51 protein-coding genes and 1 tRNA gene (2 of these 52 only partly in view) are annotated in these 57,671 nt (G+C 32.0%); 26 read left to right on the top strand and 26 right to left on the bottom strand.

The genetic code is table 11. The annotated features are described in order from the left end of the window. Together secD and ACN1AG_RS05955 are read left to right on the top strand one after the other, a co-directional pair. A protein-coding gene (secD, locus tag ACN1AG_RS05960; RefSeq protein ID WP_417904694.1) for a protein translocase subunit SecD crosses the window boundary here: on the top strand, positions 1–160 show its end. The gene continues 1,394 nt to the left of window position 1, outside the view; the window shows 160 of its 1,554 coding nt (coding positions 1,395–1,554); its start codon lies off the left edge, out of view; the stop codon is at positions 158–160. 21 nt (positions 161–181) lie between these two features. After that, positions 182–1,708 carry a hypothetical protein gene (locus ACN1AG_RS05955; RefSeq protein ID WP_417904693.1) on the top strand — a complete coding sequence of 509 codons (1,527 nt, stop codon included), beginning with the start codon at positions 182–184 and terminating at the stop codon, positions 1,706–1,708. Here the strand turns inward: ACN1AG_RS05955 and ACN1AG_RS05950 are convergent. Beyond that, on the bottom strand, positions 1,697–2,203 hold the full coding sequence (locus ACN1AG_RS05950) for a DNA-3-methyladenine glycosylase (RefSeq protein WP_417904692.1): 507 nt from the start codon (positions 2,201–2,203) through the stop codon (positions 1,697–1,699). The genes ACN1AG_RS05955 and ACN1AG_RS05950 overlap by 12 nt on opposite strands. A gap of 153 nt (positions 2,204–2,356) precedes the next feature. On the opposite strand from ACN1AG_RS05950, the gene ACN1AG_RS05945 reads away from it, so the two are divergent. The 5 genes from ACN1AG_RS05945 (at position 2,357) to ACN1AG_RS05925 (ending at position 3,713) form a co-directional block, all read left to right on the top strand. Then, positions 2,357–2,560: a hypothetical protein gene (locus ACN1AG_RS05945; RefSeq protein ID WP_341758148.1), complete on the top strand. Its 204-nt coding sequence runs from the start codon at positions 2,357–2,359 to the stop codon at positions 2,558–2,560. Positions 2,561–2,640: 80 nt separating this feature from the next. Next, positions 2,641–2,715: transfer RNA gene (locus ACN1AG_RS05940), tRNA-Ala, on the top strand. 239 nt (positions 2,716–2,954) lie between these two features. After that, a complete protein-coding gene (locus ACN1AG_RS05935) occupies positions 2,955–3,104 on the top strand; it encodes a hypothetical protein (RefSeq protein WP_417904691.1) in 150 nt (49 codons plus the stop codon). A 71-nt stretch (positions 3,105–3,175) separates the two neighbouring features. Next, positions 3,176–3,427 (top strand): type II toxin-antitoxin system Phd/YefM family antitoxin, encoded by a 252-nt coding sequence (locus tag ACN1AG_RS05930; protein ID WP_417904690.1) that lies wholly within the window; start codon positions 3,176–3,178, stop codon positions 3,425–3,427. Further along, positions 3,417–3,713: a type II toxin-antitoxin system RelE family toxin gene (locus ACN1AG_RS05925; protein ID WP_417904689.1), complete on the top strand. Its 297-nt coding sequence runs from the start codon at positions 3,417–3,419 to the stop codon at positions 3,711–3,713. The genes ACN1AG_RS05930 and ACN1AG_RS05925 overlap by 11 nt, the downstream gene beginning before the upstream one ends. Positions 3,714–3,754: 41 nt before the next feature. Here ACN1AG_RS05925 and ACN1AG_RS05920 read toward each other — a convergent pair whose 3' ends face one another. Continuing rightward, positions 3,755–4,237, bottom strand: coding sequence for a hypothetical protein (locus ACN1AG_RS05920; RefSeq protein WP_417904688.1), 483 nt, complete (start codon positions 4,235–4,237; stop codon positions 3,755–3,757). Between the two features lie 357 nt (positions 4,238–4,594). Here ACN1AG_RS05920 and ACN1AG_RS05915 point away from each other — a divergent pair, with 357 nt between their 5' ends. Then, entirely contained in the window at positions 4,595–4,753 is a 159-nt protein-coding gene (locus ACN1AG_RS05915) for a hypothetical protein (protein WP_417904687.1), read from the top strand. Positions 4,754–4,938: 185 nt separating this feature from the next. On the opposite strand, the gene ACN1AG_RS05910 is transcribed toward ACN1AG_RS05915, so the two are convergent. From ACN1AG_RS05910 to ACN1AG_RS05890, 5 genes are all read right to left on the bottom strand, one after another. Beyond that, entirely contained in the window at positions 4,939–8,895 is a 3,957-nt protein-coding gene (locus tag ACN1AG_RS05910; protein WP_417904686.1) for a hypothetical protein, read from the bottom strand. 539 nt (positions 8,896–9,434) lie between these two features. Then, positions 9,435–11,030: a transporter substrate-binding domain-containing protein gene (locus tag ACN1AG_RS05905; RefSeq protein WP_417904685.1), complete on the bottom strand. Its 1,596-nt coding sequence runs from the start codon at positions 11,028–11,030 to the stop codon at positions 9,435–9,437. A gap of 27 nt (positions 11,031–11,057) precedes the next feature. After that, positions 11,058–12,407, bottom strand: coding sequence for an exodeoxyribonuclease VII large subunit (gene xseA, locus ACN1AG_RS05900; protein ID WP_417904684.1), 1,350 nt, complete (start codon positions 12,405–12,407; stop codon positions 11,058–11,060). Positions 12,408–12,680: 273 nt separating this feature from the next. Beyond that, positions 12,681–15,728 (bottom strand): PD-(D/E)XK nuclease family protein, encoded by a 3,048-nt coding sequence (locus ACN1AG_RS05895; protein WP_417904683.1) that lies wholly within the window; start codon positions 15,726–15,728, stop codon positions 12,681–12,683. A gap of 298 nt (positions 15,729–16,026) precedes the next feature. Continuing rightward, on the bottom strand, positions 16,027–16,452 hold the full coding sequence (locus ACN1AG_RS05890; RefSeq protein ID WP_341754638.1) for a DedA family protein: 426 nt from the start codon (positions 16,450–16,452) through the stop codon (positions 16,027–16,029). A gap of 101 nt (positions 16,453–16,553) precedes the next feature. Here ACN1AG_RS05890 and ACN1AG_RS05885 point away from each other — a divergent pair, with 101 nt between their 5' ends. Both ACN1AG_RS05885 and polA read left to right on the top strand, forming a co-directional pair. Continuing rightward, positions 16,554–17,828 carry an MFS transporter gene (locus ACN1AG_RS05885; protein ID WP_417904682.1) on the top strand — a complete coding sequence of 425 codons (1,275 nt, stop codon included), beginning with the start codon at positions 16,554–16,556 and terminating at the stop codon, positions 17,826–17,828. A gap of 379 nt (positions 17,829–18,207) precedes the next feature. Beyond that, positions 18,208–20,841, top strand: a complete 2,634-nt coding sequence (gene polA / locus ACN1AG_RS05880) for a DNA polymerase I (RefSeq protein WP_417905604.1) — start codon at positions 18,208–18,210, stop codon at positions 20,839–20,841. 109 nt (positions 20,842–20,950) lie between these two features. Here the strand turns inward: polA and ACN1AG_RS05875 are convergent, their stop codons facing one another. The 12 genes from ACN1AG_RS05875 to ACN1AG_RS05820 all read right to left on the bottom strand — a co-directional run bounded on the left by ACN1AG_RS05875 (position 20,951) and on the right by ACN1AG_RS05820 (position 32,104). Next, positions 20,951–21,499: a DUF4410 domain-containing protein gene (locus ACN1AG_RS05875; RefSeq protein ID WP_367364193.1), complete on the bottom strand. Its 549-nt coding sequence runs from the start codon at positions 21,497–21,499 to the stop codon at positions 20,951–20,953. Between the two features lie 475 nt (positions 21,500–21,974). Beyond that, positions 21,975–22,574 carry a transposase gene (locus tag ACN1AG_RS05870; RefSeq protein WP_417904681.1) on the bottom strand — a complete coding sequence of 200 codons (600 nt, stop codon included), beginning with the start codon at positions 22,572–22,574 and terminating at the stop codon, positions 21,975–21,977. 152 nt (positions 22,575–22,726) lie between these two features. Then, the gene (locus tag ACN1AG_RS05865; protein ID WP_417904630.1) at positions 22,727–23,167 is read right to left on the bottom strand and encodes an IS110 family transposase; all 441 of its coding nucleotides are present in this window, start codon (positions 23,165–23,167) and stop codon (positions 22,727–22,729) included. 159 nt (positions 23,168–23,326) lie between these two features. Next, entirely contained in the window at positions 23,327–24,265 is a 939-nt protein-coding gene (locus ACN1AG_RS05860; RefSeq protein WP_417904629.1) for an IS110 family transposase, read from the bottom strand. Positions 24,266–24,606: 341 nt separating this feature from the next. After that, positions 24,607–25,329: a DNA repair protein RecO gene (gene recO, locus ACN1AG_RS05855; RefSeq protein WP_417904680.1), complete on the bottom strand. Its 723-nt coding sequence runs from the start codon at positions 25,327–25,329 to the stop codon at positions 24,607–24,609. Between the two features lie 2 nt (positions 25,330–25,331). After that, positions 25,332–26,222, bottom strand: a complete 891-nt coding sequence (era, locus tag ACN1AG_RS05850) for a GTPase Era (RefSeq protein ID WP_417905603.1) — start codon at positions 26,220–26,222, stop codon at positions 25,332–25,334. Between the two features lie 161 nt (positions 26,223–26,383). Continuing rightward, a complete protein-coding gene (rnc, locus tag ACN1AG_RS05845; protein ID WP_417904679.1) occupies positions 26,384–27,115 on the bottom strand; it encodes a ribonuclease III in 732 nt (243 codons plus the stop codon). Position 27,116: 1 nt separating this feature from the next. Then, complete coding sequence (lepB, locus tag ACN1AG_RS05840; RefSeq protein WP_417904678.1) at positions 27,117–27,905, bottom strand: signal peptidase I; 789 nt, start codon at positions 27,903–27,905, stop codon at positions 27,117–27,119. 356 nt (positions 27,906–28,261) lie between these two features. Next, entirely contained in the window at positions 28,262–29,017 is a 756-nt protein-coding gene (gene truA, locus ACN1AG_RS05835; protein WP_417904677.1) for a tRNA pseudouridine(38-40) synthase TruA, read from the bottom strand. Positions 29,018–29,032: 15 nt separating this feature from the next. Then, complete coding sequence (locus ACN1AG_RS05830) at positions 29,033–29,698, bottom strand: ABC transporter ATP-binding protein (protein ID WP_367364179.1); 666 nt, start codon at positions 29,696–29,698, stop codon at positions 29,033–29,035. Next, on the bottom strand, positions 29,691–30,938 hold the full coding sequence (locus ACN1AG_RS05825) for a lipoprotein-releasing ABC transporter permease subunit (protein WP_417904676.1): 1,248 nt from the start codon (positions 30,936–30,938) through the stop codon (positions 29,691–29,693). The genes ACN1AG_RS05830 and ACN1AG_RS05825 overlap by 8 nt, the downstream gene beginning before the upstream one ends. After that, a complete protein-coding gene (locus ACN1AG_RS05820; RefSeq protein ID WP_417904675.1) occupies positions 30,935–32,104 on the bottom strand; it encodes an MFS transporter in 1,170 nt (389 codons plus the stop codon). Before ACN1AG_RS05820 ends, ACN1AG_RS05825 begins: the two co-directional genes overlap by 4 nt. Before the next feature lie 292 nt (positions 32,105–32,396). Here ACN1AG_RS05820 and metK point away from each other — a divergent pair, with 292 nt between their 5' ends. The 3 genes from metK to htpG are packed head-to-tail and all read left to right on the top strand — an operon-like array spanning position 32,397 to position 35,771. Continuing rightward, positions 32,397–33,542 carry a methionine adenosyltransferase gene (gene metK, locus ACN1AG_RS05815; protein ID WP_417904674.1) on the top strand — a complete coding sequence of 382 codons (1,146 nt, stop codon included), beginning with the start codon at positions 32,397–32,399 and terminating at the stop codon, positions 33,540–33,542. Positions 33,543–33,564: 22 nt separating this feature from the next. Continuing rightward, a complete protein-coding gene (locus tag ACN1AG_RS05810; protein ID WP_367364182.1) occupies positions 33,565–33,894 on the top strand; it encodes an A1G_07140 family DUF167 domain protein in 330 nt (109 codons plus the stop codon). Between the two features lie 17 nt (positions 33,895–33,911). Further along, positions 33,912–35,771 (top strand): molecular chaperone HtpG, encoded by a 1,860-nt coding sequence (htpG, locus tag ACN1AG_RS05805; RefSeq protein WP_417904673.1) that lies wholly within the window; start codon positions 33,912–33,914, stop codon positions 35,769–35,771. Positions 35,772–36,479: 708 nt separating this feature from the next. Here htpG and ACN1AG_RS05800 read toward each other — a convergent pair. Beyond that, complete coding sequence (locus ACN1AG_RS05800; protein ID WP_417904672.1) at positions 36,480–38,663, bottom strand: hypothetical protein; 2,184 nt, start codon at positions 38,661–38,663, stop codon at positions 36,480–36,482. Then, positions 38,660–39,439 carry a hypothetical protein gene (locus ACN1AG_RS05795; RefSeq protein ID WP_417904671.1) on the bottom strand — a complete coding sequence of 260 codons (780 nt, stop codon included), beginning with the start codon at positions 39,437–39,439 and terminating at the stop codon, positions 38,660–38,662. Before ACN1AG_RS05795 ends, ACN1AG_RS05800 begins: the two co-directional genes overlap by 4 nt. A 338-nt stretch (positions 39,440–39,777) precedes the next feature. Between ACN1AG_RS05795 and ACN1AG_RS05790 the strand changes: the two genes are divergently transcribed. From ACN1AG_RS05790 to ACN1AG_RS05780, 3 genes are all read left to right on the top strand, one after another. Beyond that, positions 39,778–39,909, top strand: a complete 132-nt coding sequence (locus ACN1AG_RS05790; RefSeq protein WP_417904670.1) for a hypothetical protein — start codon at positions 39,778–39,780, stop codon at positions 39,907–39,909. Positions 39,910–40,003: 94 nt separating this feature from the next. Then, complete coding sequence (locus tag ACN1AG_RS05785; protein WP_417904669.1) at positions 40,004–40,237, top strand: type II toxin-antitoxin system prevent-host-death family antitoxin; 234 nt, start codon at positions 40,004–40,006, stop codon at positions 40,235–40,237. A gap of 188 nt (positions 40,238–40,425) precedes the next feature. After that, positions 40,426–40,602, top strand: coding sequence for a hypothetical protein (locus tag ACN1AG_RS05780; protein WP_417904668.1), 177 nt, complete (start codon positions 40,426–40,428; stop codon positions 40,600–40,602). 300 nt (positions 40,603–40,902) lie between these two features. Here the strand turns inward: ACN1AG_RS05780 and ACN1AG_RS05775 are convergent, their stop codons facing one another. From ACN1AG_RS05775 to ACN1AG_RS05760, 4 genes are all read right to left on the bottom strand, one after another. Further along, the gene (locus tag ACN1AG_RS05775) at positions 40,903–41,376 is read right to left on the bottom strand and encodes a hypothetical protein (RefSeq protein WP_417904667.1); all 474 of its coding nucleotides are present in this window, start codon (positions 41,374–41,376) and stop codon (positions 40,903–40,905) included. A gap of 120 nt (positions 41,377–41,496) precedes the next feature. Continuing rightward, positions 41,497–42,423, bottom strand: a complete 927-nt coding sequence (locus ACN1AG_RS05770; RefSeq protein WP_417904666.1) for a S49 family peptidase — start codon at positions 42,421–42,423, stop codon at positions 41,497–41,499. 3 nt (positions 42,424–42,426) lie between these two features. Further along, positions 42,427–43,122, bottom strand: coding sequence for a TlpA family protein disulfide reductase (locus tag ACN1AG_RS05765; RefSeq protein ID WP_417905602.1), 696 nt, complete (start codon positions 43,120–43,122; stop codon positions 42,427–42,429). Between the two features lie 183 nt (positions 43,123–43,305). Next, the gene (locus tag ACN1AG_RS05760) at positions 43,306–43,932 is read right to left on the bottom strand and encodes a dioxygenase (protein WP_417904665.1); all 627 of its coding nucleotides are present in this window, start codon (positions 43,930–43,932) and stop codon (positions 43,306–43,308) included. Positions 43,933–44,667: 735 nt separating this feature from the next. Between ACN1AG_RS05760 and ACN1AG_RS05755 the strand changes: the two genes are divergently transcribed. The 7 genes from ACN1AG_RS05755 (at position 44,668) to ACN1AG_RS05725 (ending at position 53,826) form a co-directional block, all read left to right on the top strand. Continuing rightward, the gene (locus tag ACN1AG_RS05755; RefSeq protein WP_417904664.1) at positions 44,668–45,192 is read left to right on the top strand and encodes a DUF3576 domain-containing protein; all 525 of its coding nucleotides are present in this window, start codon (positions 44,668–44,670) and stop codon (positions 45,190–45,192) included. A gap of 39 nt (positions 45,193–45,231) precedes the next feature. Then, positions 45,232–47,802 (top strand): leucine--tRNA ligase, encoded by a 2,571-nt coding sequence (gene leuS, locus ACN1AG_RS05750; RefSeq protein ID WP_417904663.1) that lies wholly within the window; start codon positions 45,232–45,234, stop codon positions 47,800–47,802. A gap of 6 nt (positions 47,803–47,808) precedes the next feature. Next, positions 47,809–48,837 (top strand): DNA cytosine methyltransferase, encoded by a 1,029-nt coding sequence (locus ACN1AG_RS05745; protein ID WP_417904662.1) that lies wholly within the window; start codon positions 47,809–47,811, stop codon positions 48,835–48,837. After that, positions 48,838–49,758 carry a HaeIII family restriction endonuclease gene (locus ACN1AG_RS05740; protein ID WP_367364127.1) on the top strand — a complete coding sequence of 307 codons (921 nt, stop codon included), beginning with the start codon at positions 48,838–48,840 and terminating at the stop codon, positions 49,756–49,758. It begins immediately after the preceding gene. A gap of 83 nt (positions 49,759–49,841) precedes the next feature. Continuing rightward, on the top strand, positions 49,842–50,300 hold the full coding sequence (locus ACN1AG_RS05735; RefSeq protein ID WP_417904661.1) for an NUDIX domain-containing protein: 459 nt from the start codon (positions 49,842–49,844) through the stop codon (positions 50,298–50,300). 76 nt (positions 50,301–50,376) lie between these two features. Beyond that, on the top strand, positions 50,377–50,823 hold the full coding sequence (locus ACN1AG_RS05730) for a hypothetical protein (protein ID WP_417904660.1): 447 nt from the start codon (positions 50,377–50,379) through the stop codon (positions 50,821–50,823). A gap of 12 nt (positions 50,824–50,835) precedes the next feature. Beyond that, complete coding sequence (locus tag ACN1AG_RS05725; RefSeq protein WP_417904659.1) at positions 50,836–53,826, top strand: AAA domain-containing protein; 2,991 nt, start codon at positions 50,836–50,838, stop codon at positions 53,824–53,826. Positions 53,827–53,863: 37 nt separating this feature from the next. Here the strand turns inward: ACN1AG_RS05725 and ACN1AG_RS05720 are convergent, their stop codons facing one another. Beyond that, positions 53,864–55,060 (bottom strand): MFS transporter, encoded by a 1,197-nt coding sequence (locus ACN1AG_RS05720; RefSeq protein WP_417904658.1) that lies wholly within the window; start codon positions 55,058–55,060, stop codon positions 53,864–53,866. 355 nt (positions 55,061–55,415) lie between these two features. Here ACN1AG_RS05720 and ACN1AG_RS05715 point away from each other — a divergent pair, with 355 nt between their 5' ends. The 3 genes in view from ACN1AG_RS05715 to ACN1AG_RS05705 are tightly spaced (at most 34 nt apart) and all read left to right on the top strand, a layout consistent with a single transcriptional unit that may run on beyond the window. Next, complete coding sequence (locus ACN1AG_RS05715; protein ID WP_417904657.1) at positions 55,416–56,153, top strand: hemerythrin domain-containing protein; 738 nt, start codon at positions 55,416–55,418, stop codon at positions 56,151–56,153. A 34-nt stretch (positions 56,154–56,187) separates the two neighbouring features. Further along, positions 56,188–57,627 (top strand): UDP-N-acetylmuramoyl-L-alanyl-D-glutamate--2,6-diaminopimelate ligase, encoded by a 1,440-nt coding sequence (locus ACN1AG_RS05710; RefSeq protein ID WP_417904656.1) that lies wholly within the window; start codon positions 56,188–56,190, stop codon positions 57,625–57,627. A 28-nt stretch (positions 57,628–57,655) separates the two neighbouring features. Beyond that, a protein-coding gene (locus ACN1AG_RS05705; RefSeq protein WP_417904655.1) for a hypothetical protein crosses the window boundary here: on the top strand, positions 57,656–57,671 show its beginning. The gene runs 1,055 nt beyond the window's last position; the window shows 16 of its 1,071 coding nt (coding positions 1–16); it begins with the start codon at positions 57,656–57,658; its stop codon lies beyond the right edge, outside the window.

Below are 57,671 nucleotides of genomic sequence, written 5' to 3'. Positions count from 1 at the left end.
AGCATTTTTACTTTTTATATTTGGAGTTGGAGCTATAAAAGGCTTCGCAGTAACACTAACTATTGGTATAATATCATCTATGTTTTCTGCGATTATTATTACTAAGTTGTTGATTGATATTTGGATTAAGTACCAAAAGCCCAAAAGTCTAGGGTTATAATTAAGCTAAGGGATTTACAATATGTTTAAAGTCTTTAAAAAAATGATACTACCTATTATAGCAACAGGGATGGTTACTGGGGTAACATATGAAGGTTATAAACGTTCGTCAGAACCTTCTAAATTTGAGATAGCTGCTAAGAAATTAGGTTTTACTTTCCCAACCCAGCAAGAAGGTCTATTAAAGATTTTTTATCTAGCAGGATATTTAAAACCAGAAAAATTATGGCATGATCTAGCATGTTTTGACAAAACTGGTAATCCAGAAAAAATATTTGCTTCAATTTCTAAAAGTTTAATTAAAGCTGGGGCTAATCAAGATACTCCTGAGCGATTCAATGCTAAATTATTGCGTAAAAATTTATTTAAAGCTACTAATGAACTAAACATACGAGATGTTGAAGATTGGTTACTATACGTTGCTCAGAATGCATTTAATCGTAAGGTTGGTCAGGAGCGTAACGAATTAACCAGTGAAGATTGGATGACTAAATATGCATCTCAACATATTGAAGCTGCTAGACAATTAGGACTTATTGATGAAATATCGCCTCAGCATCAAGAATATACTGAAAGCTGGATTGCTGGAGCCTCTAGAATTGGCTTATTGGCACGGATAATTTACTATAATAAAATAATAGAACAGATTAAAGTTAATGGATCAGTGTTAGTATTGACCGGAGCAAGGCCATTATGGGCTAATATTGATGGCATTAACCCTGAAACATACGCCAAGTTGCTAAAAATATGGCAAGATAAGGGAGATATTAATAAATTAGATGCTTCTTTATTAGTTGGAGAAGATTTGGCTAGCACAGAGGAAGGGAAGACATATCTTGAATCACTTGCTAAAAGTTATAATATTGCCTTAGATATAACACAGCCTTTCATTAAATATACAACAAAAGAAGAATGTCCAAAAGGTTTTTTTCCTGGAAGAGTATATCCTAATTATGCGAGTACAGACCCAAAAATACTCACAGAAAGCCTGATGAGTGAGGATTTATTAAATAACTTCCTTAATAAAGACCAGAGAATTTCTGCTGAAGTAATAAATACCGAACTAGGTGATAATAACACACGACCTAATACGGCTACTACTGCTCGTGATGCTGCAGCTACTCTAGTTAATAAGATTTTAAAAGGGGCTCTTGGTGAACACAAAGATTATATCATTCTATTTGTTAGTAATAATCCTTATATTCAACGTCAAGCAATTGCTACTCAAAGAGAAGTTGATAAAATATTACAAGAATATGGATTAGATAAAAAAGATTATCATATTAAAATCGAAGGAGTAGGTTTTAGTTCCAAACAGGATGTCCCAACTATTCATTCTGAACTGGCATGCTTGATAGCAGAGTTATGGAAAAGTCAAAATCTACTAAGTCCTAATGAAGCTGGGCATTCTATTGAACAATTATTGTTTCAAACTCGTAAAGACCCTGAACTAATACCTCCAATGCTAGAAATCAAAGAAGAGGATGTAGGGATAATTGGAAAAGCAGTTGAAGGGGTTCAGGATATGTTTGATCGATTAGAGTGCTAAATAACGCCAAAGTCTGTCTGTACCTTTGCTAATACCAATCCTAGGAGTACTAATAAATTTAGGGGTATTACCTACATCAATAATACAAAAAGACTTATTACTAGTTACATCTTGACCATTTTGGGTTTTATTAATTCCAAGAGTACGACATAATTTACCAGGTCCATCAAGTAAAACTTGTAAAGGGCTATATTGATACACTCCCCTAATTAATACAGCAGCTGGAAATCCCTGTTTTTCTGTTACTATATTTAAACAATAATACATACCATAAATCAAATATACATATGCATGACCTGCAGAACCATACATAATCTTTGTACGGGGCGTTATACCCTTTGCTGCATGACAAGCAGGATCATCTTCTCCAACATAAGCTTCTGTTTCAATAATTCGTGCTTCTATATTACCAAAACACAAAACCTTTCCAAGTAACTCTTGTGAGACAATAAGCGTATTTCTTTCATAAAATGTTTTTGGAAGTATTTTAAACATCTTAGTGGTTTAATAAAATATGATATAATTGTAGTGATACACTATAATTCACTATTACATCATTTTACAGCTTTTTCTTGACAAATATTAAAGGTGAGATATTTTGTACTTAGGTTTGTATATTATAGAAAAATATTTGAGATTATTACATATATGTCAAAAGCTAAAACAGCGTCTAAAAATAACCCAACCTCTAGAGAACAGGCAAAGGAGTATTTTCATAATGGACAAAAAATTAGGCCTGTAAAACTTATATCAGGTAAATCTTCTTTTTTAGCAGCAGAATATGATGTATCAGGAGATTTGGTAGTTGGATCTGATGGCAAGGCATTACCTTGGGACAGAACAAAAATTTAGCCTAAATATTAAGTTTTCAAACAAGTTTGTTGACCTTGCCTGTAAAAAGGTATATAAGCTACCTATCATTAATACGGTTTGGGGATGTAGCTCAGGGGTAGAGCATCTGCTTTGCACGCAGAGGGTCGGGGGTTCGATTCCCTTCGTCTCCACCATTCTTCTATTCAGCTAGGGATTCAGAATTTTTCTAATTTCACTAAAAAATCCATATATGGTTTATATGTGGTATTCAAGCTAAAATTCCTGAAATATTGTCCCCTAAAAAGTCCATCCGACAAACTGTTTCTGATGGATAAACATATTGATAACCTGACTTTAGCTTTTTTATTTTTATTCTATAACTTAAATTATACCATATTCATTCTATATTGAAAGCTAATTAGTATTAGCAGCCTTGTACATACTAAACCCAAATTTAGAACTTTTAGCAAATAAAATGCTTGAGCAAACAACAAAAGTAGAAGTTAAAGAAGCTGAGGAAAAGATGAGTTTAAAATTTATCAAGCCAATCAGAAAAACAACTAGCTTTGTCAAAAATTGGTAAATTAAATATTGTTAAAACCTAAATTAAGTACTATAATGAGTATATAATTAGGGATCAATCATACTATAACAATGCACCATATTTATACTAACCTTACCGCCAGTATATCAGAATTTAAAAAAAGTCCTACAGCATTGCTGGCTAAATCTAGCGGTGAGCCAATTGCTTTATTGAATCATAATAAACCAACGGCTTATTTAGTTCCAGCTGAACTATACGAACAAATAGTTGAAATATTAGATGATAGAGATTTACTTAAACTTGCTGAAGAAAGACTAAAAGAAAAGACAGAAGCTATAGCAGTTGATCTAAATGATTTATAAACTTGAATTTGTTCCTGCTGCAAAGAAAGAATGGGATAAATTAGGTGAAGTTATTAAACAACAATTCAAAAAGAAATTATCAAGCAGGTTAATTAATCCTCATATACCAAAAGATGCCCTAAGTGGAGGGACTAATTTATATAAAATAAAGCTAAAATCTGCAGGATATAGGTTAGTTTATGAAGTTGATGACATACGAATAACAGTACTTGTTTTAAGCATAGGGAAAAGAAACCGTAACGAAGTATATAAAAAATTAACTTCTAGGCTGGAAAAAAACAAGTAAGTACGGGAATCTTAAAAACACTTAAAAAAAATCTCGATATATTATGCATTGCCGACTTTATGTAATTCTTCATCATCTGTTATTTTAGCAGCATGCATTATAATGTTAAAATATGAGAAACAGTATTTTAATAAATAATGCTCAGTTATTATGTTAGTTGCTAAAAAATTATCAAATTTATCTTTTTCAGTATTGGCAGTATGCAATATATTTTCTTGAATATAAAGCCTATTAATCAGCTTAGCTTCTAATAAAGTAGTAATTACCACCCAAGTTACGAAATAACAAATATTACCAAATATACTATAATCGATGATTAGATTGATAGGACTATTATCATTATTTTGTTTACTTACTGTATAAATTAATTCGCGAAGTATACGGTCATCGTATTTATTTGGTGCGTCGATAATTTTTATTATTGTAAAATTATTTTCCTTACAAAAATTGATCGAAGATTGCCTTATGAGTTCAAAACGGGCATGTGATGAATATAATAAGATAATGGCTTGTTGGTTGTTCATATGCGACCCCTTCTCTAATATTTTAATAATTAAGAGTTTTGATCGCCAAGATAAAATGATAAAAGACAAGGTTTTATAGGTTATACATAATCTTGGCGATCGGGGGGTAACAACACCGTCAGCAGACAGCACAATAGCTTTTAGGCTTGAGATTTACACCCCAAGCCCTGAACATAGCTATCATCACCCCGACCATGGCAAATCGAGGGGCATCATTTTTACAGGCTGATGTCTACCGCTGCTGAATGGAGGTTGTTACACTCCAAAATAACCTTGCAGTTATTTCATTTTTAATTTTAGACTATAGTTAGCAAAAGTCAACAATAAGTTTTTTCAATTACTAAATCATATCTTACGGTGATTTCTGAACCAACATCATTTACTGTAGGTGAAACTGTCGAGTGGCAACGATATTTAAACAAATACCCTGCTAGTGAAGGTTGGAATTTGTCTTACAGCTTTCGTAATTATACCACTGGTTTTGACGTTGCTTCTATTGCTGAAGCAGATCAGTAAGGCAGGTGTCACTGTTATAACGCGAATTCGGGATAAGAATTTGTCAATTCTTATCCCAAATTCGGTGAAATTGGTTTGTAACAAAATTGAAGGTCTCTACTTCAATTTTGCTACTCAATACCCAAAAACTTGAAAATTGGTTTACCAATTCTTCAAGTTTTTGCAGTATATCACTGAATTTAGTATTATATTACGCTTCCAGTAATTGTTGCTTGTTTAGACTTAGGAGATGGCAAACGTTTTATATTGCTGTTAGATGGACCATTTGGCATAACATGTTTAGATACACTATCCTTTATATCATTAATGGCCATTTCACCATTCTTGCTTTTAGTACTCTTTGCTACATAACTGGTTACTCCTTGGGCTATTTTTCTAGCCTCACTTTGAACATCTTTTTTATATTCAGGTAATTTCGTCTTCTCGTCAAAACTAACCTGATCAAACGTAGCTTTACTAATTGCCTTGCTCTTAGAGCCTTCTGAAGTAAATTGTGCCTCAGTCAAATCCGTGCCTTTCATAGAAATATCTTTAAATGTTAGCCCACTTATATCGCCAACAATTTTAACATTATCTAAAGTTATTTTATTATTTGCATGATTCTTATTATATTGATTAATTGCAGACAAAAGAGTTTTTAAAGATTTTGCATCAATAGTTGCCCCTTCGAAACTAATTTTATCTTTAAAAATAGCTCCTTTAAAAGAGCAATTGCTAATTTCGCTATTTTGCAAAGAGCGTTCTTTAAATATCGCATTATCAAAATTAAACCCATTAATTATAACATTTTCAGTAGGTATCGGATTTTCTTTGTCAAAAACCAAACCTCTGAAATCTCTACTTATTAGAGAATATTCTACAGTTTTTGAGATTGTACCAATATCAGTGGCATCAGCTTGTTGTTGAAGTAACTCGCCTAAATCAAGTTTTCGTTCATCTATTTGCTGAGAACTCTGCTGAGAATTTTTATTAGAAAAACTAAAGTGAATTTCGCCTAAAGATTTACTCCATTTTTGTCTACGGGTTCTCAGTGAGGTAAAACTTCTTTGTATTAGGAATCTAGCCCCTTCAACTAATGTTTTTGATACTATTCCTATTAATTTCTTGTCAGATAACAATTTGAATATCCCGAACATAACCATGTTATAATTACCAGTCTTAAATTGTTCGGCTATATTTGTTAAATCTGGTATCTTTTTGCTGGCTAATTCAATAATTTCCTGACCTTTTACTTTTAAATTCCTACCCACAACTGTTGTATTGAGAAATTCATCAACTACAGCACCAAATCGCTCAGCATTCTTGCCAAGAAAATTTGGAATATCTTTATCAATTATTTTCCTCACCTCTACATTTTTTGGTTTATTTATAAAATCTAAAATAGAATCTGCTACTGTAATAGCTTGAGCAATTTTCTCTTGTTCAGGACTATTTACTAGGTCCTGAATTTTAGTAATAATAGTTGTTACCCCCTCTTTATCTTTTAAAGTAGCATTAACCAAATCAGCTGCTATTGGTAATATTTGTGGGACAGTATCAATAGCTAACTCAGCCATCTTTAATACTAGCTCAGGTTTAACTCCAGCAGGATCTAGGCTAGCTTTAATCTCTTTTTGCTCAGTTACATTTTTTGTAACTGTTAAAATAGTATCTTTATTTTGTTGTAAATAAGCAGGGATGCTCTTAGTTAATAGAGGAGTAATATTTTGAGCAATCCTACCTACATCATCAATTATATTAGACAAAATTCCTAACGTAGCTTCATTACTAGCTTCATTTTGGTACTTAGCTAAATTACTATTAATTCTAACTAGCTCTGGCACTGTACTAAGACCCCCTGACACTATATCGACAATTAATGGTACTGTAGCATCTATCAATTCTTGTGGTACACCATATCTTGCAATTTGGGGATTATTATTGCTAATATTATTAACTATAGCCTTGATAGTTTCTGTATTTGCTCTAAGTAAATTTGGCAAATCTTCCTTTATATTTTGTTGGACATCTGCATTTTCAAGTAATCCTACAAATTGTTTAATTAGTCTTTCTGTAGCTTGATCTTTTAACTCAATATCACCAGTTTCCTGATTTATTGTTTGTATATCTTGATAGAGTTCCTTTATTTGCTCTAGACTTACCGCTTTCATGGTATTTTGTAGCACATCAATAGCTAGAGGAATTACCTTCCCATAAAATTCAGGACTCACATTAGCTAGAATTGGAACAATAGGTGATACTACTACTTTATAAATATCCTCCTTTTTTAAATTCTGAGTATTGCTTTGAGCTAAAGATTCAGCATTACTCTTTAGTGTTTCAAACAATTTTGGCAGAACTTGAACAGCAATATTGGCAATCTCTGTTTTATTTTTTGCTAAAACATCCAGCAATCTCTCCTTTAGTGTTGTTAAGGTTGCATCTTGTAACAAAATATTAGGTAACTGTTTAACAATAGCAAGTTTTTTAGCTCCACCTTGTTTATCTAAGTGACTTACTTCCGAAATAGTTTTAGCCTCTCGCACTTTATCATCAGTATTATCCAATATAACTGGCTTTAAAGCTTCATATATATTACTAACCCCTGCATGGTTTGCTAAAATATTACCAATAAGTTCTGAAAGCACAGGTACTACTTCCGGTAATAATTCTTTTCCCATTCCCAAGCTACTAAGCGTTCCCTGCAGTTCTGTATTGGATTCAATGATTATTTGCAATGCTTTTGCTATATTTTCTCCATCATTAATTAAGAATTTAGATAGTATATCATTTTTTATGAGTACACTAATATCTATTTTATCTAATATTGAACCAAGTAAATCTTTTTTTACTTGAGGGTCATCAGATAAAGCTCTATCGGCAGTTAGCTGCATAATTTCTATAATATTCTCAGGGTTTTTAAGTATCTCAACAACGGTATTTTTGACAATAGGTAATAATTGACTATTTATATATTTTTCATCAAAACCAGCTTTCTTTAATTCTTGTAATAAAATAGCCCTATCATACTTGGCTTGTAGAGACTTTAATGAATCAATTTTTTCTTCTAATTCTTTAATTTTAGATTCTTTTCTTGTTGTCAACAATTTTAGCTCTTGTAATTCTTTGTCTAGTTCCGGTAATTTCTGTATATCATCTTTTTTAGAGTTAAAATCTTTTTGTATCTCATCTATTTTCCCCAACTCTTTTAATGCAATCTTGGTAAGAATTGGAGCAAGATTTTCCACTAGTCCATTAATTATTTCAACATTTTGAGCAAGAAATGTTTTTGTATCAGGATCTTGCAATAATTTTATAAAGAAAGGAGCGTTAGATGGATCATATTTTTCTTCACCATTTAATATTTTCTGTAATTTCTCTATTTCTTTAGCATAAAACCCCCCTGAAGTTATAACACCAACAGTTGTTTTAGCATGACTTACTGCAAATTGTATACCCTCTATGGCAGCTTTAAATGCCTGACCTTTAGCAATACCTTTTTCTTTTGTTCTTGGCTCTGCTAAAGGAGATAATATTTTCTCTAAATGAGTTTGATCTTTTAAAATATCGCTACATATTTTAAAAAATTTTTCTTTTTCTTCTTGATAGGAAAGTTCTAGCTTTTGCTGTTGCTTTATCTCCTTTTCTTCTTGCTTTTTCTGTTGTTCTTGCTGCTTTTGTTCCTGTTTTATCTCCTTTTGTTCTTGCTTTTTCTGTTGCTCTTGTTGCTTTTGCTGTTGTTTTATCTCCTTTTCTGCTTGGAGTTTGTCATGTGAGTTAACTAATTTGTTATAATCCTCTATCTCTTTGTTGCATGCATTAAGTTTTTTTTCCCATGACTTCAGTTGTTCTCTTGTCTTTTTTTCTTGAGGTTTTTCCCCTGCTGATGCAATTAACTCTTTATAGCTAGTAATTTCTGCTAATAACTCCGCTTGCCTTTGCTCAACTAATTTTTTATATCCCTCTATTTTTTCTATCTTTCTTTCTATTTTTGCTGATTGTTTGGCAATTTTTTCTTTATCTTTGAGGTTCTTTATATCTAATACTTCTTGTTCTTTTTTATAAATATTTTCTTGTAGATTTTTCAAAGTATGATTAGCCGATTTAAAAACTTGCTTAACGGCTTTAGTAAAAGTTGATACCTTATCATCTGTTTTACTCATATCTAATTCTCCTTTATTATAGTTAACCTGAGAAACGCGAATTCTGGGATAAGAATTTGCCAATTCTTATCCCAAATTCGGTAAAATTATAGAAACAATCAGATTTGAGACGGCTCTGCATCTGATTGTTAAATTAATATTTCGCTAAAAACATGATTTTAAAAAATTAAAATCATGTTTTTAGCTTTAGAAAGGTTTAAAATGCATTCGCGTTAGCCGCTTTAAGAATGCATTTTTCCTTATATTAAAGCCAATTCGGGATAAGAATTAATTAATTCTTATCCCGAATTGGGATGAGAAGGTTTTAGCCATATGTTAATCTTAGCTTAGCTAAAAGCGATGTCCCTGCACCTTCGGATGTCACCCCTACGTAGGCAGGGGTCTAAGAAAATAGCATAGAAGACTATTTAACACCTTTAGACCCCTGCTTTCGCAGGGGTGACATCACCCTACGCGGAAATGATGTACTAGTGATCCACGCGGGCAATGCCTACACGGGAATGACATCAATTCTATCACTATTACCTTAGCTAAAAGAATTAATTCGTAATACCCCCATTATCCGAACGAAAAGTTAAGTTTGGAATATTATAGTAGTGAACTAAAAACCTACTGACAAAAGCACCTGCAATTACCGTAATAATAAAGTATTTTATTGTACTATAATGAGGATTATAAGCATAAGCATCTAATAATATACTAAAGATCCCACCCCATAATATGAATATTTCAAAATTAACTTCTCTAGGTATATACTCCATATTCTTGTCATGCTTACAAATTAAATTCCGCAGTATTATACCAGCACTAGAAGTTAAACACGCAAAACATGGTCCCCAAAACTCTAACGGTTCAATTCTTTGTACAATTACGGTTACAACGCCAATTATCATAAAGGATGCTTGCCCTAAAGAATCACAAATAACAAGAGTATTACTCCATATTTTTTGGATAAAACTATCTTCATATAACTGCTTATTATAATAAGCTAGGAGTTTAACGGTAGAGAAGCCAACAAGTACCGTTATAAAAACACGGAAAGTATAATATGGAGTCAAAACAAGATTTATATTATCACCATGGTGTTGTACTATTACAATATCGAGTAAAATACATCCTAATAGAGATGGTAACATTGCTAATACAAAAGTACCAAACAACGTGGCATTTGTTTTAGAGGATATAGTGATAGCAGAAATTGCGAATGCTATACTCCCTATAACTCCAATAATATAACACCATTCTGAATCAATAGATTTTGGCAATAAAATATGATATATATAGCTTTTAACGATTTTTTTATATTCATCGCTATTGACAAATTCTTCAATTGAATCGTTAAACCGTGCGACTACGTTAGGAGATACAGTTTTCTTACTGAACATTAAATGTACAGGGGTTTTAATACCAGTAGGGATTTCCTCTATTTGATCTTTTTTAATATAGTTTAATGAAAGAGCTACCCCTGAAATTCTGTCAGCAAGAAACCCATCAATTTCATTACGTAGCAGCCCATTAAATAACTCTAGGTTACTTCCATATTTAATGATAATATCGTTATTACTCACCTGATTTAGGTAGTCAGTCGTTCTTGCATCACCATAAAGAGCTTTTTTAGTTATACCAAGACGGAAATTTAGTAAACGTATCTGAGCTAAAAATTCATTTATGTTACTAAAACTCAAATGTTTTTTTGCTGAACGTAAAGTAAATAAGGAAATTTCTTCAAATCGATATGGAAGAGAAAAATTGGCAAAGACTGCTCTCTCAGCAGTATAAGCAGCTCCTGCCACCATATCACTTTCACCCTGCCCTATATTTGATATTGCTCGCTCCCACACAGAATCAGCATATTGTACGCCAATGCTAATTTTGCTACTAATACTATTGATTAATTCAATATCTAAGCCAGTAACACAATAGTGACCATTTTTAGCTATATGACTAAATTGGTAGGGTTCTAGTGGATACCAATCAACAAGCAGATTATCTTTATCAGACACTTCTTCAGTACATTGAGTAAAATATTTGTCCTGAATATTAGATAGTTGATTACTACTGCCCTCAGGATTAGCAAAAGTAAAAAAGTTTTGCACAATAATAATAATCGGGATGATACTTTTAAGTACTTGCATTTTGCATTAGTTCTCCTAATTTAAGGTCTATTCCAAGTTTTTGCAGCATACATTAATATCACCGTCAAAGAACTTAATATTAAATTCTTGTTTTTTGCTTGCAACAACTTTTGATGTTATAAATTCTCCATCTTCTGATTTAATTACCGTAAAGCCACGTTTTAGTACAGTTTTATAATCTAGACTTGTAAGTAGCAAATTATTTAAATTTAATTGATGCTCATAATTTTTTAACTTAGTGCTAATAGATTTTAGCATATAATTAGATTGATGCACTAATTCTAACGACTGATAATTAACTATTTTTAGAGGATTTAATATTTCTATATTAAGTGAGTCAAGTTTTGCCACTTTAAATCTGAGTAAGTTAGGCAAAGAATCTGTTAATCTAAAACTGAGTTCATCAAGAAGTTGTTGATTATAGTCTATATAAGTAGTTATACTCCTAAAAATATCAGTATTGGAGTTAACGGCTTGCTGTTCGTATTTAACTAGCTGATTAATACGACTGCGTAATACATCATAATACGAACTGATTGTATAATGTAGATTAGAAAGCACAGGTACAGCAAATTCAGCTGCGGCAGTTGGTGTAGGAGCTCGCCTATCAGCTACTAAATCGATTAAAGTATTATCTACTTCATGTCCAACTGCAGAAATAATAGGAATAGCTGAATTAAATACGCTCCGTACTACTACCTCTTCATTGAAAGCCCACAGATCTTCTATAGACCCCCCTCCTCTTGCAACAATTATAACATCGGGTTTTATATCTTTATCTAATTCATTAAATCCTGAAATAGCACTAGCAATTTCACTTGCAGCATTTTCGCCTTGAACAGTAACTGGCCATATTAGTATATGAGATGGACAGCGGTCATTAATACGGTGTATAATGTCCTTAATTACCGCCCCAGTCATTGATGTAACCACCCCAATCTTATTAGGCAAAAAAGGTAGTGGCTTTTTTGGTTTATTGAATATACCTTCTTGTGCTAATCTCTCTTGCCGCTCCTTGAGAATTTGCATGATAGCACCAAGACCTGCGGGTTCGAGGACTTCTACCGATAGCTGATATCGTGAATTTCCTGCATACCCAGAGAGCTTACCTCTAGCTACCACTTCCATACCATCAATTGGTACAAACTTAATTTTTGTAAGTACAGGACGCCAACAAGTACAGGCTAGAATAGCTGTATTTTCTTTAAGATTAAAGTAACCATGACCAGAAGTTGCTATCTTAAGACCAGAGATTTCTCCCTTTACTCTAATATAACCAAAATTATTCTCTAGCAACTCCTTGATTTTACTAGAAATTTCGGTAACTGAGAATTCCTGATCTACTAGATTAGTAATAAAACTATCTTCTTCTAACATAATGATACACTGATTTGGATAGTGGATTTTGAAAATGATTTTATATAAGCACTTTAAACTAATAAATTCAAGAACAAATAGACAATTAGTAGTATTATAACCTCAAATATTGATGTAAGACATCGGTTTAATAGCCTAGGGTATTATGCCACAACTATTGAAAGTTAAAAACCCGTCATTGCGAGACCACATAGTGGTCGTGGCAATCCACATTAATTAGATTGCTTCGTCGCTACTAAAGTAGCTCCTCGCAATGACGCCGGGCTATTTTCTTCATAAATCTCTCCTTGCCAAATGTGCATAATCGTCATACTTTAGTAAATCAATATCATATGGAAAGTTTTTATTCGTTACATAATATTCTAGTACTCGCATCATCCCCTGTTTATGACGATCTAAATCTTCTTTCGTTAAGTCTATTTCCAAAGTTTGGATTATTGGCTTCGAGCTAGAAATTTTTACATAAGTAACCTGTTTAACACTATGAACTTTTATAGCAAAACCACCTTCCTGTAACATTAAGCCTTCAATGATTAGCTGCGGAGATAATCCGGCTTCTACATCTTTTTTACTCGGTAAGCTACCAGTTTTATAATCGATAATGACAGCTGCCCCAAGCTCATCTACCTCAATTCTATCAGCAACTCCAATTATTGTTAATTCTTGCCCTCCAATATTTAGCGAAATTTCTCCTCTGCATTCTGAGTAAATATATTGGAAATCACTTCTGCGTTTTTCATCAAACTCAATAAAAGACTCAGCAATAGGAATAAATTTTATTTGCCAAATTTTTTGTGTATAGGTCGGCAAAATAGTATTCTGTAAAATATTATTACTAATCTCCAATATTAATCCAACTTTGTTATTTTCTAACTTATCATAATTTTTAGAATATTGTTCTAAGACCTTATGAACAAAACTACCAAATTCAGATATTTTAGGCTCCTGCCCTATCATATCCTTGCTTCTCAAATTTAAAATCTTCTTAGCATAGAAACTATAAGGATTCCGTACTAACATTTCTATATCAGTAACTGAGATCACTTCAGGAAAAATTGGACTATATACATAACCACTATGATTATGGCTAACCCGATTAGTATTTTTGACGTCATGGCGGGGAGGCGCGAAGCCCGAACGAAACAATCCATTTCTATTCACTTCCCTAGATTGCTTCGTCTCTACTAAAGTAGCTCCTCGCAATGACGAACTAATGTTAGTCGGATTAGCTATAATTGACTCAACCATATTAACATTATTTGATACATCCACTAAGTCACTTTCTGATAAATATGTTAAATAATTTTCTGAAATCAAACTTTTCTGTAAAATAAATTGCAATTTTAGTAATAAATTTGATGGTAATAAACCTGATTTACCATCTTGTCTTTTTGACCTAGTAATTATCACTTGAGCATTATGCAGAAATAAATAGAAATAATATTGATGTATGGTAGATCCAGTAGCAATATGTAATTTTTTAAGCGTCTGCTCATTAATCCACTGATTTACAGCTGATGACGAAGCTAAACTCCCTTGATTAAAGTCGGCTAAAATTACTAGGTCAAATTTAAGTAACATTAAATCTTCAGCTTTACCAATAATTATATTTTTAGAATAATTATTATGGGCAAAATACTTACAACTAAACATTAAAGATTTAAGTAACTCTGGAAACCATTTTTTATTATTTAATGTTAGATTACAATTATTTGTTATTAAGCTAGATAGAAAAGTTGATAGTTCAGCAGCCGACTGTTCATACCAAATATTTGGATAAAGTTTTTCAGCAATCTTAATCGAGGATTTTAATATTTTAACAAAACTACTACCACTATTTGTATAAAGTAAGTTTATTAGCTTCTTACACCACTTTATTAATACATCATCATTGGTTTTTTCTACTAAAGACAGCATCTGACTGGGTTGCCGTATAAAACGGTTCTTACCGCTCATTAATAGTTCTAATTTTGGTACTAATTTACAATTAATAAAAGGATTCTTTAATAGTAAGAATAACTTTTTTATATCAAAATCATTACATAATATTTCACTAACAGAAATTATTAGAGAACTAACCAGCGTTTTTGTTAAACTATCACCTAGTAAATCTTGAAATTCTAAGGAATATTTGGTCAAAAAATTACAGTAAAAACTCTTGCTTGTTTGATTATTAACAATAATAGCTATCTTCTTATCACTATACTTTTTGCAGATTAGGCTTATTTGTTCTGCTTCTTGAAAAATATCCTCAAGCTCAAAATATTTTAGTAGACCAATGTCATCCCTGTCTCCTTCAATGTCATCCCTGCTTTCCTCAATGCCATTCCCGCGTAGGCGGGAATCTGGAATGTTTAAAGCACCCTTTCGGTCTATTTCTTTAGATTCCTGCCTCAGCTCGAATGACATCTTTTTTGTTATAACGTCGCAGTTTAAATGAGCCTGCTTAGCAAGTGTTAAATCCTTATCCTCAAAAATTATCTGATCTAGAATAGAATGATGTTGTTGCTCATTACCTAAAGGCTGAAAATCTGATAAATCTTTATTTAGAATTGTCAGTAATTTTTTTAAGCTATATAAATAATCTTCTTCAGGCTTATCATATTCTAATAGAGATCTATTACTAATAGGCGGTAAAATTATAAAACCACACGGAGAATTAGCAACATTCTTTAAAAAATTCCATGATATAAGATTGTGACCTATGATGCCCGCTACTATTAAATTGGTATCAGCTCTTTTCAACCTTGCTATCTCTGCTTCCATCATAGTTATTTGATAATTTACACGATCTAGCAATCCTAACAATTCTATCTGTTTCTTCCATTGGTGATGGGTGTATTTAAGAAATTCATAAATAACATTCCAATGTTTTGATAGATTCATTTTTTCTATTTCATTTACAGAATCTATCGATAAATTATTACAAGCTAGCTGATAAAATAACTCAGCTATTGTTGAACAAAACTGTAAAGATTGTATTATACTGAATTGTAGCTTAGGGTAATTATGGATGATTTCTGCTAATATAATTCTCTCTTGCAAAAACGTTATAGGCTCTAACGTTATAGGTTCTAGATTTTCTGATGTAATACTAAATATTTCCTCACCTTCAGCCATAATATTGGAAAAAGGGATAATATTCGGTAAAATCGCAATATTTTGCTTCTTAATCAAAATATTTTGTAAATTTAAACAAGCAAAGCCACTCGGCAATATAATTTTAAGATTGCTAATAGATTCTTTAGCAAAATTATCTAGAATAAAATCAGCTACTATATCCAAAAACGATGAAGACGGGTTGACTCTATAAAGGTTCATTAAATTCTCTAATTATATAGCTAACCCGAAAAGGTTTAAGGCATAGTAATGGTGATATAATTGATGTCATTCTCAGCAACGGCATTGCCCGCGTGGATCAAAAAGCCAACGTAAGTAATGGTACTTACAGAACCAAAAACGATGTCATCCCAGCGAAAGCTGGGATCTAATAATATTTAATAGTCTTCTATGCTATTTTCTTAGACCCCTGCCTACGCAGGGGTGACATCCGAAGGTGCAGGGACATCGCTTCTAGCTAAGCTAAGATTAACATATACCTAAAACCTTCTCGGGTTAGCTATATCATACAAATATTATATATATAATAACATAACTTGACAACACCACTAATAGCTAAAACTCTTAAAAATTTTGTTTTAGTAAAACCGGCAATTAAAGGAATAAATTTGCCCCATAATGGTATTATCATAAACCAAAGTATAAATATGTTATATTTTAAAAAAAATTGGGAAAATGATTGGTGGTTAGTATGAACCTGTTCATTTTTAGAATAATAAAAAATTTTCAATAAGATCAAACCAAAGAAATAATTTATGCTAGTAGCAAATAATGAAGCAATAGTGGCGACAGTAAGTATTATTAAATTATTATAAACACCAAATATCCTCATAGAATGAACGATTAATTCACTATCTAAACTTACAACTAAATTACCTACTAAACTATCAATAAATAATAACGAATATGCCTCAAACTGATCCATAATTCAAACTGGTTTATAAAAATAATAGGTTTGACAAAATACTATCGATACTATAATTTGCTACCTTAAAATACAACATAAATTATAATCTAAATTTTCCTGTGAATAAAGCTTTATCCTTAAAAAAACCACTTTTGCTATGGTCTCTTGCCACCCTGTTTTTTGCTTTTCAATTTATATTAAGACTCTCAACTGGAATTCTTAGAGAAGAAATTATACAAAAATTTGCCATTGATACCATAGCATTTGGCACGTTTGCTGGATATTATTATCTAGGTTATGCAGGAATGCAATTACCAATCGGCATAATGCTAGATAAATTTAATTTTAGGATTGTCACATTCTTATCTATCTTAGTTACCTCTCTTGGTACTCTAACTTTTGTTGCTAGCATTGATTTTAATTACTTACTCATTGGTAGATTTATGATTGGAGCTGGTTCTGCTGTAGGTTTTTTATCAGTAGCTAAGATTACTAGAAGCTCTTTCCCAGCTAAATATCATTCCTTAATGCTCGGACTCTCTTTTACCTTTGGCTTACTTGGAGCAGTATTTGGCATTACTCCAATGAAGCTATTATTTACACATTTTGGTTATGACGTAACTTTTAATAGTTTAGCTCTAGTTGGATTTATCATTGGACTAATGATTTTATTAGTAAAAACCGATGATACAAGAAGTAATTCTAATACTAGCGATTCCGAGCCTTCAATATTGAAACTCTTATTAAACCCTACTATTTTATTTATTGGAGTTTGTGGTGGTCTAATGGTAGGAGCATTAGAAGGTTTTGCTGACGTATGGGCTATTCCATTCTTCAAACAAGTTTATCAAATGAATGATATGGAAAGTAACTTGGTTACCTCATTCGTTTATATAGGTATGTGTTTTGGTGGTCCAATACTTGCACTTATTGCTAATTTATCAAAATCATCTAATTTTATAATAATAATGACTGGATTGCTAACGGTAGCAATTTTTAGTATTCTATTATATTGTCCTTCATTAAGTTTCTTTACTAGTAGTTCTTTAATGTTTTTATTAGGAATTTTTTGTTGTTATCAAGTTCTAATTTTTACTGTTGTAGGTAACCTTGTTACAGATAAATCTGCTGGAATTGCTATTGCGATAGTCAATTGCATTAATATGTCATTCGGACATTTTTTCCATAAAATTATGAGTAATTTAATATCTTACAACTGGGATGGCCTACTAAGTGAATCAGCTGTACCTATTTATAGTCGCTTTGATTTTATTATGGCAATTTCTATAATTCCAATTTGTTGCTTTATCGGAATCACCGGCTTTTGGTATTTATCTAAAAGATCAAAAACCAAAACTCAAATATTAATGGAAGAAGAAACTGTTGCAGTATAGCTAACACGAAAAGGTTTAAGGCATAGTAATGGTGATAGCTTTGATGTCATTCCCGCTTCAGAGCGGAATCCAAATACGATCTTACGATGTCACCCCTGCGTAGGCAGGGGTCTAAAATAACTTAACACAACCTATTTGGATCATTTTTTTAGATTCCGCACCGAAGCAGGAATGACATAAACCCTCGCAGGGATGACATCGCTTCTAGCTAAGCTAAGATTAACATATACCCAAAACTTTTTCGGGTTAGCTATAGCTCTGTAGAATTCTCAATTTAATATTGATTTTAGAAAATTATTTAGCAGAAAATAACTTAGTGGATGTAACAAATCATGTTAATATGATCGAATCAGAACATTTAATGAGACCTTATAACAACATGACTAACAAAAATACTTTATTAATAATTGATGGTTATGGATTTGTCTTTAGAGCATATCATGTTCAGCCACCATTAACTTCTCCTAATGGCTTAGCTGTTGGAGCATTGTATGGTTTTACCTCCATGTTGTTAAAGCTATTGAACGATTTTAAGCCAGAACATGCTGTCATTATTTTTGATTTTGGTGGTAAAAATTTTCGTCACCAAATTTATGAGCAATATAAAGCAAATAGACCGCCTACACCAAAGGATTTGAATGATCAATTGCCACTTATTCGTCTAGCAGCAAGTAGCCTAAATTTCCCAATAATTGAGAAAGCTGGTTGTGAGGCAGATGATATAATTGCCACTCTAGCCAATAAAGCAACTGCATTACAAGAAAATACTATTATTATCTCTTCTGATAAAGATTTAATGCAATTAATTAATTCGCATACTAAAATGTATGACCCAATAAAAGCAAAATACATATCTGAAGATAACGTGATAGAGAAATTTGGTGTAGGACCAAGTAAGGTCAGGGAAGTAATGGCTTTGATCGGTGATAAGTCAGATAATATACCAGGTGTTTCAAGCATTGGTCCTAAAACTGCTGCAACACTTATAAAACAGTTTGGTTCGTTAGCAGAACTTTTAAATTCTCTCGATCAAATCAGTAACGATCGTCAAAGGGAAATCATTACCTCCTCAAAGGATCTAGCATTAATTTCCTGGCAACTAGTTGGTTTAGATTATAATGTTGATATAGACTTGGATTTTAGTTTATTGCAATATAGACCACCTGATATTGGGCAAATATCTGACTTCCTAGCAGAATATGGTTTTAAATCTCTAAACAAACGAGTGGAAAATTTATTCCAAATACAAATTACCAATGAATCTTTGCCTATTAAGCAAATCATAGTTCAGGAGATATCTTCTAAACAACAGCTTGATTCTGTGATGATTAAAGCTGAAGAGCATGGGGTCGTCAGTATTTATCTATCAGATCATCTAGGACAAAATCCTTCTATAATTTTATCGATTGATGATAAGTGCTACAACATTAAGTTTGTAGCTAGAACCCCTAGCAATATGTCTGATTTACTTTCTGATGATTTTCGCCAAAACTATCTGCATCAATGGTTTATGCCTGATATTCTCAAATTGCTAAAAAATAAGTCTATTAAGAAAATCACTTATAAACTAAAATCATTATTAAAATTCTTTGTAGATAGTGAAATATACTCATGCGAAGATCTTGAACTAATGCAATATCTAATATCTGCTGGTAAACCTCAAAAAAACCCGTTTGATTCGGTGGAAAAGGATAATTTAGAGCCCATGGCAGAAATAATTACTGGCTTTAGTACTGATTATCAAAAACTATTGTTAGAGTTAAAGGATAATCATGCCTTAGCACTATACAAAGAAATTGATGTACCTTTATGTTATATAATAGATAAAATGGAGAAAGCTGGGATTAAAATCGATTCACAGTATCTTAAACAACTGTCAAGTGAATTTGGTAATGAAATTACTAAATTAGAGCAGGAAATTTTTACCATTACTGGTACAAAGTTTAACATTGCCTCGCCAAAACAACTGGGAGAAATTTTGTTTGAGAAAATGCAACTACCCTTTGGTAAATTGTCATCAAAAGCTAAGTCTTATTCTACTAGTGCAGAAATACTTGAAAAAATTAGCGAGAGTGGTTTTGCTATTGCCGATTTATTATTAAAATGGCGTCATTTAACTAAATTAAAAAATACTTATACGGATAGCTTACCTCTACAAGTAAATCCAATAACTAATAGGGTACATACCACATTTTTACAAACTTCAACTAGCACTGGTAGGCTTAGTTCTCAAGATCCGAACTTACAGAATGTGCCAATTCGCTCGAAAGAAGGCAACAAAATCAGAACAGCTTTTATTGCAGAATATGGGCATAAATTAATTTCAGCTGACTATTCACAAATTGAACTCCGAATCTTAAGTAGCATGGCAGATATACCATCCTTAAAGCAAGCTTTTGTTAATGGTGAGGATATACATAGTAAAACGGCTTGTAATATATTTAAAATTACCGAAAAAGATTTAACACCAGAACATAGGCGTAAAGCAAAAGCCATAAATTTTGGTATTATTTATGGTATCAGTAGCTTTGGACTAGCAAAACAGTTAAATATTAGCTCTTCACAAGCAGCAGAATACATAAAAAAATATTTTGAAGAATACCCAGAAATTCAAAAATATATGGAATATATAAAAAACTATGCCAAGGAACATGGCTATGTCCTAAACCTATTCGGACGGAAATGTTTTATTCCCTTAATCCATGATAAGAAACACTCCCTACAGCAATTTGCCGAAAGGGCAGCAATCAACGCTCCAATTCAAGGAACTAGTGCAGATATCATAAAAGTGGCAATGATTGATCTTGACCGTAAAATACGGAAGTTAAAATTAAGAACCAAACTAATTCTACAAATCCATGACGAGTTACTTTTTGAGTCTCCTATTGATGAAATAGAAATAGCCACTCACCTAATCAAAACCACTATGGAGAACGCACCTAAATTAGCCATTCCACTTATTGTTGAAACCAAGGTAGGAGATAATTGGTTACATACACATATCCTCAACTAACTATACAAATTGTTAAAATAACTTTTGAATTTGAAGAAAACTTAAGGAAAAACAAGAAATACGGAAAGTCAAGTAGTCTAGGATGAATCCTAGACTACCCTTTTTTGTCCTATTTCTTCTTTTTCTTAGCAGTCTCACACTCACAAGCGATTTGAGAAGCAACAGAATTCATATGTGATTTAACATCTTGAGAACCAGCTATTACCCCTCCTAGTGCCCAACTCATTTTATTAGCATCTATGCTACCTAACAATTTTTTTGTCTCGTTATCTTTTATATTAATTTTTGCGTCAAAGCGAGAGCTACCAGCACCAAAACCAATTAGTGTACGCATAACAGCATTACCCTCAGAATACTTAGTTATTTTCCCATCAATAAGTATAGCCCTATCTGTAGAGTCAACATTCCGTTGAACTTTGTCGAATAATTTTTTAGATTTAATTGAACTTGCTATCATATCGGCAAATCTCTTACCTTCTGATATAACATGTGGATCATCAGAAGATTTGCTAGTACCATCCTCAAAATCATTAATAATTATGTAATCATAATTACTAAAATCCACCCGACTCTCTGATGGTTGTGCGTTACGTATACTTGATGTACTACCACAAGATGATAGCATTATTGTTAAAATTAAAAAGATAATATTTTTCATAACTCCTCAATGTAATTTAATATATAAAGTATAATAACTTAATATATAAAGTACATACTGACAAGAGATTATTTAGCAAAGAAAAAATATTATCAGTTGGAATATGGTTTGGATAGCTGATACTATAGTTAAGTCCATAGGATTAGGTGACAAAGAACATAACGATTGTAAGTTGTCATATATGGACGAGTAAGTAAGTCAATAAGAAAAATGATGCGGGAGTAATAAAAAAATAAGCTGTCATATATTCTGCATCTAGTGCCATAATAGTTTTCGCATTCCACGCAATCCTTGGAGTTATCCACTCATTCTTACGGCTTCTAGAGCCTTGACATAAAATCTCGGACTTGTTTTTGGAATGCCCATTTATTATCTCCAATCACTTTCGCTTATATCGTACCTCTTAAATCCTATTTACTTACTTCTTCTTTTTATATAGATAAAATACAGATAAATCTATATACACCACCAACTATCAAGCATATGCACATTTTCTTGTAACACATACATACGCTATTCTAGCTAATTTGTTTGCTATTGCCACAGCAGCCTTATTAAAGCTCATCCTTTCCAGCAATTTCTTTGCACATTGCACTAAATGATCAGTAGGATCCTTTTGTATTTTTGCTCTGATTGCAATAGACCTTGCTCCTTGTATCAGCATAGTTCTAACATATCTCTCTCCTTTCTTAGTGATAGATCCAAGACTTGTTTTACCACCTGTGCTATTTTGCTTAGGCACTAATCCCAAACTTGCAGCAAAACTTCGACAATCATCATAATTTTCATAAGCTGCTATGCTTAGTATATTAGCATTAATTTCTCCAATATCTGGTATTGTTTTTAATAAAGTAGCTGTTTCAGATTCTTTATTTATTGCTATTAGCTGTTTATCTATTGCTGATTCTTGTATTAATAACGTAGCAATTTCTTCAGCTATTACCTTCATTTCCTTATACATTCTCTCTGAAATCACACCAGCATTTTTGGCATCTTCTACTATATTTAATGCCTCACGGGCAAATTTAGATTTACTCATTTTTATGTAATAACCAAATTCAAGTAAATCACTCATTAAACCATTACTATATTACGTTAATTCGGGATAAGGATTAGTAAAAATAGCAGACATATATACACTACGAAGAGCAATTAATGTATGAATTCACAGAAATGCAATTTATACATATCCAAAATCTTGTATTAGTTATAGCTAAAGCATTTTTACTAATCCTTATCCCGAATTGACGTATATTGTACTCTTTGTCTAATAATATGTTGCCGACGTTTATGTAACCAACTAATCTCTTGTTGTGATATATTTTTTATACGAACCGATTTTAACTCCGGATCTTTTCCTGCTCTTGCTATTGCTAAAGCATCATTTGTATCATTTTTTTGCCGAGTTTTTGCAAAAGCTTTTACATCACATGGTTTAAGTAATTTTACTGTAAAACCTGATTCCATAAACTTATTGCTCCAATAATGACAACTGCCACATGCTTCCATTACCAATAAACTATTCTTGGGAATGTTTGTTAAAATGTAGTCTTCAAATTCTTCTCTGTGTAATTTTTTAGCTAATATTTTTTCACCATCTTTATTTAATGCAACAATATGAAAAATTGTTTTTGCTAAATCAATGCCTAGTATGTTAATATCTTTCATGGTATGGACTCCTTTTTAATTATTAAATAGTATAATTATGTGACCGAATTATATTCGTGATCACGGGAGTAAGTAAAGTTTCTTTTACTTACTCGTCCATACCATCATTCTTAGCAACGGCGGGAATCTACCGTCTTGCTAGTCAAGAAAAAAAGTAGATTAGTATTCATAAATTTTATTATTTTTCACCATAGAATTTAAACAAATAATTACTTTACGCATAACGGCTACTAAAGCGACCTTTGCTTTTTTACCAGCATTAGTCATACGTTCATATAATGCCTTCATTTTGTCATTATGACGCATCGCTACTAAAGCAGCCATATACAAGCTTTTTCGAACAAAAAACCTGCCGCCTCTAATATGAGCCCCATTAGTTTTTTGACCGCTTTGGCTTGTTTTTGGGGCGAGTCCAACTAAGCTTGCAATTTCCTTATTGCTCAGCACACCAAGCTCTGGCAGTTCTATTAGCAAAACACTAGCTGTTTTTTCGCCTATACCTTTATAGCTTATCAGCAAATCATTTTTTGCCTTTAAACTCTTATCTTCCTTTATGGCAGCCTTTATATCTTTTCTAATTTCCTCAAGCTGTTTTTTGCTACACTTTATCATTTCCTCGAGATATTTCTTAGCCTTCTCGGATGCAACTTTTGTTCTGCATTGATTAGCATGTATATCTTCTTCTATATTACGTTCTATGCTCCTTAGAGATTGTAATTCTTCTTGTATAACAGAAATTATTTGGTCTCCTTTCTCATCATTAGCAATAAAAGCTGCATATTTCTCAAGTAATAACGCATCCAATTTATCAGTCTTAGCAAAATGGTTACAGACCTTGGCAAAAGCGTGAACTCTATTAGGATGAGCTCTATGCACAGCAAGCCCGGCTTGTTGCAACATCCTCATAACCAAACGTTCATAACCGCCAGTAGATTCCAAAACAGTAAGCACAATATTTCGAGAAGCTATTTCTGATTTTATAAAATCAGAAATAGCTTTATCTGTATTTTTAATCTTACAATGAATATTGTTCATAGATATATCAAGCGTATTTTTTGAAACATCTATTCCCATAAATATCTTGCTTTTTTCAGTCATTTGCTTTACCTATAATTAGTGGTTGTTTTGCAAAGTTTTGATACATGATTGTAAATTCGATCTCTAAAGGATCATCCTACCGTTCGTATTATACTTTGCGATTCAAGGAAGGAGTGCACCAAGATTCCCTCGGTCTTTAAAGACCAATCTAAATTAAACGGCGTCACTCCTTCCGACCATATTAACTCCATATTGAGCTAATATTCAAGATACAATCTAAAAAAATAGCCTAAAAGACTATTAAACATTATTAGATACCATCTTTCGCTGGGATGACATCGTTTTGACATTAGTACTACAACTGTAGCACTAAATAGCGTAGTTAATAATGGGAAATGGTATTATTTATTGAGTGTTGCGAATCGAATAATATATTCTATGAAATTCTCTCGTGCATGTAGTTGTTGGTTGTGAAAGAAATATCGGTTAAAAAAATATGTAGTTAAATTAAAAGCTTGTTTTTTATCATTATTAGTAATTTGGCTATTAGTGGAGGTTAGGAATTGTGGTAAGATTAGAAGCCTGTCTTGATATGGTAACCCCTCTGATAAGCATACAGCTCTTCCAGATTTTGGCGAGACGTAAGCTAGATTCTCTCTACTACCTGTTACCGCACATTTATGCAGATCAAGACCATAGCCTGATTCTTGGAGTATAGCTAATTCAAATTTAATATATTCCTCAAAAATAAAATTATTTGCTAGACTACTTAAATATTTTACAAAAATTGAAAAAAATTTATTGTGATTTTCTCTTTCATGAAATGCCATCTTAATAAGGCTAATAATTGAATTAAAAGCGTAGAGCTTAATTTTATTAGTTATTAAAAGACCAGCGTAAGATTTTATTAATTCGCATTTAGCCATTCCTAGATGCTCGTGTAATCTAGCTTGCCAAAGAAAATCAACAATATTACCTTGTTGATTTACAGAGCCAAATTTTTTAGATGTTTCTCGTATTACGCCGGAATATAAGCCATGATTTTCAGTAAAAACTGTAATAATAGCCGTATTTTCTTTTAGTGGTTTTTTGGCAATTATTATACCTATATCTTTAAAATTCATATTTAAACTTGTTGCAATCTCATATGGCTATATGAGTGCGGATCATTTTCCCAAAGCTCACGTACTTTCACAAAAAGGAAAAGGTGAATTTTACAATCAAAAGCTAGCTGCATCTCTATTCTTGCCTTAGATCCTATTTCTTTAATTTTACAACCATTTTTTCCTAAAATAATAGTCTTATAAGAATTCTTTGAAACCACTATTACCTGATGAATTTTTATAGACTTATCATTATTCTCCTGCCACATTTCAGTTTGAACGGTTAAATTATAAGGTAATTCTTGGTGGAGATTCAAGAATAATTGTTCCCTAGTTATCTCAGCTGCTAAAAACCGCATAGGTAGGTTAGTAACATCATCTTCTTCGTATAGCCAAGGCGACCGCTTCGCTTGGCTTTGTATGTAACTTAGTAAGTTATTGATATTTTCGCCGTTTAAAACGGATATTTTAAATATATTAGCATCTATGAACTGAGACCTTATAATATTTTCTATTTCTTCTATATATTTAGAAGGAATATCGATCTTATTTAACAGAAATATTAAATTTATTTTAAGATTTTGTAATTTTTTTAGTATTTGTAAAGTAAATTGGTCTATAGGTTTCGTACTATCTATTATCAATAAAACTATATCTACACCATGTAAACTTGACCATGCACACCGTACCATTGCTTTTTCCAGCTGTTTCTTTGGCTCGAATATACCTGGCGTATCTAATATTATCAGCTGCGTATCTTTTATGGTAACTATTCCAGTTATAATGGAGCGAGTCGTTTGAACTTTATTCGTTACTATGGAGATTTTTTGTCCAATAAGTTTGTTTAATAATGATGATTTACCAGCATTTGGTTTGCCGATTATACATATAGTTATTGTTTTCTGAGAATATATTTCCACGGATTAAACCTTACAACTATTACCAAGTGTGCAAGTTTTGTTAACTTAAACAGCCCCGATGTCATCCCTGCTTCGGTGCGGGATCTAAAATATCTAACAACATTATCTATGCTACTTTTTTAGACCCCGCACCGAAGCAGGGGTGACATCAGCCCTTAGAGAGGACTATTATAACATTGCAAATTTTTAAAATAGTTCATTAATTTACGAGCAGCAACTTTTTCTGCTTCTTTAACTGAATGACCAGTACCAGTTTGTTGGTAGGCTTCCATTTTTACTAATACAGTGAAGATAGATGCGTGTGGTGATCCTTCTCTTTTTATCACTTCATACACGGGTCTTGCAATTCCCTTTCTTTGTGCTAATTCCTGAAGAGTAGTTTTAGGGTCATAATCAGCTAAATCAGTAATAGATATAAACTCATGCCACAAATCATATACTATTTTTTGGGTCGTATCAATATTACTATCAAGATAAATGGCAGCAATTAATGCTTCCATAGTATTCTCAATATTATTAGGATTTTGCCTTCCCCCTAATACTTCTTCACCATGGGTCATAATAATATAGTCTGACAAATTGATTTTTGCAGCTACTTTGCAAAGTGATTCTTTACAGACTAGATATGCTCTAATTTTTGCTAATTTCCCCTCATCATAAGTAGAGAAATTTTTAAATAAAATTTCAGTAATGATAAAATTAATTATTGCATCACCAAGTAATTCTAAACGTTCATAGTTTTTTTGAATTCCCTGCTTTAGGATATGTTGCTTAAGGGAAGGATGACTTAACGCTTCAAGTAAAAGATCTTTATTATTAAAATTATATCCTATATCTTGTTCAAGCTTTTCCGGAGCAGAAAGAGCTGATTCTTTACTTGTTATCATTTTATATTTTATCTGTATAAAGGGACGTAAATATTCTGTTAAATCTAATAGATACCAGCCAAGTACCCACACGGAGTATTTGATTAATTATCCCAATATCACTTTGCCATAATTCTTCTTTTGTAGAAAAAATAATAAATTGTCCTTTGGCAATAAAGTTTTTAAACGGTACAAATCCTAGATCTATCCTACTATCATTTGATTCATCTCTGTTATCTCCAAGAAAGAAATACTTACCTTCAGGTACATAAAAGCTTTCCGTATTACCATATTTATTTACTAATGAATGATTATTTTGTTTTAATTTATAAGAAAAATAACTTACACCATTAGGTAATATTTCCTTATATTTTATATAATTCTTTCCTTCTTCACTTGTATATGTACCAATTTCAGTGCGTTCTATGGCTTTATCATTTATATACACTACGTCATTGATTAATTGTACTTTATCTCTAGGTAGCCCAATTAGTCTTTTTATAAAGCGAATATCCATATTATTTGGTGGGCGAAAAACTATTACATCTCCTCTTTGTGGCTGTGACGCCAACATTCTCCCATTCAAAATATTAGGACTAAAAGGAAAAGAATAATTACTATATCCATAAGAATATTTTGTTGAAAAAATATAATCATTCTCCAGCACGGTTGCTTTCATTGAACCTGTTGGCACAAAAAAAAGTTCCATGATAAAAAACCTTATCATCAGTGCCAAAAATATTGTAAAGATAAAAGACGTATATTCTTTAATTTGTGTTTTTTTGTTGGTAACCGCAGCTGTTGTTTGCATAATTATTATTTAATAACGAACTAAATTCAGTTTATAATACCTTATTACTATGTTTTAATCCAGCAATTTTTGAATCGCCCCTAGTATCTTAATAATGCGAATTTGGGATAAGAATTTGCCAATTCTTATCCCAAATTCGGTGAAATTATAGAAACAATCAGATTTGAGACGGCTCTGTATCTGATTGTTAAATGAATATTTTGCTAAAAACATGATTTTAAAAAATTAAAATCATGTTTTTAGCTTTAGAAAGGTTTAAAATGCATTCGCGTTAGCCACTTTAAGAATGCATTTTTCCTTATATTAAAGCCAATTCGATATAAGAATTAACAATTCTTATATCGAATTAATGGGGTTTAATAGTCAACTCTAAGAAAATACAACCCACATGCTGGAGCTTTTGCACCTGCTGCCTCTCTTTTTTTAGCATCCAAAGCTTTTTGTATATCACCTTCCTGCCATATATTGCGTCCAACTAATACTAAACTACCAACAATATTTCGAACCATATGATGTAAAAAAGATCGAGCAGAAAGATATATTTTTATATCGTTGTTTTCTTGTGTAATCACTAACTTAGATAAGGTTTTTATAGGTGACTTTGCTTGGCAATATTTACCTCTAAATGAGCTAAAATCATGATTTCCTATGAGATAGAAAGCCCCATATTTCATTGCTTCAACATCAAGAGGTTGTTTTATCCACCAAGCACGATTTAAATCTATTATAACTTGACCAGACCTATTAATAATTCTATATACATAATGACGTTCTACAGCAGAAAATCTTGCATGAAAATCTCCGTCGACTAGAACACAATCAATTATCCCTATATTATGAGATCTTACAAAATAGTTAATAGCCTGCATAACTTTATAGGGCTGCATATATTTCACTAAATCGAAATGTGCTACTTGCCCTAAAGCATGAACCCCTGCATCAGTCCTGCCAGCTCCATGAACCACTACTTTTTCACCAGTAAATTTGTAGATACCATCTTCCAGTATTTGTTGAATAGATATAGCATTACTCTGCCTCTGCCAGCCAACAAAAGCAGTGCCTAAATATTCAATGGTAATCTTATATCTATAAAAATCAAGTATTTGATTCATCAATTTATTTACTGCCTATTTCAGCTCCCCATATTGCAATTCATACACTCTATGCATCTTATGTGCCATTTCATGATTATGAGTTACCACAATAATAGAGGTATTTTGTTGTTTGGCAGTTTTAAGCAATAAGTTAAAAACCTCATTAGCAGTATTAGGATCTAGATTACCAGTAGGTTCATCAGCTAAAATAATTTGAGGATTATTAATTAGGCTACGAGCGATAGCTACTCTTTGTTGCTCCCCACCAGATAGCTCACCCGGCATATTATGTATTTTATTGGCTAGTCCTAAATCTGCTAATAGCTCTTCTGCCTTCTTAAGAGCTAATTTATAACTATCACCAGCAATTAATTTTGGCATTGCTACATTCTCTAAGGCAGTAAAATCTTTGAGTAAATGATGTTGTTGATAGACAAAACCTATATTACGCAGTCTTATTATATGAGCATGATTTTGGCAATAGTTTGTTGATTCTATCTGCACCTCTCCACTATTTGGGGTATCAAGTAGACCAGCTATATGCAGTAAAGTTGATTTTCCGCTACCAGAAGAGCCTATTATGGCAACTAGCTCTCCTTGCATTACAGTTAAGTTAACATTGCTTAATACTTCAATAATAGATTTTCCCTGCTTATATTTTTTAGAAATATTTTTTAACATTAATACGGCTTTATTCATAACGCAAGGCATCCACAGGATTCAACTTAGCAGCTTTATATGAAGGATAAATTGTTGCACAAAAACATAGAACTATAGAGATAGTTGATACTAATATAACATCTTCTAATCTTACCTCTGATGGTAGAGTGTATAAAAAATAAATCGCTGCTTCAAAAATTTTAGTACCAGTTACTTTCTCCAAGATATTTCTAATAGACTGGATATTATAAGCAAAGCTTGTACCCAATATGATACCTAAAATCGTACCGAGCAAACCTATAAACATGCCATTACAAATAAAAATAAGCATAATCTGCCTAGTACTTGCACCAATGGTACGAAGCACTGCAATATCCGAAGTCTTGTCTTTAACTAACATAAATAAGCTAGACACGATGTTAAAGGCTGCTACCATAATAATCAAAGAGAGAATAGTAAACATTGCTATCCTTTCAACAGCTAAAGCATTTAGAAACTGTAAATGTGATTTCTGCCAACTTGTCACTCGTAATTTTGATCCTAAAAGATTTTGTATCTCCCAAGCATAAATTCCCGCGTTACTCGGTTCTATCGTTATTATTTCGACTAGATTAATAACTTCCTTGAAAGACAGAAAATTTTGGGCAGCAATAAGTGGCATTAAAATAGTTGCTGAATCATAATCATACATACCGCTAGTGAAAGTAGCCACAACCCTGAATTCCTTAGATCTAGGCATACTACCAAAAGCAGTAGAAATTGAATTGGGAGAAATTAATTTTATTTTTGTACCTACTTGAACTCCTAGGTTATGAGCCAATTCATTACCGATTGCCACGACATCTTTGCCAAAAAAATCGGCAAAATCTCCAGTATTAACATTTTGTAAAATCTGATTTTTATATTTGAGTTCAGTTAAATCTATACCTTTAATTATAGCACCACTATTCATTCTTTTACCTAGTGCAAGAGCTTGACCGACAATGCTTGGAGAAATATGTTTTATATAATTCTGACTAATTAATTTTTTGTTAATTTCATCATAATTTGCGATAAAACGTGATACTGGTGTTATGCTAATGTCACCATTAAGACCAATAATGTTTTTAGTCAGTTCATAATGAAAACCGTTCATAACGGACATAACCACTATCAATGCAGCAACCCCGATAGTTACACCCATCAAAGAAAAACCAGCAATAATAGAAACAAATCGCTCATTCTTCTTAGCTCTAAAATATCGGACTGCTACTTTTAGAATAAAATTATCTTTTATCATTTAGGTTCATCAAATATTCTATCTACTTGCAATAATTTATAACAACCAATCAATGCTATAACTATAGTGATGCACATAACAATTGCTAATGGCTTAAAAGTACCCTGATAAAAATAACTAACCAACTGCAAACATAATGCGGTAACAATCAATCTTCCTGATACCAATACAGCAGTAATCCTGCCTTTAGCATTTGGTATACTCTCTAACGCCAAAGGCCATAAAATATTACAAGGGAATATCATGCCAATAGCCACTAATTGTGTTACTATTGTTATGGTTAATGGGTTATTAGTCTTGCATATCACCAAAACTATAGCGGCAATTATAAAAGCTACAAGTGCTAAAATACTAAAGAAAAAATATTTTTTTTGTCCAAGATTCTTCAATAAATAACCACTGCTAAAACTTACAACCGAGAATACTGCAGCCATTGCTCCCTGATAAAAACCAAACTGTTGAATAGACACTCCTAGATCTCGCATGTACAAGATGGGAGCGATACCAATAAAAACCCAATAACCCTGAATAATAAAAAGCATGGTTACTATATGATAAACAGCTTTTCTCGATTTAAAGACCAAGCCATACTCTTTTAGGGATATTTTAACATTATAATTTACCTGTCCTTTTGGAATAAATAATACACCGATTATTAAACAAAATAGCCCGAATATTAACAGTATAGCAAAATTACCTCGCCAACTAAGCAAAAAATTTACATAACTTCCTACTACCGGTGCAAAAGCCATGGCTAAACTAATTGCACCATTTAAAGTCCCCATCATTTTTTGTTGTTGTTTAACCGAATATAAATCAGCCAGTACTACATAGCCTAATACTGCTACCCCAGATATACCTACCCCTTGCAGAAACCTACCAAATAGTAATATGTAATAATTGAAAGCAAAAGTACAAAAGATACTACCAATAATAAATATTATAAGACCTATAATGATAATTAACTTCCTACCAAACCTGTCCCCTAAATTTCCTACTATCAAGGAAGTAACACAATGGGCTATGAGATTTATTCCTAATAAAAATTCTACCTTAAAAGTAGAAAGATTAAAGGTATTTTGTAAATCTGGAAAACTAGGGACAAATAAATCTACCTCAGCCCCAGCTAAAACTTCCATAATTAAAATAGTAATAAACAAATTCATAAAAAAATATATACTCCTTGCAAATGAAGAGTTGATAAACAACAACAAGGCAATCAGATTTGAGACGGCTGTGCATCTGATTGTTAAATTAATATCTTGCTAAAAACATGATTTTAAAAGATTAAAATCATGTTTTTAGCTTTAGAAAGGTTTAAAATGCATTCGCGTTAGCCGCTTTAAGAATGCATTTTTCCTTATCCCAAATTGGGGTATTATATACTTAAACTTCACAATTTGTAATACATACTCTATAACTCCTTAATGCTCAATACTAAATTTAGGAAATAATATTATGACGAATTATCATTTATTTACTTCTGAGTCCGTCTCTGAGGGGCATCCAGATAAGATGGCTGACCAAATTTCAGATTCTATACTGGATGCAATTCTTAAGGAGGATCCAAAAAAGAGTCGGGTAGCATGTGAAACACTTATAAAAACTGGACTAGTATTTATAGCTGGAGAAATCACAACAGATGCTTGGGTTAACATTGATCAAATAGTACGCAATATTATAAGAGAGATAGGCTATACTAGCTCTGATATAGGTTTTGACGCAGACTCTTGTAGTGTGATTACTTCAATAAGCAATCAATCTCCGGATATTGCATTAGGTGTAGATAATCGTGAAGATCATGAAATAGGTGCAGGTGATCAAGGTTTGGTGTTTGGGTACGCAACGAATGAGACTCCTACATTTATGCCTGCACCAATTATCTATGCTCATAAATTAGTTATGAGACAAGCTGAACTCAGAAAAAAGGGTATCTTGCCTTGGTTACGACCAGATGCTAAAAGCCAAGTCACTTTTAAATATGTTGAGAATAAACCAGTTGGTATAGACACCGTTGTGCTTTCTACGCAGCATCACCCTGATATCTCTCATGCTGATTTAGTAGAAGCAGTAATTGAAGAAATCATTAAGCCTGTGTTACCAGATGAATGGATTGATAAAAATACTAAATATCTTGTGAACCCAACAGGAAGGTTCGTAATTGGAGGGCCTTTAGGAGACTGTGGACTTACAGGAAGAAAAATAATAGTTGACACTTATGGCGGAATGGCACGCCACGGTGGCGGATGTTTTTCTGGTAAGGATCCAACAAAAATCGATAGATCTGCATCTTATGCAGCAAGATATATAGCAAAAAATATTGTAGCAGCAGGTGTTGCACAGCGTTGTGAGATTCAAATTTCTTATGCTATTGGAGTTGCCCAGCCAGTGTCTATAAGTATTGAAACGTTTGGGACTAGCAAAATGAGTGAATCAGCAATAATTGAATTAATAAAGAATAATTTTGATTTAAGCCCAGGCGGTATTATAAAAAAACTATCTTTATATAATCCAATTTATCTTAAAACAGCATCATATGGGCATTTTGGACGGGAAGATCAAGATTTTCCTTGGGAAAGAATAGATAATATAATGGGACTATAAAATAAGTTGATAATGCAATATAATGAGTAAGATTTTTAACTATAACCCCAATAAGAAATTAGCCATTATTGCTCTTAAGGTTAAAGCTAACGCAAAGACAAATAAGATAGGCGAGTTTGTCATAATTAATAATCAATATCATCTAAAATTATCTATAAAAGCAGTTCCAGAGGATGGTAAGGCTAACGATGCTATTGTCAATTTTTTATCCAAAAAATGGAAAATTTGTAAAAATAATTTTGAGATAATATTAGGTCACACTAATAGTTTAAAACTCTTAGCAATAAAAAATATTGAATTAGACTATTTAAATTTACATTTAAAGCATTATATACATAACATCGAAGTATAGTATTTTATAGGACTTATATGACCCAAGAAAAAAAGAAGTTTGACGCTGAAGTTGGTAAGATTTTAAACTTAATGATTCATTCTCTTTATAGTAATAAAGAGATTTTTATGCGTGAATTAATATCTAATTCTTCTGATGCTTGTGATAGATTAAGATATTTATCACAAAGTGACGCAAAGCTTATTGCAGATGATCCTCACTTTAAAATTACTGTCAGAATTGATAAAGATAAAAGGCAGATTATTGTTAGAGATAACGGTATTGGTATGAACCGAGAAGATTTGATTGATAATCTAGGAACTATCGCAAGGTCTGGTACAGGAAATTTCTTAAACAATCTGTCTGGAGATGCTAAAAAAGACAGTATGTTAATAGGACAGTTCGGGGTTGGGTTTTATTCAGCTTTTATGATTGCTGATAGCATCACCGTTACCTCAAGAAAAGCAGGAGAAACAAAAGCTTATGTTTGGCAGTCAGATGGTCTTGGAGAATATACTGTAGATGATCTAGACCATGATTTTACAAGGGGAACTGAGGTGGTTATTCACGTCAAGCAAGATGAAGATAGTTATATTGATCATTTTAAATTGAAGCATATAGTTAAAAGTTATTCTGATCATATAGCCATACCTATATATTTTATTGATGAGTCAACTGCTAATGAAATACAACTTAATTCAGCTTCAGCATTGTGGACAAGACCTAAGTCTGATTTGACTTTTGAGCAATATAAAGAATTTTATAAAACGCTGTCTTATTCGCTTGATGATCCTTGGTTAACTATTCATAATAAAAATGAGGGTACAGTTGAATTTACTAATTTGTTATTTATTCCGTCAACCAAGACTTTTGATTTATTCCACCCTGACCGTAAAAGAAGAGTAAAATTATACATCAAAAGAGTTTTTATTTCTGATGAAAATATAGATTTAATACCTTCTTACCTAAGATTTTTAAGAGGAGTAGTAGATTCAGAAGATTTACCTCTAAATATTAGTCGTGAATCTTTGCAGCATAATAGTACTTTAGAAAAGATTAAAGTAGCTATAACTAAAAGAGTCTTGAGTGAACTTAAAAAGAAAAAAGACGAGTCTATAGAGGAATACAGCAAATTTTGGTCCAATTTTGGAGCTGCTTTAAAAGAAGGATTGTGTGAAGCAACTAGTGATCATGACAAATTACTTGAAACATGTATATTTAGCAGTAGCCTTTTAAATAAGATGATTAGCCTTGATGACTATATTAGCAACTTTAAAGAAGGGCAAGACACTATATATTATCTTAGTGGTGATGATCCAGCAAAATTACTTTCTAGTCCTCAAATAGAAGGATTTTTAAGTAAAAACATAGATGTACTTCTTTTTACTGATACAGTTGATGATTTTTGGGTTAATGTCAATAGTAGCTACAAGGGTTATGCCATTAAATCAGTTACTAGAAGTGATATTGATTTAGAGAAATCTGAGCAGAAAATAGAAGATGTAAAAGACGAAAATGATGAATATATAAAATTAACGGAATATTTTAAAGAAATATTAGGTGATTTAGTAAAAGATGTAAGGATTTCTAAAAAACTTACTTCAAGTCCAGCTTGTCTCGCCGTTGGAAACGGAGCTATGGATATTCGTATGGAAAGGTTCTTAATTGAACAAAAACAATTAATAGCAGCCTCTGCTAAAATATTTGAGCTAAACCCTAAGCATAAAATTATTGAGAAAATTAACGCTGATGTAATCTCAAATAATAAGGACTATGCTAATGAAGAATTGGTTAGATTAATGTATGACCAAGCCTGTATTTTAGAAGGTGAGCCAGTCAATGATACTGGCGGATTTGCAAAAAGACTTAATGATATTATGCAAAAAGCTATCTTATAAACTTAATTTGGGAATTGACACTAACAACCGCCAAAAAAAGTACGGTAAAGAAACTATAAGAATGTTACAAACAGAATAATTTTTAGTAATTTTATTATCAAAATTTGAAGGCTAATTCTTCAAATTTGTTAATTGCCAACTAACCTGTGCATCTAATTGTTCTACAAAATTATCTTGTGCTTCATTGGATTGCTTGTTTAACTCTTGGTATAATTGTTGTTTGCTTAAACTCCTCTTTTCTAGATTAATAGAAAACTAACTTGCACTAAGCTAAATGCTATAGCTAGGTTAATGATTATTATATTAAACGTTTTCTCAATATTATCTTGCATTCTAGTTGTGTATCTCAATAATGTTGCTTTTTAAGATTCTGCTTTAACTAATTTAACCTCAGTTTGATGTAAGACATCGGTTTAATAGCCTAGGGTGTCATCCCTGCGAAAGCAGGTATCTAAGTAGATCGATGTACTTATATATTTAAGATGTACTTTAAATTGGTAAATCTTAGTATTGTCAGATCTATAAAAGCAATTTATCAGTTACATCAAATAGATGTAAAATATGTTTCAGGTGTTATAGATTCATTTTGTAATATATTTTTATAAAAAGCTAGGCATATTTTTAGCAAAATTTAGCTTTGCCCCTGCTTTTGAATGGTCTTCCACTCCGTATCAATTAATACATATAACTGGAATGGGGTACTCGACTTTATTTTGGCTTTACATAATAATGATAAGGAGTTAATAGAGTATATTCATTATTTTTATAATATCTATGCAATATAATAAAAGCTTCATAAGATGATTTTGGGGCGTTATAAGATCTCTTGGTCATTCTTACACACAGATGCAGCATTTCAGGGATAAAACTCTTATTTTTAAATTTATTGTAACTATCAATACTTGAATGACAAAAATAATCCGCTTTATTAGAAAGATTTGTCTTGAAAAAAGACCATTCTTTTTTAGCTAGTTCTTTAGCTTCTTTTGTTAAGAATTCTCCATAATTATTTAGATCAAAATTTTCTAGATACTGGTCATCCCACCAATTCTCACTATTCATACTCAATTCTGTTAAATTTAGATTCTTTTGATAATAAAAATTGTTGCGCCATAAATATGGTTTGATAAATATATTTAAACCAGGAGAACTCATTATAATCAAGTGAGCTAATTTCTGTTTAACTTCTAAATTTTTCTCAGATAAAAATCCATTAATAACATCATTTAATTCCGGATTTAACTTTACCAAAAGAGAAGATATATTTTCAGCTTCTGATATTTCTCCCAATAATATATAGCGTGTCCAAGCACTACTAATTAGGCGTTTCTTTAACCATTCTGGTATATTATAATCTAGAACTTCAGTAAGCATTTTAGTAGGGACATTTTCAATAAGATTGTTGCTCTGTTTTATTATATCCATAATTTTTCCTGATGGATTCTCTTGATATGAATTATTATAGATATTATATAGTACAGGTTGTACTATGTAAGTTAAATATTCTTGATAATTTTTGGCGGTATAGGAACGTAAATAATGGAATAAATTTACTTCATAAGGTGTTAAATTAGGGGTTTTTAAAACTTTTGCTGTAATATTATCCAATAGTTTGTAATTTTTTTCAGATAGGGCAAGTTTGGATAAATAATATTGAGTTAATATGTATCCTTGCGTATTTTCAGTAATTTCTTGTGCTTTTTGGATAACTTCTTGAGCTTCCTGCGATTTAATATCTGATAATTTGATCTTTTTTAAAGATAGTATCAGCCAAGGTAATGAATTATAGTTTTGCCATTTTTTATATATATTTAAAAAATTATTTTCAGTATAAAAATAATTTGTCCATTCTAAAAATGGGTGATTAGTAATAAGCTCATATTTTAATTTTATAGTATAATCATTATAATCTAATACTAAATATTTAAAATCATTATAACCTTCTGCACTTATTTCTTTGGAGATTAATTGTTCAGTGAGTTGTGTTAGTTCTTTATTTATATCTTGTTTAATTAAAAAATATTTTAATAATTTATCTATTTCAGCTTTAAAAGGTGATGTATTAATTAAAGGTTGTAATTTTTTATATAATGCAAAAAAATCATTATTATCTTTATTTTGATATTTTATTTGCCTAAAAAGAGAACGAAATATTAAATAAAGAGCTAAATCTTTATATTGAGAATCACTCTCTGATATTTTGGTAAATAATTCACTACTAGTATCATAATGCATAGCATAGAAATAAGCTGAAGCAAGTTGGTAGTTATAATCATCTAATTCTTCTTTTGTTACATTTTCTGACAAAAGAGTAGGTAGTATTAATACGTTCTGATCACAGTTATTAAATACTTTATTTTGGTTAGATACCCATTGTTTTATTTGAGAAGCATTATATTTCTTGCTTTTATCATTAAATAATTCTACAGCAAAGGTAAAAGAGTTGTTCAAGCAATTCTCAAAATAGAAACTAGTTTGTACCTGATTTTCTTCGTTGCTAACTAATTTATATGGCGAAAAATAGTTTTCTTCATCAACTATTTTATGACTATTTTCTTGCCATATATTTCGTGAGTCGACCTGTTCGTTCATTGGTTTAGATAAATTATCTAGGTTTTCTGTGCTAGGTGAATTATTTGATAAATAACGATATGCTAGAATTAGCCCTAGTAGATTAGTTTTATCAGGCAATATTGCTATGGAACCTCTAGCAAAATTTTTTAATATTCCTTCTTGTCTTAAAGGCAGGGTTATATTAAAGGTATCTTCTTCATAAGGGAAAGACCTTGTTTCGATTGTAGTCATACAAGCTAAGCTAATATGCATGAAAAAGGTAATTAATATTAGAGTCCCTGCATAAATCAATTTAATTGGTGTGTTTTTAGATTTCATGGTTGAATATTTTTTGTTATTTTATAATATGTTTCTTTATTCCATTTATCTTTATTAAATAAAAAGATATTAAAGTTTGTTGGTACAGTAAGAACATCATCTGTCATAAGACCAATATAATTTTGACATTTTTTGCTACGCCAATTTTTATTATCAGTAAAAAATTTTTTTACTCGTCTTATATCTTGATTTTCTCTTCTACCTTGATACACCATTGGTACGGCATATTCTATTGAAAGCTTATCTATCCAATTATCAAACATACACCATGAAGATAAGGCAGTAATAGAAATTTTTCTATTGTTTTTTACTAATGTTTCAATTAGTTGAGAATAAATTTTTCTTTGATTATAAGTGGCATCAAAATCTAATTGTATCAATTGTCTAGGTTTAGATGCAGATAAAATAATATTGCTTAAATCAGTTAAACTTTTTGCGTTTAGTTTTCCTTTTGCTTGCATTTCTAAACGAAAAACTGGAATAATAAAACTATTAGCTGCTGTTGTAAGAGTATTTGTTCTTGGCATAATTTTTATCTTATCTAGGTCTATATAGATGGTAGCTATTAAGGATGCAATGGCTGTATTATTATCAATAAATAATAAGTCATCTGATCTATGCCAACTCCATAGTGTTAGATTAGGTGTTTTATCGTGTGTAAGAAAAGAAATTGTACAATATAAAGCCATAGTTAGTGGTACTATTAAAATAATTATCAAGTTTTTATATGATAAACTTGGTATATATCGAGCTATAAGTTCTAATGCTCTTAGCATAGCAATTATCTTTTTAAAAAAATTAAATATTTTTTATCTGTATTTTATATAAATAAAAAATATTATTGATTAATAACAAATAAACGCTTTTGTTGAATAAGTTTATGGCACACTTCAAGTAATCTACGCATACAAGAGTTCTATCACATCTGTAAATCGTGGTCTAGCGAAAATCGTAAAACCTCAGGTTTTGGACATTATAATGCCATGAGCATAACAAAATTCTCAAAAATAGCAGCAAACAAAATACAATGAACTGAAAGAATTAGACAAAAAAGAGAGTAGTTAAGTTTCCGTAATAAGTTAGAATAAAAGAGTTAAACTTACAAGGGACAAATATGAAAAATAAGGTAAGAATTTTCAATGCCGAAGAAAAAACAAAAATAGTGCTAGAATTATTAAAAGAGGATATTACATTAGCTCAGCTATCATCGAAATATGAAGTTAATGCGAAGAGTATCCGGAATTAGAAGAGTCAATTTGTAGCAAATGCAACATTAGCTTTTGAACCTTCTAAAGTATTGAGTGAATATCAAGAGCAAATTAATAAGCTAAAGGAACAAAATGATGAAAGTGAAAACAAAACTAAGTGAGATAATACAAAATGCAGTTAACGATGGTTCTCAAGAAATTAGTGTTAAAGGTAAAACTATGGCTGTTATAATATCAATAAACCAATATGTTGACTTAATTTCTCCAAAATCCTCTTTTGTTCAATTTTTACAAAATTCTCTGCTAAGAGGATTGAAAATTGATCTTGAAAGGGACAAAAGTTCTTGTCGAGAAATTGAGTTGTAATTTAAATGAGTTACTTAATTGATACAAATGTAATTTCTGAACTTATCAAAGTAAAACAAAATACACGGATAGTAGAGTAGTTTAATGCTGTACAAAATCGAGATTTATATTTAAGTGTTTTAACCATAGGAGAAATACGCAAGGGAATTGGCAGGATTATAGATATAAAAAGAAGAGAAAAGGGTTGTATGTGGTTGGATCAAGAGTTAACATCGTGTTTTGCCGGTCGTATTTTACCTATTGATCAGCAAGTAGCTAATAAATGGGGAGTAATACAAGCTCAGTCAGATAGAACGTTACCAACTGTTGATAGTTTAATTGCTGCCACAACTTTACATTTTACGTTAATTCGGGATAAGGATTAGTAAAAATAGCAGACATATATACACTACGAAGAGCAATTAATGTATGAATTCACAGAAATGCAATTTATACATATCCAAAATCTTGTATTAGTTATAGCTAAAGCATTTTTACTAATCCTTATCCCGAATTGACGTAACTTACAAACACTAGGAGCTAAATCACCTGAAAAGGCACTGAAGATAGTTAAGGAAACTATAGGATATTTTATAACTATTTGTATTCGCTTAGAAATACCAACAGCCGAGCAGCAACTAATAAATCTATGTTACAAAAATTTGCCTATTAACTCCATACCGGCTCTAGACTATACAGTTTTTTGAGTGGATAGTTTTAGCTGTTTTCGTTAAGTTTTCAAAATGCAATAATCCGTAAGTAAAACCAATGATTATAGGAATCATAATAAACCATATTCCCCAATTGCCAAAACACTCAACAAGGTAGACAAAACCAAAAGCACTGATAACATATATCATAGCACGAGATACAGAAAATGTCATGCTAGCATAGGTAAAACGTTTAAATATAGGAAAGCTTTTTAAACAAATAGGAGTAGCGGGGTTTAAGCATTGTTTCCATAAGACTATAAAAAATTGAATAAAAAATAACTGATAAGGAGAATTAACATTATTCAATAAATACGGACAAAATATCATAAAAATAGAAAATATTAACAGTACAATTTTCATGATTAATAAGGAGATACTTTTAAACTTAAATAACATAATATTAATATACGTTAATTCGGGATAAGGATTAGTAAAAATAGCAGACATATATACACTACGAAGAGCAATTAATGTATGAATTCACAGAAATGCAATTTATACATATCCAAAATCTTGTATTAGTTATAGCTAAAGCATTTTTACTAATCCTTATCCCGAATTGACGTATTACCGTATATTAAACCTATCATAACTAATCTTATTCTCTACCGATTCAATCAATGTATCAGAAAATTCTTGCACGAAATCTTGCCTTACTATACCAAACCTCTTCTTAATCCACGATTGTTTAGCAGATATATATTTAATAGTTACATCACCATATTTCTGTTTTATGAAACTATACATATCATCTATACCATCAATTAAACCAAAATCAACAGCAGTTTCCCCAGACCAAAATGCTCCATTAAATAAAATATCATCTTCTTGTGTTAACTTACCAATACGACGCTCTTTAACATAATCTATAAAATGCCCGTGAATCTGTTTTTGTATATGCTTAATAATTTCAATATCCTCCTCTTGCACTGGTTGAAATGGATCGAGAATAGATTTATTTTTACCTTCTGCATAAACCCTCCTTTCTACTCCAAGCTTATTGATAGCAACAGGAAAACCAAAACCAGCCGAAACCACTCCTATACTACCAATAATTGAACTCTTAGATGCATATATTTGGTCACCAATGCAAGCAAGCCAATATCCACCAGATGCCGCTACATCTTCTACAAAACTATAAATTGGTATTTTCTTTTCCCCAGCTAATGACCTTATACGTTTGCTAATCAGTTCAGATTGTACAGGTGAACCACCTGGAGAATTGATAGTTAAACACAAAGCTTTAAGATTTTTGATCTCAAAAGCTTTGTCAATTAACTCATTTAGTGACTCAATGCTGAGTCCTGATTTTACTGAACTTACTTTACCTATAACCCCACTAAGGCGAAGAACAGCAATTACCGGCTTTGATGCCTTAGAACCTATTCCAGGTAGTAATGAAAGTAATTGCTCTAACTTACCTATTTGACGTTTAGCAATTACCTGATCAAATTTTGCCTCAGCAATTGAATTTTTATTATGTTCTATGTGCATTAGTTACTCCTTATTATCGTTTTTAGAAGCATTATTTTCCTCATTATTCTGTTGTATTTTTGGTTTTTCATCTTTGTTTTCCTGCTCTTCAGACTTTAACTGTTTATTAACCGGTTGATTAAGCGTTTGTTCCCGATAACTATTTTTAGGTTCTGGGTGGTTTCCAGGAATATTTGACAAAATAATATTGCGAATTTCTTCATCATACCAATTAATAGTACCAACAAAACTTACTAACATTTTTCCATTTGGATTAATTAGAATAGCAGTTGGTAGACCAACTATTGAAAAAGCTTTAAATAGTTGATTCTTAAAATCATGGTAAATTGGCAGATATCTTATATCATAATCTTTATAATATTTTTGGATAATTTCTATTCCTTGGTAGTCTTGTGATACAGGAATTATCGCAAATGGCAGCTTTCTAAAATCTTTTTGCAATACATCTAAATCAGGCATTTCTTTAATACAAGATGCACACCATGTTGCCCAAAATACCAATAATATCGTTTTTCCTTCAAAATTATCAAGAGAATATTTTTCTCCTTTATCATCAAAGAAAACCACCGTATCAGGAACACTAGATAAATCAAGCATTTTAACACCTGATTTGATCTGATCTAATGCAAAACTATTAGTGCTGATCAATAAATATGTTACAATTAAAAAAAATCGTTTACTATATTTTTTAATATGCATATAAATAACAAATATATTTCCAATTAATTTATTTATCATCATGAAAAACAATATTTTTTTATCTCTAATATTATTAAGCTGCTTAATCTTAACTTCTTGTGGATTAAAAAAACCATTAGAAAACCCACCTTCAGAAAATCCAGTTGCAGAAGATTGTTGCGGAGGGTGTGAACACTCAAAACATTAATATCTTTTGAAAGTTCGTCCCGGCATTACTACGTCAAATTCATACGTTTTAATGCCATCTAGTGCAGTGGACAAAGCATGACTAACTTCTCCGCAATTTTCTAAATTAGCCCTTGAATTAGATAAATATAGCTTTGTTTGTAGCTGTCCAAGATATAGGTGGTCGACTCTAATGTTTACATTAGGCGTTTCACGCGAAACTCCACTAGGATATATAGTAATAAAATAAAATTCCCCTTTATTATTAGTAGTAGCGATGCCAGATCCGGTAAAACTTGATTTACTTACAAGGTTTAGCATTTTTTTATTGATACGAGTACGAAGTGGTATGTATGGATATTTTCCGTCACTTCCAACCTGCCATAAATATATTTTTGCATCTGCTACTGGAACGCAATCTTGGTCTAATAATCTACCCTTTACTATAATTTTTATACCACGATAGACTGCTTGTTGTCCTGTCTTTCTAAGTAAGTTATTGGATAATTGGAATTCTTCCGGTTCGTAATCATTCATTGCACTCTTAGTGATCTTACAACAATTAAGCTTATTAGGATAAAACTTAGATTCACTGGCTATAGCAATAGTGGAATACAAACAGATTAAAAATAACAAATTTCTCATTTTTTACCATTTATGTTTAATAACTTACCCCAATTCAGGATAAGAATTAACTAATTCTTATCCCGAATGGGCTTTAATATAAGGAAAAATGCATTCTTAAAGCGGCTAACGCGAATGCATTTTAAACCTTTCTAAAGCTAAAAACATGATTTTAATTTTTTAAAATCATGTTTTTAGCAAAATATTAATTTAACAATCAGATGCAGAGCCGTCTCAAATCTGATTGTTTCGATAATTTTACCGAATTTGGGATAAGAATTGACAAATTCTTATCCCGAATTCGCATAACTTCTATTAGAAGATGGATATTCCACATTTTCTTATAGAGATTTAAATTATCGTATCCTTTATTCTTTTACAACTATATTATATTTATTTTGTTAATTAAAGAATGGGGCTATCCTTTACATCACGTGGTTCTTATGGTACACTGAAGCTAAACTACTTGAAATAATACCATTTCCCATTATTAACTACGCTATTTAGTGCTACAGTTGTAGTACTAATGTCAAAACGATGTCATCCCAGCTTTCGCTGGGATCTAATAATGTTTAATAGTCTTTTAGGCTATTTTTTTAGATTCCGCACCGAAGCGGGAATGACAGCTCTGGGTAGTAACTACAACTGTAGTATTAGCGTAGTTAATAATGGGAAATGGTATAACACGAATTCGGGATAAGAATTAACTAATTCTTATCCCGAACTGGGGTAAATAGTAAAAAAATAAAATCATTTATGAAAACACACTTAAAACAAACTATTATTGGCATAATGTTAGCTTTATTTCTTTTTCCAACTTCCACAATTGCAAGGAATGGAGACTATCCCAAAACTGTGCAAGAAAGAAATATGGATGAAATGGGGTCGATAGTTGGAGGAGAAGGTTTGGTGTTTAGACCAAGTAGAATCAAAAATGAATCTACCAAAACTGTAGGCTGTAACGTTAATAAATATTTATGGCAAGCTTCTATAGAAACCTTAAGTTTTGTGCCTCTTGCTTCAACCGATTCAGTCGGCGGAGTCATTATTACTGAATGGTATAGTCCAAAAGGACAAACAAATTTTCGATTTAAAATAAATATTTTTATTAAAGATAACGTTATTAGCCCGAATGCCATCCAAGTAAAAATATTTGAACAAACACTTAAAAATGGTAATTGGCTAGACAATCATACTACTTCAGACCTAGCTAATAGCATAGAAGATAAAATTTTAAGAAAATCTAGAGAATTATATATTAGTGCTGAAAGAAAAGAATGATATACTTGCTACAATAAGGATAGTTTACAATACAAATTTATGAGAGATATTGAAAAGAAATGGCAAAAAATTTGGCTTGAGGAAAAAGCTTTTGCTGCAACAAACGATAGCGACAAGCCTAAATATTACGTACTTGAAATGTTACCCTACCCTTCTGGGAAGATTCATGTCGGACATTTACGTAACTATTCTATCGGAGATTGCATAGCTCGTTTTATGAAATCACAGGGCTATAACGTATTACACCCTATGGGTTGGGATGCTTTCGGCTTGCCAGCAGAGAATGCTGCCATCAATAATAACTCTAACCCTAAGGACTGGACTTACTCAAATATCACAACTATGCGAGATCAGCTAAAATTAATTGGTTTTTCATATGATTGGTCGAGAGAAATAACAACTTGTAATCCGGATTATTATAAGCATGAACAAAAATTCTTTTTAGAACTTTATGAAAGAGGTTTAGCATACCAAAAAGAATCTTTAGTCAATTGGGATCCTGTAGATAACACTGTTTTAGCTAACGAACAAGTAGTAGATGGTCGTGGATGGCGTTCGGGTGCTTTAGTTGAAAAACGACAGCTAAAACAATGGTTTTTAAAAATCACTAATTACGCTGAAGAACTGTTAAATGAAATTGCAAAACTGGACTCTTGGCCTGATTCTGTTAAATCTATGCAGGAAAAATGGATAGGCAAATCGGAAGGAGTAAATTTTAGTTTTAAAATACGCTCCTCCTTATGTCATCCTCACGAAGGCGAGTATCTAGATTCCCAACACAGCTCGAATGACAGTGCGATAGAAGTGTTTTCTACTAGACCAGAAACTATCTTTGGAGCAAGCTTTGTTGCGATAGCCTATAACCACCCAATAATTGGGCAGTTAGTAGATAAAAATGATGCTATAATATCTTTTATTGAAAAATGTTCGCAATTAGACACTAATGTTGTAGTAGATAAAGCTGAAAAAGAAGGGGTATGTACTAACCTTTTGGCCATTCATCCATTTGATCCTAGCATTACTATCCCTGTTATAATAACAAATTTCGTACTAATGGATTACGGTACTGGAGCAGTCTTTGGATGCCCAGCACATGATGAAAGAGATCATGAATTAGCCAAACAAATGGCATTACCAATAAAGCAAGTAATAATTAATAAGGATATTCAAATAGACGTATACTCGGAACCTTACACTGGTGATGGTATCATGATCAATTCAGACTTTCTGAATGGTCTTGCTGTCCAAGATGCTAAGCAAAAATCTATAGAAGAACTTGAGAAACGTGGTTTAGGCAAACGTACCATTAACTACCGACTAAAAGACTGGGGAGTGTCTAGGCAAAGATTTTGGGGCTGTCCTATTCCAATAATCTATTGTTTGACTTGTGGAATCACACCAGTACCTAAAGAACAATTGCCGATAACCCTACCAAACGATGTTACATTTGATGGGCATGGCAATCCTCTTGATTCACACCCTACTTGGAAACATACTAATTGCCCAAAATGTCAGAAACCAGCTATTCGTGAAACTGACACGTTAGATACATTTTTTGAGTCTTCTTGGTATTTCACCCGCTATTGTAATGTAGATGCAAAAGATATGACTGACAAACAAGCCTGTGATTATTGGTTACCTGTTGATCAGTATATTGGTGGCATTGAACATGCAGTAATGCATCTTCTTTATGCAAGGTTTTTCACTAAAGTAATGAGCGAACAAGGCTATCTTAATATTCGTGAACCCTTTACTAGTTTGCTGACTCAAGGTATGGTATTACATGCTACTTATAAAGATGCCAATAATAATTGGTTGTACCCAAATGAGGTAACAAAACAATCTAATAAGTGGGTTCATAAAAATACAGGAGAAGAAGTATTTCAAGGACGAATAGAAAAAATGAGTAAATCCAAAAAGAATGTCGTGGATTTAGAATCAATATTAGCAAACCATGGTGCAGATGATATCCGGCTATTTGTACTCTCTGATAGCCCACCGGAGAAAGATTGTGAATGGTCAGCAAATGGTCTTGAAGGGTGCAGCCGTTTTATTAGTAAGTTAGAAAATATGGCTGAGATACTAATTAATAGTGAAATAACAGAGACTCCTAGAAATAGACTGAATAAACTAACAAAGCTTACTCATCACACTATTAAGCATGTTACCAGCGAGATAAGGGAGTTTAAGCTAAATAAAGCCATAGCAAGGATGCGGGAACTATTTAATGCGTTGTCAGATGAAATATCTAAGGGCAAGGAAGCTGATATTGATAGTATTAAAGAGGGTTTCAGCATCTTGATTATATTACTTAACCCATTTATTCCACATATTACAGAAGAAATTTGGCAAAAATTAGGTAAAAAGCAAAGATTATATCAAACCCCTTGGCCTTCTTTCAACGAATCATTCTTAGAACTAGAATCTTATACTATGGCCATCCAAGTTAATGGTAGGCTGAGAGCCACGCATGAATTCGCTGTTGTGGCAAGCAATATTGAAATTCAGAACACAGTAATGCAATTACCAGAAATTCAAAAACACTTAAATGGTAAAGAGCCTAAAAAATTTATTATAGTACCAAAAAAAATAGTAAATATTGTGGTGTGAATAAGGATGAAATACAATGTCAATAAAAATGCTACAGTTAAAACAGCAAAACAAAAAGAATCTGCCTCAAACATTACTCTTATTTCATTATTTGCTGGTGCAGGTGGTATGGATATTGGTTTTGAAAAAGCTGGGTTCAAGACAATTTGGGCAAACGAGTATGATAAAACAATTGCCCCTTCTTATCAAAACTACTTTCCTGAATCAAAGTTTGATGGGCGTTCTATTTTGGATATTCCAGATGAAGATATTCCACTTGGTGCAACAGGTGTTATTGGTGGACCGCCATGTCAATCATGGTCAGAAGCTGGTGCCAAGCGTGGACTTGATGACTTAAGAGGTCAATTATTTCACGAATATATCAGGGTTATTAGGCATGTACAGCCAAAGTTTTGTGTTGCAGAAAATGTTCATGGAATAATCCATTCAAGAAATATTGAATCCTTTATGAATATCATAGATATGTTCAAAAAAGAAGACTATGAGGTTAGTTGGAAGTTGTTAAAAGCAAGTGACTACGGTGTAGCCCAAGATCGCGAGCGAGTTTTTATAATTGGTTATCACAAATCTTTGAACAAAAAATTTGAATTTCCTAAACCTTTGGGAAATAAAACCACTTTAAAACAAGTGATAGGTGACCTAGCTAATCTAAAAGTTGGAACAACTAGAGAAGTTAAAAATCATGAGCTAATTGATTCAGGCTATTCCCCAATTTTTATGTCGAGAAATCGAGTGCGAGGTTGGGATGAACAATCATTTACTATTTTGGCAACAGATAGACATATTCCATTCCATCCACAAGCTCCTAAAATGATAAAAGTTGATGGACAAGAGTTAAGAAAATTCGCTCCTGGTCATGAAAACAAATATCGAAGATTAACAGTCCGAGAATGTGCACGAATTCAGACATTTCCAGATGATTATGAGTTCATTTATACCAATATCAGAAACGGCTATAAAATGATTGGTAATGCTGTACCAGTAAATTTGGCGTACTGGGTAGCCAAATCAATTAGAAAGGACTTGGGGGTATAAATGGCTACGCAAACAAATAATGGCAGAGCTTTTGAGTGGGCGGTAGGCTTAGTACTTAAATTACAAACAAATATGTCAATTGAAGAAAATGCCTATTCAGAAATTAATGAGAAAGCATTTTATGAAATAGCAGATAGGGACAAATCTGATTTCCTGAATGCAGCTACTATCGCCATCGAACATATTATGTTGAAAGAAAAGGTCTTCTTTGAATCCGGTAACAATGGATTAATTTCATTTAATAGTGATACTGCAGGTAAGCAGGGTGATGTACGAGATGTGTTGATAACAATAAATGGCAAAACATTCGGCATATCTTGTAAAAATAATCACAAAGCCTTAAAACACCCAAGGTTATCAAGAACAGCTAACTTTATTAAAGAATGGAGTATTGATGACTCTGGCTGTAGTGATGAATATTGGCTCATTGTCACAACAATCTTTGATGAGTTAGCTAAAATTAAAAACGATTCTAATGGAACTGCATTATGGAGGGATGTTATTAATAAACCATCTCGCTTTTATTGGCCGATATTGGATGCGTGGAGCAATGAAATAAGTAGAGTGTGTGCCATCAGCGAGATAAAAGAGATTGAACTTTGCAAGACAATTATATCTTTTATCGTTGGACGTTTTGATTTTTACAAAATCATTAGAGAAGGAAAAAAACGGGTTATTGTACAAGGGTTTAATTTAAATAATACCTTATCTATCAAACGTACAAAGCACCCAACATGTATTAATGCAATAAACAATAAGAATGGTGGTCAATATTCAAAAACCATCGTATTTAACCGTGGTTATAGCATCAACTTTAGAATCCACAATGCAGAAAGCAAAGTAACTCCATCTCTTAAATTTGATATAACTGCTATAGGTTTACCAGCAAATGAGATTTACCAGCAAACCTTTGATTTATAATTATATTACAGGAGAACTTTGGCAAAAAGGAAAGATTATCATAATACCCTCAAAAATAGTAAATATTGTAGTATGAAGATGTGATGATGGATAAAATTCATGTTATAGCAAGGGCTTATATAAGAGATAACGACTATATATTGGTAGCAAATAGTGGTAAACATCTATTTCTTCCAGGAGGACATGTTAAGTATGGAGAAACAATTTACAGAGCATTATCACGAGAACTAGCAGAAGAAGCTGAAATATCTAACCCTATAATCAACGATTTTATAGGAGTGGTAGAAAATCTTTGGAATAATAATGGGAAACCATTCCATGAACAGTCTTTTGTATTTAAAGTACATTCACATAGCCTATCTAAAAATAAAGAAGTAATATCAAAGGAACAACACTTAACTTTCCATTGGAAGAAATTTAGCAACCTAGCACATAAAAATTTTCTGCCAATCGGTATGTATGATTTCTTAAAGGAATACGAGGAACAAAAACAACCAAAGTTTCTTTCTCTTATAAATGATCAATTTACTACCAATTATTAAGCAATTTGTAATTAAGACTATTTTGTAACAAAAAAACCTCTCCTTAACATTTTCTACTAATATTTTTCCCAAAAACTTGAAAAATAACTTAGTGTTCTCAGGTTTTAGTAATACACTGAAAATGGACTGTGTAATAAAGTTATGTAAGAAGTTTAATACAAAAACTTGGAAAGTGATTAGAGAGATGAGTGAAAAAGTTCAAGAAATTATAAAGGCTGCTTTCCAGTATATCTTATTTTTCATATTTGAAGTGTGGCAAGTAATCAAATATTTTATACGACGACTATATGTTTGGCATATAGTTTCCGTACGCAATAGGTGGCATCTTAGTAGAAATGGAAATTACTATAACCCAATACTAGAAGCTACCGTTTATCAATGGTCACCAGGATGGAATATAGCAAGATTTGGTATCCACTACCAAGGATATACCTCTAAAATACATGCTCAAGAATCTGCATTTAAAATGTGGATGAAAGAACGATTTCATAAAAACAACTCAACGAACTTCTTAGAACATTAAATTGCTAATAAAATGAAAAAATTAACTACGCAAGAAGCATGTGACGTTTTATCAGCTTGGACTGTCTTGGAAATATTAACGCCTCAATCATTTAATAAACCAGAAGACCTAGTAGGAGGAAATAAAGAATTAGTTGTTTTATTAGATAATAGACTACCTTGGGAGAATGGCGGTGAAAAATTGCCTCCTTATCTCCAATTATTCTATCAAATAATAATAGGTTCAATTAATCTTAAGAATGTATTTTCCACTCTAACTAAAAAATATGGTGACACAAATGTAGAAGCAAAATATGTATCAGGGGAAGCCATTATGGGTGTAATTATTGTAGATCAATATGGTCATCTTATTAAAAACGATAGTTCTGTTAATATTTCAAGTTTTGCATGGGGTGTTCCTCAAGCTTTAAAAGGAAATCTTAAAAACTTAGGTAAATGGTCATCAACTGAAAAAGATACTGAAATAGCTCTTGAAACAATTTTGTGTAAAAGAGATAAAAATGGTCAAAAGCTTCCCTTGAATAAAGTAGTAATAGATGAGGCTCATAATTACCTTACTAATACTTTTGAGATACCAGCAGAAATGCTAATAAATAAACAATTTGCTATCAAGAGTTATGAATCAAGTAAAAAAGATACCCCTACTAAAACTTTACTACTTAACAGCTTTTACCTAAATGATCTAATTAAAGCTAGTAATTTAATTCAAAAGCCAAATGTTCAAACAAACCTCTTGCAGTATTTAGGTGTGAATATCCCATTAAAGCGTTATAATATCCTAGATCCTTCTGTTTTACAAAATATTCTTTCTCCCAAAAACATTCCTACAGCAAGATGGCCTGGATTAGGACGACATCCTTTAGTATTACTTCAACAGGCTGTAGTTAATTTATCCATGACTGAACTAAAAGACAGTGGAATTCTTGCAATTAATGGACCACCAGGAACAGGAAAAACAACTTTATTACGTGATATTGTTGCAAAATTAGTCACAGAGCGAGCAGAAGCGTTACTGAAGTTTGCTGATCCTGAAAAAGCTTTTACCGATTCAGGACACAAAATAAAAACGGGACAGAGTTGGTTAAATCTCTATAAATTAGATAAGAGTCTAAAAGGTTTTGAAATATTAATTGCATCCTCTAACAATAAGGCTGTTGAAAATATTAGTGCTGAGTTACCTAGTTTAAAAGCTATTGCAAACGATGCGAATGATTTGCGTTATTTTACAGTTCTATCTGATTTAGTATTTGGATGCAAAAGTTGGGGTTTGATTTCAGCAGTACTTGGAAATATTGCTAATTGTAATAATTTTAGTAAAAATTTTTGGTGGAATAATGATTTTGGGTTTTTAACATATTTAGCAGAAGCAAGCGGAATGCCACAGATATTTGAAATTAAAGATCCAAAAACCGGCAAAATCCTTGAACGTAGAAAACCGAGAATTATTGAAGAAAGTGATCCCCCACATAATCACAGTGATGCTTTAAAACGTTGGAGACAAGCTAGTACAGATTTTAAACATGTATTACAAGCAAGCCAAACTAGACTCTCTGAATTACAAGAAATAAAAAATCTAGTTCAAGATTTAGCAAATCTAGAAAGTGGATCAGAACAGGGGCGAACGTTAGAAGAACTTTTATTAGAACATTATAAATCAAAACCACATGTTATTTGGCGTATTCTAAATACTCCTTCATTTCGTGCTTGGCAAAAAGAAGGGCAAAGGATTGCCCATAAAGAAAGCCAAAAACTTGTTCATTTTGATTATGTAAAAAGAATTGTACCTACATTTGCTAACAAACTTGGATCTCATTTTATTGATAATAATTTATTTTCAAAATCCCATGAAGAAAGGCATATAGTTTCCCCATGGTGTGACACGCAAACACAATCCTTACGCGATGAGGTATTTATTTCTGCTATAAAGCTGCATAAAGCTTTTATAGACGCAGCAGCAAAACCTTTACGTCACAATCTTGGAGTTCTGATGAGAAATTTTGGTGGCTCTTCTAGTGAAATAGATAAAAAAACCGTGGAACTTTTGCCAGATTTATGGTCATCTTTTTTCCTTGTAGTACCTAGTGTATCAACAACTTTTGCATCTATAGGAAGAATGTTAAAAGATCTCCCTACAAATTCTCTTGGATGGCTTCTTATTGACGAAGCTGGACAGGCTCTGCCGCAAGCTGCTGTAGGAGCTATAATGAGAACAAAACGTGCTATAGTTACAGGTGATCCTTTACAGATAGAACCAGTGGTTACGTTACCTAACAATTTAACAAAAAGTATCTGTGAACAATTTTTGGTAGACCCAAATCGTTTTAATGCACCAGAAGCATCAGTTCAAACCCTATCAGATTCTGTAACTTCATATTTTTCTGAATTTAATACCAAAGAAGGAAGTCGTTTAGTCGGTGTACCTTTATTGGTTCATAGGCGTTGTGCAGATCCTATGTTTAGTATTTCCAATGCAATTGCCTACGAAAATTTAATGGTACAAGCAAAAAGTCCCAACAATTCTCCAATACGTAACTGTCTTGGTCCTTCTATGTGGTTTGATGTTCAAGGTCAAGCACTAGATACATGGTGTCTAGAAGAAGGAAAAAAGGTAGTTGAACTATTATATAAATTAAAGAGTGCCTCAATATTCCCAAATCTATATATTGTAAGCCCTTTTAAACTTGTTGCAGGTAATTTACGCAAAATTATAAAAGATCATCATGTTTTAGATTCTTGGATAACTACGGATACGAATCTTTGGCTTAATGAACGAATTGGAACAATACACACTGTACAAGGACGAGAAGCTGAAGCGGTAATTCTAGTATTAGGGGCTCAAGCACCAAACCAAAATCAAACTCGGATATGGGCAGGTAGATCTCCTAATATCTTAAATGTAGCAGTTACACGTGCTAAAGAAGTTATCTATGTTATAGGAAATAAGAGCTTATGGAAAGAAACAGGAGTATTCAAAGAACTAGACTGTAAAATTAGAATAGATTGATATTTATTATTCAGTAGCACTTCTCCAATTCTTTAAATCATTTGAGTATACTCTTCACCGCCCATATGGTAACTAAAGTAATCATTACAATATAAACTCCTATGGCTATAGAAGAGCCAGTGAAATGCCAAAGAGCTATACACACTGCAGGGGTAAATCGTCCAAATATTGAAGTGCCTAAAGCATCACCAATACTGACCAGCATATATTTATCTGAGCCATGGAATAAGCTATTAAGCCAATAATTTAGTGGGCATAAGAAAGTTACCCCTAACGTAATAATCCATAAACGGACAAAATTAATATACCATAAGGAAGCATCAGACATATATAACCATAACGGTACTATGCTAATAAATAAAATGCTAGTACTGATGATCATTACATTTGCAGGACGATATTTCTTAACCAAAGACCCTATTATTGGAATCATTGCCGCATCTATAATTAATAAGATTGTATTAAAAGTCATCATCATCTCCAAAGATATAGAGGTAATAAGAGGTATAAAACTATTCATCACGACAAAAGGTATCACATATGTCATATAGGAAAAGCCACTAACTATAGACACACGCAGAATATTGCACTTATTATTCAATATCGTATGTAAAGTATAAGATTTTTGTTTTATTACATTCTGAAACATATTGGAATAACGTCTAAGATAAACCCCTACAATCCCAGTACTTCCTCCCAATATAAAACATAAACGCCAATATTCATGATGATTAGAACTAATTAGAATGGTACTTACAAAAGAGGCAATAATAATGCCAAACATTGTTGACAGTTGGTATAGATAAGATGCTTGTATGCCTTTAGTCTGTACCTTATTTTCTAAAATATATAATTTGGCAATAGCACATTCTCCTTCGGCAAAAATTCCTTGTATCATTCGAATAATGGTCAACATCAACGGTGAGAACCAGCCAATCGTTTGATAAGTTGGTATAAATCCTATTGATATAGTGGTAATGGCAACGCCTATTAATGAGTAAGATAGAGCTAATGTTGGCCCACGTTTTTTTACAATTATACTAAAAATTACCGAACCAACTGGTCTAGTAATTATGGAAGTTGTCAATACGCTATATGTTAAGATCAAAGCAACTATAGGATCACTCTTGGGGAAAAAGATTGTTGCTAAGATTGGAGCAATAAAACCATAAATAGCCGTATCAAAATGATCTAGACCATTACCTATTAGAATTGATATATCTTTTTTTTGCATAAGAAACCCTAAATTTCTTGTTAACAAATTATCTACTAACTTTACATGGGCTACTATATACTGCTATGATTTCAAGAGTTGGTAGACGATAATATACTCAAATGATTTGAGTATATACGTGGTAAACATACACATAAAAACTAATTAGGCTATATTTAAATTGCAAAAATTATTTAACTATTTAAAAATTACCTTTGCTGCTTTTGTTTTGGAAATATCTACTAAAAATATCTACTAAATTTAGAGTTCTATCTATAGTTATTGGGCAATGCCGAATATTCCTGTAAAAAAATTTACAATGGGGTCGGTATTATGTAGAATGTAAACCTTTAATTTAGTTAAGGAGTATAATCAAATGCCAAGATATGATTTGTATAGAAGTGTACATAAGTTCATTCGTAAGGAGCTGTACCAGTTCGGAGAGAAGCTAGGTAAAACAGATTTTCGAAAAATAGTAGCTGTAACTAGTATTAAAGATTCTTTTGATAATATTGTATTTGATCTAAAAATGCATGCACAAAAAGAAGAAAAATATTTTACCCCACTGTTTAATAAAAAAGGATCAACCGTGCATAAACATGTTGAACAAGAGCATTTCAACCAGCAAGATGAGCTGATGGAGTTTCAGGGGATTTTTGAAAATGCGATAAAAACAGTGGATGATGAAGAACGGGTTATACAGGGCTGCCATATCTGCTCCTTATATGATAAGTTTTTGTCTAACAATCTTCTGCATTTTCATCAAGAAGAAACCATATTAATGCCTGAATTATGGCATCTTTATTCTGATAAAGAGCTGCAGCAGGTTACCATAGATAGTTATAGAGGTCTGCCTAAACATGTTTTATTAGATAGCTCGAGCTTCTTCCCGGTTTTGAATTTTCTTGAAAAGCGTACTTATTTACAAGATCTTAAAGAAGCTTGCTCACCTGAAATGTTTCTTGAAATTTGGAAGCGTACATTAGTCTCAGAAGACTGTTTCACTAATGAAGAAAAATCCGCTTTCGCTACTGAGTTTGATTTGCCCTTAAAAGACACTACTGCAGACAATATAGAACTCCACACCGCAGATCAAGCCTTTGGGGAACTGTAATATGGTAGTGACAACATTTAAATAACATATTATTATGCAGATAATTAATATTTTATGTTGCGACTCTAGACTAGTTAAATCAACTAGTCTATTCTTCGCCATTAAAGGAGCAAGTTCGGATGGTAATAAGTTTATTGATGATGTAATAAACAAAGGAGTAAAATTCATTGTTACCGATGATGCTGAAAGTTTGAAAAACCCTAACATTATCGCTAATGGTGTACATATAACGCTTGTGAGTGATGCACGGGTGGCACTAAGCCAAGCTGCTAATATTCTCTACCCTTTATTACCACAATATATGGTAGCTGCTACTGGTACTAACGGTAAAACCTCGGTAGTATCCTATTGCAAACAGCTATACACATTGCTAGGAGCATCCAGCTGTTCTATTGGTACTATCGGTATAGAATGTCCTGAAAATTTCGATTTAACACCCATCCAAGAGATTTTAGATAAGTCCCCTGCCCTCACTACCCTTGATCCTGTCACTTTCAGACATATTTTACATAATCTAGCTAAGAATAATATAAGATATGTAGCTTTTGAAGCTTCCAGCCATGGTCTAGATCAAGAAAGATTACATGGTATAAAAGTAGATGCTGCCTGCTTTACTAGTTTTAGTCAAGATCATCTTGACTATCATAAAAATATGGATTATTACCTTTTAGCCAAGCTAAAATTATTTACAGATAATTTATCGCAGGCAGGAGTTGCTGTATTAAACTCGGAAATAGAACAATTAGATTATATCAAAAGTTATTTACAAGAACGTAATATAAAATTTTTAACCGTTGGTATGAATGGTGATCTGAAAATTATCAACAGCACAATTTGTACTTATAACGGGCAGAAATATAATTTTACTACCGATATAGTTGGTAGTTTTCAAGCAACCAATTTGCTGATTGCCGTTATGATGGTGCATTTGACTGGCTTTCCTTTTGAACAAGTTATATCGAAATTACCACAAATTAAAGCAGTTAAAGGACGTTTAGAGAGAGTAGCTAATAGCAATATTTTTATTGACTACGCTCACACTCCAGATGCCTTAGAAAAAAGCTTGCTAGAACTAAAAAAAATAAAATCAGAAATATACTCAAATAGGGGTTCATTAAAAGTAATTTTTGGCTGTGGGGGTAATAGAGATAGTGGTAAAAGACCATTAATGGGACAAGTTGCTGCAAAAATTGCAGATAGAGTTATTATCACTGACGATAATCCAAGGAATGAAGACCCAAAATTCATACGGCAGCAAATTATACAAGGTATTATAGCTATCACTAATAGATATATAGAAATAAATAATAGAAAAATTGCAATTACTGAAACAATAAATAATTTACAAGAAGATGATATCTTGCTGATTGCCGGCAAAGGTCACGAAAATTATCAAATAATCGGTAATAAAAAACTACCATTTAGCGACTTCGATATAGCCAAGGAAGCTCTACAAAATAGAAAAAGATTTTGAATTAAAAAATATCAACTAATAAAATTATATGCAAATTTCTAGAA

The sequence above is a fragment of the Candidatus Tisiphia endosymbiont of Micropterix aruncella genome (genome assembly GCF_965178575.1).
Lineage (GTDB): Bacteria > Pseudomonadota > Alphaproteobacteria > Rickettsiales > Rickettsiaceae > Tisiphia.
The sequence above is the reverse complement of the archived record's forward strand: the minus strand, read 5'-3'. Positions and strand labels throughout refer to the sequence as shown.

Coding starts and splice junctions, on each gene's coding strand:
- ACN1AG_RS05895 (WP_417904683.1), bottom strand. CDS start 15,728: ATGAACCTTTATAGAGTCAACCCGTCTTCATCGTTTTTGGATATAGTA.
- ACN1AG_RS05745 (WP_417904662.1), top strand. CDS start 47,809: ATGAAATACAATGTCAATAAAAATGCTACAGTTAAAACAGCAAAACAA.
- ACN1AG_RS05760 (WP_417904665.1), bottom strand. CDS start 43,932: ATGAGAAATTTGTTATTTTTAATCTGTTTGTATTCCACTATTGCTATA.
- ACN1AG_RS05810 (WP_367364182.1), top strand. CDS start 33,565: ATGAGTAAGATTTTTAACTATAACCCCAATAAGAAATTAGCCATTATT.
- lepB (WP_417904678.1), bottom strand. CDS start 27,905: ATGCAAACAACAGCTGCGGTTACCAACAAAAAAACACAAATTAAAGAA.
- ACN1AG_RS05925 (WP_417904689.1), top strand. CDS start 3,417: ATGATTTATAAACTTGAATTTGTTCCTGCTGCAAAGAAAGAATGGGAT.
- ACN1AG_RS05825 (WP_417904676.1), bottom strand. CDS start 30,938: ATGATAAAAGATAATTTTATTCTAAAAGTAGCAGTCCGATATTTTAGA.
- ACN1AG_RS05920 (WP_417904688.1), bottom strand. CDS start 4,237: ATGAACAACCAACAAGCCATTATCTTATTATATTCATCACATGCCCGT.
- ACN1AG_RS05930 (WP_417904690.1), top strand. CDS start 3,176: ATGCACCATATTTATACTAACCTTACCGCCAGTATATCAGAATTTAAA.
- ACN1AG_RS05770 (WP_417904666.1), bottom strand. CDS start 42,423: ATGCACATAGAACATAATAAAAATTCAATTGCTGAGGCAAAATTTGAT.
- ACN1AG_RS05865 (WP_417904630.1), bottom strand. CDS start 23,167: ATGAAAGATATTAACATACTAGGCATTGATTTAGCAAAAACAATTTTT.
- ACN1AG_RS05830 (WP_367364179.1), bottom strand. CDS start 29,698: ATGAATAAAGCCGTATTAATGTTAAAAAATATTTCTAAAAAATATAAG.
- ACN1AG_RS05740 (WP_367364127.1), top strand. CDS start 48,838: ATGGCTACGCAAACAAATAATGGCAGAGCTTTTGAGTGGGCGGTAGGC.
- polA (WP_417905604.1), top strand. CDS start 18,208: ATGACTAACAAAAATACTTTATTAATAATTGATGGTTATGGATTTGTC.
- ACN1AG_RS05765 (WP_417905602.1), bottom strand. CDS start 43,122: ATGCATATTAAAAAATATAGTAAACGATTTTTTTTAATTGTAACATAT.
- ACN1AG_RS05795 (WP_417904671.1), bottom strand. CDS start 39,439: ATGCTAAGAGCATTAGAACTTATAGCTCGATATATACCAAGTTTATCA.
- ACN1AG_RS05790 (WP_417904670.1), top strand. CDS start 39,778: ATGAAAAATAAGGTAAGAATTTTCAATGCCGAAGAAAAAACAAAAATA.
- metK (WP_417904674.1), top strand. CDS start 32,397: ATGACGAATTATCATTTATTTACTTCTGAGTCCGTCTCTGAGGGGCAT.
- ACN1AG_RS05780 (WP_417904668.1), top strand. CDS start 40,426: ATGTGGTTGGATCAAGAGTTAACATCGTGTTTTGCCGGTCGTATTTTA.
- xseA (WP_417904684.1), bottom strand. CDS start 12,407: ATGTTAGAAGAAGATAGTTTTATTACTAATCTAGTAGATCAGGAATTC.
- rnc (WP_417904679.1), bottom strand. CDS start 27,115: ATGATAACAAGTAAAGAATCAGCTCTTTCTGCTCCGGAAAAGCTTGAA.
- ACN1AG_RS05910 (WP_417904686.1), bottom strand. CDS start 8,895: ATGAGTAAAACAGATGATAAGGTATCAACTTTTACTAAAGCCGTTAAG.
- ACN1AG_RS05890 (WP_341754638.1), bottom strand. CDS start 16,452: ATGGATCAGTTTGAGGCATATTCGTTATTATTTATTGATAGTTTAGTA.
- recO (WP_417904680.1), bottom strand. CDS start 25,329: ATGAATTTTAAAGATATAGGTATAATAATTGCCAAAAAACCACTAAAA.
- ACN1AG_RS05820 (WP_417904675.1), bottom strand. CDS start 32,104: ATGAATTTGTTTATTACTATTTTAATTATGGAAGTTTTAGCTGGGGCT.
- ACN1AG_RS05775 (WP_417904667.1), bottom strand. CDS start 41,376: ATGTCTGCTATTTTTACTAATCCTTATCCCGAATTAACGTATATTAAT.
- ACN1AG_RS05955 (WP_417904693.1), top strand. CDS start 182: ATGTTTAAAGTCTTTAAAAAAATGATACTACCTATTATAGCAACAGGG.
- htpG (WP_417904673.1), top strand. CDS start 33,912: ATGACCCAAGAAAAAAAGAAGTTTGACGCTGAAGTTGGTAAGATTTTA.
- ACN1AG_RS05735 (WP_417904661.1), top strand. CDS start 49,842: ATGATGGATAAAATTCATGTTATAGCAAGGGCTTATATAAGAGATAAC.
- ACN1AG_RS05785 (WP_417904669.1), top strand. CDS start 40,004: ATGATGAAAGTGAAAACAAAACTAAGTGAGATAATACAAAATGCAGTT.
- ACN1AG_RS05905 (WP_417904685.1), bottom strand. CDS start 11,030: ATGCAAGTACTTAAAAGTATCATCCCGATTATTATTATTGTGCAAAAC.
- ACN1AG_RS05875 (WP_367364193.1), bottom strand. CDS start 21,499: ATGAAAAATATTATCTTTTTAATTTTAACAATAATGCTATCATCTTGT.
- ACN1AG_RS05725 (WP_417904659.1), top strand. CDS start 50,836: ATGAAAAAATTAACTACGCAAGAAGCATGTGACGTTTTATCAGCTTGG.
- leuS (WP_417904663.1), top strand. CDS start 45,232: ATGAGAGATATTGAAAAGAAATGGCAAAAAATTTGGCTTGAGGAAAAA.
- ACN1AG_RS05950 (WP_417904692.1), bottom strand. CDS start 2,203: ATGTTTAAAATACTTCCAAAAACATTTTATGAAAGAAATACGCTTATT.
- ACN1AG_RS05945 (WP_341758148.1), top strand. CDS start 2,357: ATGTCAAAAGCTAAAACAGCGTCTAAAAATAACCCAACCTCTAGAGAA.
- ACN1AG_RS05870 (WP_417904681.1), bottom strand. CDS start 22,574: ATGAGTGATTTACTTGAATTTGGTTATTACATAAAAATGAGTAAATCT.
- ACN1AG_RS05710 (WP_417904656.1), top strand. CDS start 56,188: ATGCAGATAATTAATATTTTATGTTGCGACTCTAGACTAGTTAAATCA.
- ACN1AG_RS05755 (WP_417904664.1), top strand. CDS start 44,668: ATGAAAACACACTTAAAACAAACTATTATTGGCATAATGTTAGCTTTA.
- ACN1AG_RS05720 (WP_417904658.1), bottom strand. CDS start 55,060: ATGCAAAAAAAAGATATATCAATTCTAATAGGTAATGGTCTAGATCAT.
- ACN1AG_RS05860 (WP_417904629.1), bottom strand. CDS start 24,265: ATGACTGAAAAAAGCAAGATATTTATGGGAATAGATGTTTCAAAAAAT.
- truA (WP_417904677.1), bottom strand. CDS start 29,017: ATGAATCAAATACTTGATTTTTATAGATATAAGATTACCATTGAATAT.
- ACN1AG_RS05715 (WP_417904657.1), top strand. CDS start 55,416: ATGCCAAGATATGATTTGTATAGAAGTGTACATAAGTTCATTCGTAAG.
- ACN1AG_RS05800 (WP_417904672.1), bottom strand. CDS start 38,663: ATGAAATCTAAAAACACACCAATTAAATTGATTTATGCAGGGACTCTA.